Source organism: Corynebacterium accolens, from assembly GCF_023520795.1.
Lineage (GTDB): Bacteria > Actinomycetota > Actinomycetes > Mycobacteriales > Mycobacteriaceae > Corynebacterium > Corynebacterium accolens.
Genome location: NZ_CP046605.1, coordinates 1,785,616 through 1,843,286, shown reverse-complemented (window position 1 = coordinate 1,843,286; position 57,671 = coordinate 1,785,616). Strand labels below are relative to the sequence as shown.

Sequence of the window (57,671 nt, the reverse complement as noted above, 5' to 3'; positions counted from 1 at the left end):
AGACGAGCACGCGCATGATGTTTTTGCGCAGGACGAGCTCTTGAAGTTGTTCCACCGTGGCATCGGAAGGAAGCGGCACTACCTCGGAGCCGTGGGCGCGCGCCATGGAGCCCACCGTGGAGTTCTCCAGCTCGATGACATCGGAAATCTGATTGGCGGAATTATCGTCAAGCGCGCCCGTCTCACGGGAGTGCTCGACCAAGGTGCGCAGCGTTTCGGCGTCGTAGCCGGCGGCACCGGCGCGATCCACCGGTTCCTCGCCCGTCATGGCCACCAATTTATTGGCCATTGTGTTAATCCACTTCAGCAGTGGGCGGAAAACCCACACGAACCCGCGGGCGGGAATGGCAATGACCTGCAGGGCGGATTCTGGGTGGGCGATGGCCCACGATTTGGGCGCCATTTCACCCAGTACCAGGTGCAGGAAGGTGACGATAAATAGGGCGAGGATGAAGCTGGCGACATCGGCAATGCCCAGCGGCAGGCCAAGGGCCTCCAGCGGGGTCATCAAAAGGTGATGCACCCAAGGCTTGGTCACGGCACCGAGGACGAAGGTGGCGGCGGTGATGCCTAATTGCGCGCCCGCCAGCATGATGGTCAGCTCATTAAGCGAGCGCAGCCCGGCGCGGGCGGTGCGCGAGGATTCCGCGTTTTCTTCCAGCCGGTTGCGGCGCGAACCCATGAGGGAAAACTCGATGACCACGAAGAAGCCGGATGCGGCGATGATGAGTAGCGTGACGATGAGGTTGAACCACCACGTATCGGTCATTATGCCTCCTCCTCTTCGTCGTCGCTATCATGAACGTAGTCCTCAATAAGTTCGATGGCCAGGGAGGATGGCACGTGGCGGTCCACGTCATCCACGCGCATGCGGATGGAGCGGGTGGGTGCTTCATCCTGATCCACCCAGTCATCCGGCTCTGCCTCCAAGGCGATGGTGTGGACCTCACCTACCTCTGGCAGGGCGCCGGCGTGCGCAATAAGTAGTCCAGCGATGGTTTCAAAATCACCCTCTGGAAGATCGTGGCCAATGGCGCGCTCGATCTCATCCAGCGGCGTATCGCCATCGACCAGCCAGTGGGATTCGTCCTGCTCGGTGATTTCTTCGGTTTCCTCGAAATCGTGCTCATCGGTGACATCGCCAAGAATCTCCTCGGCCAGGTCTTCCATGGTGACGATGCCGACGAATCCGCCGTACTCGTCGATGACGCAGGCTAGCTTTTGTTCCTCGCCGCGTAGCTCATCGACGACATCGGGAAGCGGCATAAGCTCCGGAACCACCAGGGGCTCGCGCATGATGGTGGTGGCGCTGGTGGCGGGAGGAAGATCGGAGCCCAAGACATCGAAAAGATGGACCACGCCGATGGGATTGTGCTCGTCATCGATGACGGGGTAGCGCGTGTGGTTTTCGGACATCAATTCGCGGACCTCACCCAAGGTGGTGCTGGGGTCGATCACATCCACGCGGGAGCGGGGAATCATGGCGTGCTCGACGTCGTGTTCGGGAAAGTCAAGCAAACGGTCCAAAACCATGTACGTGTCCTCATCCAAAACGCCGGTTTCGTGCGAGGAATCGACGATGGACTCGAGGTCATCGGCAGTAGCAGAAGAATCGACATCTTCTACCGGCTCGATACGGAATAGCTTCAAAATCGCATTGGAGGAGTATTCGAAAAAGCGGATGAGCCAGCCGAAAATGCGCAGGTACCACTGGGTGGAGGCGGCTAGGCGCAGCGCCGTTTTCATGGGCGCGGCGATGGTGTAGTTCTTGGGGAAAAGCTCCGCAAAGAGCATCGTGGCGACGGTGGAAATGAAAAGCGCCGCGATGGTGCCGATAGCCACGGATACGCCGGTGGGAATGCCCACGCCGCCAAGCAGCACGCCAAGGCCTTGTCCCACCAGGGGCTCTGCCACATAACCAATCAACAGCCCTGTAATGGTGATGCCGAGCTGTGCACCGGAGAGCATGAAAGAGGTGCGCTTGGTGATGTCGAGCGCGCGCTGGGCGGATTTATCACCTTCAGCAGCCATGGACCGCAATTGGGTGCGGTCCACGGACATGAATGAAAACTCTTGCGCCACGAAGTAGGCATTCGCGACGATGATGAGCCCGATGACGATAAAGCCTGCCAGGATCATCGCAATAGCCGATAACATGATTTACTCCCCACCGCCTATAAGGTGGCGGGGACATCGACTGGGAGGCTCCACTGAAGGTACCTTTCTATACGCGGGAAGTTGGCAATATACTACATGTTTAACACCCATTTCGGCCATTTTGTTCCCCGCCTATTAGGGTTTGATTCATGACTGAACCATTCGGGCTGTATATCCACGTTCCTTTTTGCGCCACCCGCTGCGGGTATTGCGATTTCAATACCTATACCCCCGGCGAGTTGGGCAGCCCGCGGGATCTCACCGGCCCTTACCTCGATGCCTTGGACAAGGAGCTGGAGATGGCGGCTGGCCGCGTGGGGCGCACCGCGGATACCGTTTTCATCGGCGGCGGCACGCCCTCGCTCTTGGGTGGCCAAGGCTTAAGCCGCATCCTGGATACGGTGCGTTCCACCTTTGGGCTTAGCCCAGACGCTGAGGTCACCACCGAGTCCAACCCGGAGTCCACCTCGCCGGAGTACTTTGCCGCGCTTGCCGATGCCGGCTTTAACCGCATCAGCCTCGGCATGCAGTCCGCCTCGCATAGCGTGCTCCAGGTACTCGAGCGCGCCCACACCCCCGGGCGCGCCTTCGACGCCGCGCGCGAGGCCCGGGAGGCAGGCTTCCAGCACGTCAACCTCGACATGATCTATGGCACGCCCACCGAAACCGACGATAACGTCCGCGAGACCTTGGACCGCGTGCTCGAAACCGGCGTCGACCACGTCAGCGCGTACTCACTCATCGTGGAAGACGGCACCCGTATGGCCCGCAAGGTGAATAAAGGACTGCTGCCCGCCCCCGATGAAGACGTGCTGGCCCGGCGTTATGAAATGATTTCATCGACCCTCGAGGATGCTGGCTTCGAGTGGTACGAGGTCTCTAATTGGTCGCTGCCTGGCGGCGAATGCGAGCACAACCGCATCTACTGGGTGGACGGCAATTGGTGGGGAGCAGGACCCGGTGCGCACTCCCACTTAGGTGACGAGCGGTTCTTCAACGTCAAGCACCCCAACCGCTATATCCAAACGCTAGGAAACGGTGAGCTGCCCATTAAAGACAGCGAAACTCTGACGAGCCCCGATCGGCACATGGAAAAGGTGATGCTAGGCCTGCGCCTGCGCGAGGGTATCCCAGAAGCCTGGCTCGGTTCCCACGCCGCCCCGGCGCTGAAGGGCTTTATCGACCGCGGCCTGCTCGAGCGCGCCGGCCAGCGCGTGCGCGTGACCAAACCTGGGCGCCTGCTTGCCGATGGCATCGTCTCAGATCTCCTCATCGCCGAAGAGTCCTAGCCGCCGTCAGAAATTCCTTATATATCCCTCTGAACCAGCAAAACCCTTTATTCGGGCTTATTCTTGTTAGACTTTTAAGATCGGCACTGGATTTACGCTGTATTTATAGAGAGACGCCGACACATCGACGGAAACTAACCCGCAGAGAATAGGAGCGCTGAGAAGTGTCCACCTCAACTGATGCCCGCCGCAAGGAGGTCCTGCGGGCCATCGTTGCGGATTACATTGCCTCCCAGGAACCCGTGGGTTCCAAAACGCTGGTAGAGCGCTACCGGCTGGGCGTTTCTTCTGCGACCATCCGCAATGACATGGCCGTGCTGGAATCGCAGGGGCTGATTTCGCAGCAGCATGCCAGTTCCGGGCGCGTTCCCACGCAGCAGGGCTACCGGCAGTTCGTTGATTCTCTCCACGAGGTTAAGCCGCTTTCTACCCCTGAGCGCAAGGCGATGCTGAACTTCTTGGAAGGCGGGGTAGACCTCGAAGATGTCCTGCGCCGCTCCGTGCAGCTGTTGGCACAGGTCACTGAGCAGGCGGCCGTGGTGCAGCTGCCCAATTTGAAGGTCTCGCGCGTCAAGCACTGCGAGGTCGTCACGCTATCTCCGGTGCGGGTGCTGCTGGTGCTGATTACGGATAACGGCCGCGTGGATCAGCGCAACGTGGAACTAGATGAGGTCATTGACCAGGATCAGACGTATCGCCTTCGGGACATCGTCAATAATGCGTTGGTGGGCAAGACGCTTACTGATGCCTCCGTGGAGCTCGCCCACCTCGTCGATGACGCCCCGCTGGGTATTCGCCGCCACGTGCTCAAGGTGGCGACCACGCTCATTGAAACCTTGGTGGAGCAGCCTTCCGATCGCTTGATTTTGGCGGGGACTTCGAATCTCACCCGCGTCGCGCGCGAATTCCCGGAAGGACTGCCCAAAATTATCGAGGCCTTGGAAGAGCAAGTCGTCGTGTTGAAATTGCTGGCACGCGTACCGGACCTGGGCAATGTTTCCGTGGTGATCGGCGACGAAAATGAAGAGGATCAACTGCGCGATGCCTCCGTCGTTGCCGCCGGGTATGGTTTTGGAACCGGGGGACAGGCGGCTACGCTTGGCGGCCTTGGCGTGGTGGGGCCGACCTTTATGGACTATTCGGGAACAATCTCTAAGGTCTCTGCTGTTGCACAATACGTGAGTGAAATTTTGGCCGGCGAGTAGTGCGAGTAGACTAGCCGGTCGCTACATAAATTTTTGCAAGGTAATACCAACAAGACGATCGAGTAAGGAATATCTCTAACAGTGGCTCGTGACTATTACGGCATCCTCGGTGTTGATAAGGACGCAACGGACCAGGAAATTAAGAAGGCGTACCGCAAACTGGCCCGCAAGTATCACCCGGATGTGAACCCGGATGATGAGGCAGCGGCGGAGAAATTTCGCGAGGCCTCGGTTGCCCAGGAAGTTTTGCTGGATCCGCAAAAGCGCCAGATCGTCGATATGGGCGGCGATCCCATGGAGCAAGGCGGCGGTGGCGCTGGCGCCGGTGCCGGCGGATTTAGCGGCTTCGGAGGCGGTGGCTTGGGCGATATCTTCGCCGAGTTCTTCGGCGGTGGCGCTGGCGGCGGATCCCGCGGGCCTAAGTCGCGCGTGCAGCCCGGCAACGATGCCCTCCTGCGCACCCGGATTACCCTGGAAGAGGCTTATACCGGCCTGAAGAAGAAGGTCACCGTCGATACCGCGGTGCTGTGTGATTCCTGCGGCGGTACCGGCTCAAGCTCCAAGTCCAAGCCCGTCACCTGCGATAATTGCAACGGCATGGGCGAAATCCAGGAGATGCAGCGCAGCTTCTTGGGCAATGTGATGACCACCCGCCCGTGCCCGAAGTGCCAGGGCTTTGGCGAGATCATTGAGGATCCCTGCAACCAGTGCGCCGGCGACGGACGCGTGAAAAAGCGCCGCGACCTTACGGTCTCTATCCCGGCCGGCATCAACGATGGCATGCGCATCCGCATGGCCTCCCAGGGTGAGGTCGGCCACGGCGGTGGCCCTGCAGGTGACCTCTACGTGGAGGTGCACACCCAGGAACACGAGGTCTTCCAGCGCAATGCGGATGACCTGAACGTTACCGTGCACGTGCCGATGATCGATGCTGCCCTGGGCACCAACTTCACCATTGACCAGCTCAACGGCGAAGAGCTCACCATCGATATCGAGCCGGGCACCCAGCCGGGCGAGTCCATCAAGGTCGAAGGCGCGGGCATGCCACGCTTGCGCACCGATGGTTACGGCAGCCTGTTTGCCCACGTGGACGTGGTCGTCCCCAAGGATCTGGACCGCAAGAGCCGCGAGGCGCTGGAAAAGATCCGCAATACCCGCGATGAGGGCGCCCGCGTGCGCACCGCCAGCGACGGGCAGGAAGACTCCTTCTTTACCCGCCTGCGCGATAAGTTCCGCCGCTAATGTCGCTGCCCGTCTTCATCCACCCGGATCTCTCCGCCGCCCAGGCCGGAGACGCCATCACGCTGTCTGGGCCTGAGGCGCGCCACGCCGTGACGGTCAAGCGGATGCAGCAGGGGGAGAAGCTGGCGCTTATCGATGGCACCGGTATCCGCCTTACCCTCACTGTCACCGAGACCTCGGGCAAGGACCACTTAACCGGTACCGTAGACTCTGTCACCCACCTACCGGAGCCGCATCCGCGGGTTACCGTGGTGCAGGCGATTCCTAAATCAGAGCGCGCCGAGCTAGCCGTTGACCTGGCTACACAGGCCGGGGCGGATGAGATCATCGCCTGGCAGGCGGATCGCTGCGTGGCCAAGTGGGACGGGAAGAAGGCGCCGAAGGCCGTTGCGAAGTGGCAGGCCGCGGCCGAAGCGGCCGCAAAGCAATCCCGACGAGACCGCATCCCGCAGGTGCGCGGCCCGCTGACCACCCGCCAATTGGTTGCGGAACTGGCAGAGCGCGCAGAATCGGCGAGCGTATTAGTCCTGCACGAGGAAGCCACCGAATCCATCCGGGAGGTGGGCTTGCACGGCGAGGTCTTCCTCTTGGTCGGCCCCGAGGGCGGCATCGGGGAAGAAGAGCTGACAACACTGCGCGAGGCCGGGGCCGTTGCCATCAAATTGGGCCCGGAGGTTTTGCGCACCGCCAGCGCGGCGATGGTGGCCTTGGCGGCTATCGGCATGCGGACTGAGCGCTGGTAGCCTATTAGACGTGCCTATCATCACCAAGAAATGTGAGATCGATTCCGCGTATGTCAGCAGCGTTTTGGGCAGCGCGGACGATAACCTTCGCGTGCTTAATGACCGCCTCGATGCGGACCTTTTTGCTCGCGGCAATATTGTCACCGTCACCGGCCCCGATTACGAGGTAGCCCGCGCGGCGAAGATCCTCGATGAGCTCGAGGCCATCGCTAGACGGGGCCATGCCGTATCTACCGATACGGTCAAGCACACCATGGACATGGTCGCTGTAGAGGCGCCGCAGTCGGTGGCAGCGGCGATGGCGGCGGACATCGTCAAGCGCCGCGGCAAGTCCATCCGCCCTAAGACCGTGGGGCAATCCGAATATGTGCAGGCCATCGATAATAATACGGTGGTCTTTGGCATTGGCCCGGCTGGTTCAGGCAAGACCTACCTGGCGGTGGCGAAGGCCGTGCAGGCGCTGCAAAATAAGCAGGTCTCGCGCATTATTCTTACCCGTCCGGCGGTTGAGGCGGGCGAAAACCTGGGCTTTTTGCCGGGCACGCTCAATGACAAGATCGACCCGTACCTGCGCCCGCTCTATGACGCGCTGCGGGACATGCTCGATCCAGAGATGATCCCCAAGCTCATGGATGCCGGCATCATCGAGGTCGCCCCGCTGGCGTATATGCGCGGGCGCACGCTCAATGATGCTTTCGTCATCCTCGATGAGGCGCAAAACACCACGCCGGCGCAGATGAAGATGTTTTTGACCCGCCTGGGCTTTGGTTCCACCATAGTGGTCACCGGCGATATCTCTCAGGTGGATCTCCCGCGCGGCCAGGTTTCCGGCCTGCGCATTGTGCGGCGGATTCTCAATAACGTGGACGATATCCACTTTGCGGATCTCAGCGCCCAAGACGTGGTGCGCCACCAGCTGGTGGGCCGCATCGTGGATGCTTATGATTCCTTTGATAATAAAAACGCCGCGGAAAACGAGGGGGAATAAGTGAGTATCGAATTTCTCAATGAGTCGGGTTTTGATGGCGTCAACGAGGAGATGCTGATCGATGTCGCCTCTTATACCTTCGGCGCAATGGACATCAATCCCGCTGCAGAATGCACCATTACCTGCGTGGACCTGAAATCCATCGAGGATCTGCACATCCGCTGGATGGATCTAGAGGGCCCTACCGATGTGATGAGTTTTCCCATGGACGAGCTCACTCCCGGCGCCACTTCTGGTGGCGGGCGCCCCGATGCCGCCGATCCGGGACCTGCCATGCTTGGCGATATCGTCTTATGCCCCGAGTTCGCCCTGCGACAGGCCGATGCCGCCGGACATTCGCTCGGCCACGAGCTCGCGCTATTGACGGTGCACGGCTGCCTGCACTTGCTGGGCTACGATCACGCCACCGCGGCGGAGGAAAAGGAAATGTTTGCCCGGCAGAATGAACTGCTGGCGGATTGGTACGATGACCTCGCCGCACGCGGGAAAAGCTACCAGCCAAAGCCCTCGGGCCCGAAGGCCTTTCCGGATGCTGCCGAGCGAGCACGCCTTGATGAGCAAGTGCCTGGTGGCGGAATTCCTGCCATCGGAGAACCACGCGACGAGGAACCCCAAGAATAATTTCGCCCATTCCTTTGTCTCTGTGCATAAGCAGTAGCACAATGGATAGCTATGACTATCCTTTCCATCCAGTCTCATGTCACCTACGGCCATGTGGGAAATTCCGCGGCCGTCTTTCCCCTCCAGCGCGCCGGCCACGAGGTGTGGCCCGTGCACACGGTGAATTTTTCCAACCACACCGGATACGGTGACTGGGTCGGGCCGATGATTCCGGCCAGTGATGTCACGTCGATCATCGATGGCATCGAAAAGCGCGGTGCTTTTGAAGGCATCGACGCCATTCTTTCCGGTTACCAGGGCGGCTCCGACATTGCCGATGCCATCGTGGACACCGTTCGCCGCATCAAGGCCGTCAACCCCAAGGCGCTCTATGCTTGCGACCCCGTGATGGGTAATGCGAAGTCGGGTTGCTTCGTTTCCGATGACATTCCGCCGCTGCTGCGCGACCGCGTGGTGCCGGTTGCCGATATCATCACTCCTAACCAATTTGAGCTGGGCTATCTGACCGATACCGAGGTCAGCACCTTGGACCAGACCTTGGCGGCGGTGAAGAAGGCGCAGGAAATGGGGCCGAAGACGGTACTGGTTACCTCCGTAAAGCGCCCGGAAACCCCTGCGGATCAGATTGAGATGCTCGCCGTCGACGGTGAGCGCGCTTTCTTGCTCTCGACCCCGCTGTTGCCGTTTAAGCGCAACGGCTCCGGCGACGTGACCGCCGCGCTGTTTACCGGCCACTACGTTGAAACCCATGACGTTAAAGAAGCGCTGCGCCGCACCGCATCTTCCGTCTACGAGCTTCTGCGCACCACGTATGAAGCCGAATCCACCGAGCTGCAGCTCATTCAGGCCCAAGACGCTTTCGCCCACCCGAGCATGCAATTCCAGGCCGAGGAGCTCTAAAGCTGTCTCCCAGAGGGGATGCGTCTGCAATCTGAGACAAGAGCGTCGTTTTTCTAGTGGATACGTGATGTTCGCCATATAAAGTGATAGGTGTAACTTAATCGACGACGTGATTGGAGTCCCGTCTTGTCCAGCACCGGAAGCATCAGCGCATCCCCCGACGGCCTGTTGATGGCCCTTATCCAATACCCAGTTCCCGTAGTCAATACCCCAGAAGACGTTCAGGCAAACGTCGATGAAATCTGCCGCATGGTTGCCTCGACCAAGGCAGGCTACCCAGACTTGGATCTCATCGTCTTTCCGGAATACTCCTCTTCGGGGCTGAACACCAAGATTTGGTCCTACGATGAATTCCTCATTGGGCTCGATGACCCCAAGGTGGATCAGTACAAGCAGGCTTGTAAGGATAACGACGTCTGGGGCGTCTTCTCCATCATGGAACCCAACCACGAAGAGGGGAAGCCCCCGTTCAACACGGCGATTATCATCAACTCCGATGGCGAGATTGCGCTGCACTACCGCAAGCTGCAGCCATGGGCCCCCATCGAGCCGTGGTACCCGGGCGACTTGGGGATGCCGGTATGCGATGGCCCGAAGGGGTCCAAGCTCGCGGTCAATATCTGCCACGATGGCATGTTCCCCGAGCTCGCCCGCGAAGCAGCGTATAAGGGAGCCAATGTTTATATCCGTATCTCGGGCTATTCCACCCAGACCCAAGACCAGTGGGTGATGACCAACAAGACCAACGCCTTCCAGAACCTCATGTACACGGCATCGGTGAACTTGGCGGGCTATGACCAAGTCTTCTACTACTTCGGTGAAGGCAATGTTTGCAACTACGACGGCCACATGATTTCTGAGGGTCACCGCAACCCGGGCGAAATCGTCACTGCAGAGGTATTCCCAGCGCTGGCTGATAAGGCGCGCATCAACTGGGGCCTCGAAAACAACATCTTCAACCTGGGCAATCGCGGCTACGTTGGCTACCCAGGCGGAAAGACCGAAAACTACCTCACCTGGGTAGAAGATCTGGCCAAGGGCGAGTACAAACTACCGTGGTCCGATGATGTCCGCATCAAGGACGGCTGGAAGTACTACCCGGACGGACCGCAGCTAGGCCCGCTTCCGGATGAATTCAAGAAATAGGCGCCTGGCTAAATCTCTTAGCTATTGAAGGCCCCGCCCCTCGTACATTTTGAGGGAGCGGGGCCTTCGGGCTGTTGTTGAACCGATCGAAAGCGCAAAAGGTCAACGTCTTCGGGTATATCTGAACGCGATTTGCAATATCTCAGGCGCGAATTTGCTCAGTTGTTGCAGTGGACCTATAGCATCTGCGAAAAGGTAGGCGGGATACAGCTTCGAGGCACCGCTCTAGAGTCCTTCTCCTTGTGCCTGCGAGGGTGTCTCTGCAAAAGAACCTTCGTCATAGAATTCTGGTGAGGCTCCACCCTGCGGTGGTCCCGAATATGGAGCGCCGCCATTGCAGAGTTCGGACCACTCGTCTGGATAAAGCAAGTGCCCATTAATACCACCGCATACCGCTTCCGCGCGCACGGAACGCTGGAGTGCAGGGGTATTGCACAGTTCGGTTTGGTGCGAAGAGCCATCAGAAAATCTCCCGACTGCGCCAAGGCCCATTTCGCAGTACAGCAGCTCTGGCTCAGGGGTGGCTGCCTGCGGTTGTGTGCCTAACTCTTCAGTTGTTACTTGAGTTTCTGGTTCTGCTGGGGTTTCGGAGGTGGGCTCTTGCGTGGTGGCTTGTGCAACGCTGCTCGAAGAGGAGGCACTGGGTGAGCTGGATGATGAACTAGTAGAAGTACTGGTGGATTCCTCTTCGGAAGGCGAAGGGTCAGCATCAGGGGATGAACAGGCACTAATGGAAAAGGTGAGAAGAGCGCCCAGGAGCAGTAGGGGAGACTTGGTTGGCATGGCGGAGTGCCTTTCAGAAAGCGGTGAGAGATATACCTTGGAGGAGAGAACTGTCTTAGCTTAGCCTGCAGATTTGTTGTGGCGTGAAACAATCGGAGATTTTGGTGCGGTGGGCTATCATTGCAGGTAATGAGTTCTGATATTGATGCACAGTTTGATGCGGCATTCGAGGGCCTGCCAGATGGCCCCGATGATGCTGCTCCGGAAGTCGCCGGGGAGAAGGCCGCTCCGCTAGATTATTCGCAATACACGGATACCCCAGAAGGATTCCGCTCTGGATTCGTTTCCTTTGTGGGCCGCCCGAATACGGGTAAATCCACGCTGACTAATGCGCTGGTAGGTCAAAAGATTGCCATTACCGCGGACCAGCCTGAAACGACTCGCCACACCATCCGCGGTTTGGTTCACCGCGAGGATGCACAGGTGGTCGTGGTGGATACGCCGGGTCTGCACCGCCCCCGCACCTTGTTGGGCGAGCGGCTGAATGAAGTGGTCAAAGAAACGTATGCGGATGTGGATGTCATCGGCTTGACCATTCCAGCGGATGAAAAGATCGGCCCGGGTGACCGGTGGATCTTGGACAATGTGCGCTCGATTGCACCGAAGACCCCCATCATCGGCATCGTGACTAAGCTGGATAAAGCCTCCAAGGACCAGGTAGGCGCGCAGCTTCTGGCCTTGCACGAGCTATTGTCGCAAGAGGATCCGGAGGCTGTGGTGATTCCGGTTTCTAGTAAAAAGGGCGTGCAGCTGGATGACTTGGTGCAGGTCATCGTGGATCACTTGCCGGAGGGCCCGAAGTTCTATCCGGATGATCACATCACTGATGAGGGGCAAGAAAAGCGCATTGAAGAACTCATCCGTGAGGCCGCGCTATCTGGCTTGAAGGCGGAGCTGCCGCACTCAGTTGCGGTGCAAATCGATGAAATGCTGCCCTCGCGCACGCGTGAGGGAGTGCTGGATATTCACGCCATCATGTACTTGGAGCGTCAAGGGCAAAAGCGCATCATCGAGGGTAAAGATGGCCTGCGTTTCCGCCGCATCGTGGGCAATGCCCGCAAGGAAATCATGGAGCTACTGGGCCAGAACGTGTACCTGGACCTGCGCATCAAGGTGCTGAAGAACTGGCAATCGGATGCCAAGTCGTTGGGCAGGCTCGGGTTCTAAAAGGCCATGCGCGAAAATTACCGCGACCGCGCCGTGGTCATTCGCTCCTATGATTTTGGGGAAGCCGACCGCGTAATCGTACTTCTCACCCAAAACCATGGGTTGGTGCGTGCGGTGGCCAAGGGCGTGCGCCGAGCAAAATCCCGTTTTGGATCGCGGCTGCAGCTTTTCGTCAATTTGGATGTTCAGCTGTATGTGGGAAAGAACTTGGCCACGATTTCCCAGGCGGATACGGTGAATTATTTTGGTGCGCGCCTCATCGAAGACTACGAACGCTATACGGCCGCGTGCGCGGTCTTGGAGTCGGCCGAGCGGCTCATCTACGCGGATGGCGACGGCGACCCGTATCTCTACAACGCGGTGGTGGCGACGCTAGAGCATCTGCAAACCGAGGAGCCGACGCAAACGCTCGATGCGTTCTTATTGCAGGCCATGGCGCATGCCGGGTGGGCACCGAGCCTTTTTGATTGCGCCCAGTGCCAGCGCCCCGGCCCGCACCACGCCTTTCACCCGGCCGTCGGCGGCGCCGCTTGCCACGAATGCCGGCCACCAGGTGCTGCAGAGGTGGATCCGGAAACCCTGCACCACTTGTGGCTTTTGGCACATGGCTACCCGACGGACCCGACGAATGCGCAGCGGCAGGAGGGGCATCGGCTAGCGCGGGCGCACCTGCAGTGGCACATGGAGCGAAATGTGTCCGCATTACAGGTGATGGAACAGTAAACTGTAGTCCGTGATTACCCCAGATCCTTCTCGTCGCCTGACCCCGCCGAATATCCCGGATGAGCTGCTGCCGCGCCATATTGCGTTGGTGATGGATGGCAATGGCCGCTGGGCCCAGGAAAAGGGCATGAAACGCACGGAAGGCCACCGCAGGGGAGAGGCGGTGCTTCTCGATGTCGTCGATGCCTGCCTCGCCGCCGGTGTCCCGTACCTTTCGGCCTATGCGTTTTCTACTGAAAATTGGCGGCGCAGCCCAGAAGAGGTGCGCTTTTTGATGGGCTTTAACCGTGATGTGCTGCGCCGGCAGCGCGAGTGGCTCCACGAACGCGGTGTGCGCGTGGTGTGGGTGGGGCGTCGCCCGCGCCTGTGGCGCTCAGTGATTAAGGAGCTCGAGGCCGCCGAGGAATTGACCAAAAATAATACAAAAATGACGCTGGCTATGTGCGTCAATTACGGTGGCCGGGCAGAAATGGTCGATGGCGTGCGCCAGATCGCGGAAAAGGTCGCCGCTGGTGAAATCCGCCCGCGCGATATTAGAGAAAGCACCATCGCAGAGAATCTCTATGATCCCGGCATGCCGGACGTGGACCTATTCTTGCGGCCTTCCGGCGAGAAGCGCACCTCGAACTTTCTGCTGTGGCAATCTGCCTACGCCGAGATGATTTATCAGGACAAGTTATTTCCTGATTTCACCCCGGAGGATCTCTTCGCTGCCATTGAGGAATATGCCCGCCGCGATCGCCGCTTCGGTGCTGTGAAGTAGGGAAATAGGGGGATTAAAACAGCGCGCGTGATTACTGCGCGGCGGCGCACTGCGAGCACACGCCGAAGATCTCTGCGTCGTGGCCGGTAAGTTCGAAGTTGTATTCGGCGGCTACGGCCGAAGCCCACTTTTCAATGGGGCCGCCATCGATTTCTTCGGTGCGGCCGCATTTGGTGCATACCAGGTGGTGGTGGTGCGCGTCGGTTTCGCAATGGCGGTACAGGGTCTCGCCATTGGGCATGTGTAGCGCATCTACGGCATCAATATCAGAAAGAGACTGCAGGGTGCGGTAGACGGTGGTGAGGCCGACCTTTTCCTGCCGCTCTTGGAGCTGGTGATAAATTTCCTTGGCGGAGGCGAACTTGTCGATGTCCCGCAGGACCTCGACCACCGCGGTGCGCTGTTTAGTATTGCGCGAGCCGAGCTTGGGGATACTCTCATGAATGGACATGCCATTCATATTATCAACTCTTTTTCAACAAGCGCTATAATAAATCGTCTTTATATGCAGACTAGTGATTAAGAGGCGATTTTCGCGGCGTCTTCCAAAAGGGTTAAAACCTCCGGCGCAACTAGGGAATAGGTCACCTCGCGGCCATTGCGCTCAGAGCTGACAATCCCTGCCTGCTTAAGTACCCGCAGGTGCTGGCTAATCAGCGGCTGGGACTTGCCGGTGGCTTTTACTAGCTCGTGCACGTAGTGGTCGCGTTCCGCCAGCCGGGTAATAATGGAAATGCGCAGCGGAGAATCGAGGGCCGCGATAACGCTTGCGGCCGCAGAGTTATTAAATGCTAATTGAACGGTCGTCATAGGGAGTGGGCACCTTCAATACGGTATCTATTATCTGGCGACCACTACTATATTACCTCAAGTTGGTCATTACCTGTACATTAACCGAATTAAATTTACACCCCCTGATCCCACTACTGATGGGGGATAAGGGTTAAACTGAATGAGATTGTCACGACTGTCCCCTACCAGAGGAGTCCTTTACAACCATGGCATCCCTTATCGATACCGTTGTTAATCTGTGTAAACGCCGCGGCTTGGTCTACCAGGCGGGTGAGATTTACGGCGGTTCCCGCTCCGCATGGGACTATGGTCCTCTTGGTGTGGAGTTGAAGGAAAACATCAAGCGTCAGTGGTGGCGCCACATGGTCCAATCCCGCCCCGATGTCGTGGGTGTGGATACCTCCGTCATCCAGCCGCGCCAGGTGTGGGTCTCCTCCGGCCACGTGGAGGTCTTTACTGATCCCCTGGTGGAATCCCGCCACACAGGTAAGCGCTACCGCGCCGACCACCTGATCGAGGCCTACGAGGAAAAGCACGGCCACGAGCCAGAAAACGGCCTAGCGGATATCAATGACCCGGAAACCGGCCAGCCAGGTGACTGGACCGAGCCGAAGGCCTTTTCTGGCCTGCTGAAGACCTTCCTGGGGCCAGTCGATGACGAGCAGGGCCTGCACTACCTGCGTCCCGAGACCGCACAGGGCATCTTCATCAACTTCAAGAACGTGATGACCTCCTCGCGCATGAAGCCGCCATTTGGCATTGCCAATATTGGTAAGTCCTTCCGCAATGAGATCACCCCGGGTAACTTCATCTTCCGCACCCGCGAGTTCGAGCAGATGGAGATGGAGTTCTTCGTCAAGCCAGGCGAGGACGAAGAGTGGCACCAGTACTGGATCGATGACCGCTACAAGTGGTACACCGACCTGGGCATCAAGGAAGAAAACCTGCGCCTGTACGAGCACCCAAAGGAAAAGCTCTCGCACTACTCCAAGCGCACCGTGGATGTGGAATACGCCTTCGGCTTCAAGGGCTCCAAGTGGGGCGAGCTGGAAGGTGTGGCCAACCGCACCGACTATGACCTCTCCGTTCACGACAAGGGCTCTGGCGAGGACCTGTCCTACTATGACCAGGCTAATGACGAGCGCTGGATTCCGTACGTCATCGAGCCGGCCGCCGGCTTGGGCCGTTCCATGATGGCCTTCTTGGTAGATGCCTACGACGAGGAAGAGGCCCCGAACGCTAAGGGCGGCACCGACAAGCGCGTGGTTCTGCGCCTGGACCGCCGCTTGGCGCCCATCAAGGTCGCCGTCCTGCCATTGTCCAAGAAGGAAGAGCTTTCCACCCCGGCCCGCGAGCTCGCGGATAAGCTGCGCGCTTACTGGAACGTGGACTTTGACGTCTCCGGCGCCATCGGCCGCCGTTACCGCCGCCAAGACGAGGTTGGTACGCCATTCTGCGTCACCTTCGACTTCGATTCGCTCGAGGATAACGCCGTGACCGTGCGCGAGCGCGACACCATGGAGCAAGAGCGCGTAAAGATTGAGGATCTTGAGTCCTACCTCGCCGCGCGCCTGATTGGATGCTAAGCAGATGCACTACACCAGCTGGGATCGCTCCGACCGCGAAAAGCCCGTCCTCCTCGTTGAGGAGGGGCCGGAGCGCCTAGGCGTCTTTGCGGAGCATTCCGCCGAGGTAGACGGCAACTTTTGGCGCGTCGAGGTCAGCGATCTGGGCGCTTCGGCCACGCTTGACGATGGCTCCGTCTACCGCCTCGCCGGCCGCCTCGGACGCGATAAGCGGCTGGAGGCCTCGCTCAATGGCCGCACCTTTCATTACGTCAATGAAAATAGCGGCGATTGGATCATCGATGACGTCGATGACAACAAGGTGGCACAGTTTTCCGCCAAGAATTCTGGCGTGCGCAAGGCCATCTTGGAATTCGAAGACGATGCGAAAGGCTTAAGCACCGCCGAGATCGCCGGTCTGAGTTGGTTTACCCGCGCGATTTTGGAAAAGAACACCAAAAATTCCGCGTGGGTATGGATCGTCACGTTGGTGTTAGCCTCCATCGTCGCCCTGCTGGCGGTGTTCATCTTCTAATGGCGGGAACGATGCCGTGGCAGTGGACAGGTACTACTCTGCGCGACGTACGCGGTACCGACATCGCCTGGGTGCGAGACGGGGTACTGACCATTGCCGGCGCAATCTCTGGGGATCCCACACAGCCGGATGTGCTTTTTGATGTGGAGACCTCGCTAGACGGTGCAACCGCCTCCCCGCGTTTCTTCCTGCGGGCCCGGCCGCGTGCCAGCCGCAGCGCGGATTCCGGCGCCGCAAAGCATTGTGAAGTCTCGCAGGCGGGATTGACCGTCACGCGCCTGCGCGCGACCTGCGGAGACGCCCACTACCTTTTAGAGCGCTCCGCCATCTTTGGCAAGCAGCGCCGCATACTGGCCCTTGCCGAAGATGGTGGCGCGGAGGGCTCCGAAGTTGCCCGCCTTAACCCGCGGGGGAGCGGCCTAGAAGTAGCGGCCTCTGATAACAATGGCCTTCCGGACATGGATGCGGTAGTGCTGAGCTATAGCTGCCTGCTTGTCGATGCCGCACCGCGCATCGTGCGCGGCTAGGCGCAAACAAAGCAGGCCTTCTGAGCCGGGCTTAGAAGGAGCCGCCGCGGAAGCCGCCTCCGCCACCGCCGCCGGAGAATCCTCCGCCGCCGCCACCGAAGCTGCCGCCGCCTCCGCTGAAACCACCGCCGAAGCCGCGGCCACCGCCGCCCAATATTTGGCCTAGGACCATACCGGTGATGATATTGCCGGCCGTGGAACTCGTCTGCTGGCGTTGTTGCTGGCGGCGGTACTCATCGGAATCATCCTTGGCCCGCTGCAGGGCGGTCTGTGCTGCGGCAACGGCTTCGCGGGAGGATTGCAGCGCGCCGCGGATATCGCTGCGCTGGGTATGCAGGGCTTGGGCGTGGAGACGCTTGGCATCGGCAAGCGCGGTGCGGGCGCCGGAACCAACGATGCGCCCGCGCGAGGAAATGAGATCCTCGGCGGCCTGAATATTGGATTCTGCCACCGACATTTGCTGGTGGAAAAGCTCGAGCTGGCGCGCGTGGGTGGAGGTCTTTTCCCGCACGCGGTCGAGGCGCTCATCAAGCTCGGTATCGATGCTCATAAGGGCGGTGTGCTGGCCCAAGGGATCCGTATCGCCCTGTTGCTTGGCGTCAGTGATCGCGGCAGAGGCGCGCTCAAGCAGCTCCTCGAGGGCATCCCAATCCGCCTGGGTGCCCTGGGATTTGCCCTGGCGCTCCAGCTCTCGGGCTTCCTCGATTTCGCCCTCGACCTCAGTGATGAGCGCGCCCAAATTGCGGCGCGCGGAGGAGATATTCTCCTCGGCGTGTTCCACACCGGTCAGGAGCCTATCGGTAACCTCCGTGGCGTGCTCGATATCGCGGATAAGGCCCACGAGTGAACCCTGCTTCCCAGCCGGCTGGCCCTGCACCTTGCGGGCTTGGTCCAGGAGCTTTTCCGCCTCATCAAGGGAAGCGCTGGCCAATTCTGGGTTATCCGCAATGGAGGATAGGACCTCTGCGGAATAGTCCTCTTGGAGCTTTTTCAGGGTACCTTCGGCGCCCGGCAGGCGAGTGCGTAGACCGACGGTGCGCTGGGTGAGCTCGTCCAACTTGGAGTCGCTTTGCAGCAGCAGGTCTCGCATCCGGGCAAACTCTTCTGCCTGGCTATCCAGTGCGTCATCGGCTTGGCCGCAGGTAGAGACGATTTCTACCAGCATCTGCCGTCGCTCGGCTTGGGATTCTGGCACCGCATCATCGAGGCGCTGGCGAATCTTGAAGGCCTTTTGCAAGGTAGAGGTGGAATGATTCATCGCCTTGGTAAACGGGCGGGTGCGCTCCGGCCCGAATTCAGACAGGGCGATATTGAGCTCTTCTTTACCGCGGCGGATGGATTCATCCGTGGAGACCAATTCTTCCTGGGCCAACTTATCCAGGGTTTCCAGCGGTAGCCGGTTTAATTGATCGGTATCTTCTGGCGCAATCTCGCGGGCGGACTCTAAGGTCTTTGCCTGATTCTTCTTTGTATTGCGGCGCGAGTAGTACCAGATGCCACCGCCTGCAGCGACGATGGCGGCGGCGCCACCGCCCAACCAGGCTATGCCGGAGGAATCGGAGGAGCTGGAGTTACCAAGGGCAGCATCGGCAAGCGCGATCGCAGAAGCGCCGTATTCCTCTGCGGAGAGCTTGCTATAGGCGGCATCGTACATCTGATCCAGGCGACCCTCGGGCCATTGATTGCCGGCCTGCACGCCCACCTGGCGCTCATTGACGCCAACGACATAGGCCGCGGAATTCGGCCCTTTTTCGTTGACGATACTCCGGGCAACGCTTTCTGGGTCACCGCCAAGATCGTTTGCGAAGACAACGAAGATGATGAGCGACTGGTCTTTTTGTAGCTGGGTGATCTTCTCATTGATCTCCCTAATTTCCTCGGTGCTTAAGACCCCTGCCTCATCGTTTACCCTATCCGTCACCGCCGCCGTATCCGCGGCTTGGGCGATGGTAGTGGTCTCCGCGGCTAAGGCCTGGCCTGCGCCAATGGAGGTGCAGCCGAGCAAAAATGCCGCGATGGTAGCGCGGCCGATTCGTGCACTAAGATTCATGCCCACAACTCTACCTGCCCGAACGCCCAATCCGGAGAACCTCCTCTGCAGGCAGTAGGGTGGGAAGCATTGTGAAATACGTCGTTGTTTTAGGCACCGCGCAATACGATGGCCGCCCCTCCCGCATCCTGGCCGGGCGTCTGCGCCATGCCGGGGAGCTGGCCACCTCCCGCGGCCTGCCCGTCATAACCGTCGGCGGCCAGCTGCCCGGGGATCGGGTTACCGAGGCCGGGGTCGCGCGCGATTACCTGCGCGAGCACTTCCCTGAGCTGCAGGTATCCGCCGTGGAGGAAGGCCTCGACACGCGTGAGTCCTTAGCTGCGGTTATCGATGCCCACGGCCTTGCCGATGCCATCATCGTCACCGATCCCTTGCACAGGTTGCGCACGTGGGTCATCGCCAAGCAGGAAGGGCTCAATGCCTCGGTTTCGGGCACGCCTTATTATCCCGCCCGGCGCTTTTCCAAGCCCTGGTGGCGCTACCTCGCGCACGAATGCGGCGGGCTGTTTTATATTGGGCTCGCCAGCATCGTTTCTCCCCAGTGCGCGCGTGCCTGGAAAAGGCGCCTGTACCGCATCGAGCTGATGCTGCGGCCGAATCAGAAGCTGCGGCACGAAACGATGCAAAATAAAGACGCAGACCGCACGCAGGGGGAATAGACTAAAACGCCGTGTCTTACTCTTATGCTGCAGCTGATTTTGCCCGGCTGGCCGAAGAACGGCCCAAGGGATCCACGATTAGCGATATCGAAGAACACCGCGGGGTATTCTCCCGCGACCGCGCCCGCGTCTTGCACTCGGCTGCGCTGCGGCGATTGGCGGATAAAACCCAGGTCGTAGGCCCACGTGATGGCGATACCCCGCGCACCCGGCTTACCCACTCGCTCGAGGTTGGCCAGATTGCCCGCGGCATCGGCGCCGGCCTCGGTCTCGATCCGGATCTCTGTGACATGGCGGGGCTCACCCACGATATCGGCCACCCGCCCTATGGGCACAATGGCGAAAATGCGCTCAATGAGGTTGCTCAAGGCGGTTTCGAGGGAAATGCGCAAACCCTGCGCATCCTGACTCGCCTCGAGCCCAAAGTCCTAGTCGAGGACGCCGATGGCACCGCCCACAGCTTTGGCCTCAACCTCACCCGCGCCGCGCTCGATGGCGCGTGCAAATATCCTTGGACCAAGACCAATCCGGATGGCACCATCAACCGCAAATACGGCGCTTATGATGAGGACGCGGACCTTTTAGCGTGGCTGCGCGAAGGCCATAGCGATAAGCGAAAGTGCATCGAGGCCCAGGTCATGGACTGGTCCGATGATATTGCCTATTCCGTGCATGACGTGGAAGACGGCATCATCTCCCAGCGCATTTCCTTGAACGTGTTGTGGGATTTGGTGGAGCTGGCCCACCTTGCAGAAAAGGGCGCCGAGGCCTTTGGCGGAACCGCCGATGAACTCTTGGAAGCCGCCGATAGCCTGCGCAACCTCGATGTCATCAACGCCCTTGGCAATTTCGACTACACCCTGCGCGATTATGCCAAGCTGAAAAAGATGACCTCTGAGCTGGTGGGACGCTATGTGGGTGTCACTATTGGCGCGACCTCGGAGGCGAATGCCGAACTCATCAGCGCCAATACGCTCGGCCGCATGCACGGTGACCTCCGCGTTCCGCCCTTGGCGCAGGCAGAGGTTAAGCTCTTAAAAACGATTGCCGTGCTTTACGTGATGGATGAACCAGCGCATCTAGCCCGCCAAGACCGCCAGCGCGAGCGCATCTACCGCGTCTACGACTACCTCGTCGCAGGTGCGCCCGGTTCGCTCGATGCCACCTTCCGCCTGTGGTGGGAGCAGGCCGATACTGATGCCGCCCGCGACCGCGCCATCATCGACCAGATCGCCTCCATGACCGAATCCCGCCTGGAGCGGCTGGCCCGGCGCAGCGCTGACCTTTCGGGGTTCTTGGACTAGTAGCTATGCAGGCTTGGTTGCCCTTTTTGAGGGGCTTGGCCGCGGTATTTCTCTAAAAGTGCAGCCTCCGCTGCTATTTTTGAGGCGGAAAAGTCATATCTGAGGGCGCGCAATGCTCAGTTATAGCAGAGGACCTATAGCATCGCGGAATGTCAGCATCTGCGGAGTGCCAGCATCCTCAGAGCTCCAGCATCCGCGGACTAGCTATTAGCGGGCGAGCCTAACGCCTTCATCCTGGACTACGGCGGCGATGGCCGCGAAGTCATCCAATTCCATTTCCATGTTGGCAGCCACGATGGTGGAGACCTCATTCTCGCGCAGGAATTTAGCTAGATCCTCTAGGCTGCGCGGGCCACAATCCACGCAGCCGTGGGTGCGGCCTAAGGCGTTGAAGAAATCCGTACGGGTACGGATGGGTTCCGTAATTAAAATGCGGTGCACTATTAATCCTCTGCGTCCGGGATAGAACAGAATGTTTGGTAATGGTCGTCGGTGTAGTACCACACATCGGGGTCGGTTTCGGTGCCGCCGCCGGTGACGATGCGCCTCGAACCGCGATGGTTACTGCCAGGGGTTTCTACCGTGTACTCGCGGTAGTAGTCCTGCGCCTGCTGGGGGAGGACGCCTTCATAATTGCCAAAATGGGAATTGTCATTGTCGGGGTAGGCATAAGGGCCGCCGGCGAGAATATCGTCCGCGGTTTCTTCGACCTCGCTGGGAAGAGAAGAAATTGCGCAGGTCTCATCCGTCGACGTTGCATCCTCATCACCGCCGAGGTCGAAGCCGAAGTAGCTAGCGCCTGCGACGATGGCGAGTCCACCAAGGGCCACTGGAAGCGATTTCTTAGACGCTTTGGACTTGGACATGCTCCCTATTGTTGCAGGAACTATCTCGAAAACATAAACGTCCACCGCGTCAAGAGCAATATCCAAAATTGCCCCGTCCCGGGGGTGGGAATACCCGGGGAGAGGCCGCCCCACATGTGGGTAAATCACGGTGATTCTGTGTACTTGCTAACCGGCACGGTCCAATGCGACCATCCTGGCTTTGGCAGTTAAGCATCCGATATATGGGCGGGGTAGTCTGTAGCCATGGCAAAGGGCAGAATTCCGGACAGTGATATCCAAGCTATCCGTGAACGCGCGCCTTTAGAAGAAATCGTGGGCGAATACGTGCAGCTCAAACCTGCCGGGCACGATTCTTTGAAAGGCCTGAGCCCTTTCAAGGATGAAAAGACGCCATCCTTCCACGTCCGCCCGCAGCGCGGTTATTATCACTGCTTTTCCACCGGTAAAGGCGGCGATGTATTCAGCTTCCTAATGGAAATGGAACAGGTCTCTTTCCCGGAGGCCGTGGAAGCCGTGGCGCAGAAGATTGGCTACCACATCAACTATCAGGGCGGCTCGACCGGTGCTCGCAACGAGAAGCCGGGTACGAGGCAGCGGCTCATCGCGGCGAATAAGGCGGTGCACGAGTTCTACCGGAAGCAGCTGGAAACCCCAGAGGCGGCAACGGCGCGCAATTTTTTGCTGGACCGCGGGTTTAGCCGCGAGGTTATTTATGATTTCGAGTGCGGGTACGCTCCGGAAGGTTGGGACACCGCCACAAAGCACCTGTTGCGCATGGGCTTTTCCTTTGAAGAACTAGAGGCAGCCGGCATTTCCAAGATGGGCAAGCGCGGTCCCATTGACCGTTTTCACCGCCGCTTGTTGTGGCCCATTAAGGATCTTTCCGGCAACGTTATTGGTTTTGGTGCGCGCAAGCTCTTTGATGATGACAAGCTGGGCAAGTACATGAATACTCCCGAGACCATGCTTTATCACAAGTCTAAGGTGCTCTTCGGGCTGGATTTGGCCAAGCGCAATATCGCAGAAGGCCACCAGGCTGTGGTGGTGGAAGGCTATACGGATGTGATGGCCATGTACGCGGCGGGCATTAAAACTGCCGTGGCCTCGTGCGGTACCGCCTTTGGTGGTGAACACTTGCAGGTGCTGCGCCGGCTCATGCTGGATGATTCCTATTTCCACGGCGAGCTCATCTATACCTTCGATGGTGATGAGGCGGGGCAGAAGGCCGCGATGCGTGCCTTTGAAGGCGAGCAGAAATTCACCGGTCAATCTTTCGTGTCCGTGGCCCCAGACGGCATGGACCCGTGCGATCTGCGCCTGGAAAAAGGCGATGCCGCGGTGCGCGATCTGGTGGCAGACCGCATCCCCATGTTCGAGTTCGTCATTCAGTCCGTTATTGCGGATTTCCGGATCGATACGGCTGAGGGTCGCTTGCAGGCTTTGCGGCGGGCGGTGCCCATCGTCGCGCAAATCCGGGACCAGCCCTTGCAGCGCGAATACGCTCGTCGGCTTGCTGGCTGGGTGGGCTGGAATGATCCGGAAGAAGTGCTGCGCCAAGTACGCGCGGAGGCGAAGAAGCCGAAGAAGGCGGATAAGCCTACGATACGCCGCTTTGATAATGCACAGCCGCAGCCGGCGCAGCAGGATGTGCCCATGATCCATCCGCCCAGCCCGAAGGAGACCCATCTGTGGCCGCAGCGGGAGGCGCTAAAGTTGGCCTTGCAGATGCCGGAGGTCGTTGGCTCGTACTTTGATGGCATTACTGCCGATGCCTATACCAACGACGCCTATCGCATCGTCCGCCAAGCGATTTCCGCCGTGGGCGGGGCAGAAAAGGGTGCCACCATGTCCGGGGTGGATTGGATTGCCGCCGTTGCCGGGGAAATGCAGGATCTGACGGGGAGGAATTTCGTTTCCGAGTTGGCAGTTGAGGCCATCTTGCCCACGGACGTGGGCGCAGAAAAGTATGCGGATTCCGTGCTCTCGCGGCTGCAGGAAACCGTCGTGGGCGATCAGATTGCGCAGCTGAAAGCCCAATTGGGCCGGATGCGGCCTACCGATGATGAGGCCGGTTATAACTCCCTGTTCGCGGACTTGATTGCCTTGGAACAGGCCCGCCGCGAGCTCAATGACCGCGCCTTTCGCGGCACCCCGGGGATATAAAATCCCCGGGCAGGCACTCGGACGCTAGTTCAGGTGCTGCGCGGGGAGGGGGTTAGCGCGGAAGAGCTTTAGTCCTCATCCGGCTCATAGATGCGATCGGCTTGCGGAGTTTGGGCGCCCCGAATTTTTCCTTTTCCACGGCGCTTTTCAGAAAGGTCGTGGATTTCGCGCATGCGTGGCTCTGGATCCAGGCGGTTGGCTACCATCTTGCGCGCGGAGCGCACCGCGGACTTGGTGGCGGGGGAGTTGACGGTCTTTTGGTAGGCGCTTTTCATCTGGTGGTAGCGCTTGCGGCCCGCCTTGGTGCCAAATACGTACCCTGCGGCGGCGCCAAAGACGAATTGGATCATTATTGACTAAGTCCCCTTAAAATCATGCGAGCAAAGTTCCACTCCAGCTTACAGCGAAGTGCGGTGTCGTTGTCGGGTTATCCACCGCACCCCTCATCTACCCCTTATTCTCTTTTTCCTTTCCCCTAACCTTCATTCGCGCTACGTTAAGGAAATGAAGTATTCCATGCGGGCAGGTAGGGACTCGGCGATGGCCTCAGCTGCGGCTTCGGCCGTGGCCCTAGCCGCGCTGGTTACTGCCAGCATCGCGGCGGGCGAGCCCAACGCGGATGGCGCCTTGGTGCAGCGCCCGGTGGGGGATTACGGCAGCAGCGAATAGCGCTTGTGGAGGCTAGACCGCCTCAACGATGGCGGCAAGGCCCTGGCCGCCGCCGATGCACATGGTAACTAGCGCGCGCTTGCCGCCGGTGCGGCGCAGGTGGTGTGCGGCGGTAACCACGATGCGGGCACCGGTCGCGCCCACCGGGTGACCCAGTGAGATGCCGGATCCGTTGGGGTTGAAGCGGGGGTCTTCGGGCGAGATCCCCCACTGATCTAGTACCGCGAGGGCTTGGGCGGCAAATGCCTCATTGAGCTCGATGAGGTCGAGGTCATCGAAGGTGAGATCGAGGCGGTCCATGACCTTGCGGGTTGCCTCAACCGGTGCGATGCCCATGCGCTCTGGTTCCACGCCGGCAAGCGCCCAGCCCTTCAATACCACCATCGGCTCGAGACCAAGCTCGTCGGCCTTTTCGCGGGTGGTAACGAGTACGGCGGCGGCGCCGTCGTTTTGGCCGGAGGCGTTACCTGCGGTCACCGTGGCCTCGTCATCCTGCTTGCCCATTACCGGGCGCAGCTTGGATAGCTTTTCCACGCTGGAATCGGCGCGCACGTGCTCATCCTTGTCCACGATGATGGGATCCCCCTTGCGCTGGGGGACGGAGACGGGGACGATTTCGGCATCGAAAAGCGCCTGCTCCTGCGCGCGGGCGGCGTTGTGGTGGGAGCGCACCGCAAGCTCGTCTTGGTCCTCGCGCGACAGGGAACGCTCGCGGCGGAGGTTCTCGGCGGTTTCGATCATGCCGCTGGGGATGGGGTGGTTTTTGCCACCGGCGGTTTCGCGGGCCTCTTGGAGGCGATCGCGAAAGACCATGTTTCCGCCCTTCGCGCCCCAGCGAATATCGCCGTCCACGGTGTACTCGGTGCGCGACATGGATTCGGCGCCGCCTGCGATGACCACCTCGGCCGCGCCTGTGGCGACGTGCGCGGCGGCGGTCACGATGGCTTGCAGGCCGGAGCCGCAGCGACGGTCGAGCTGCATGCCGGTAACGGAGACGGGCAGGCCAGCATCGAGTGCGGCGACGCGGCCGAGGGCCGGTGCAGCACCGTTGGGGGAAGCTTGGCCGAGGATAATGTCATCGATGACGTTTGGGTCGATGCCGGATTCTTCCACGATGGTGGAAACCACCAGGCTGGCCAGATCTTGGACGGGGACGGATTTGAGCGCGCCTCCGTAGCGACCGACTGGGGTGCGCTTGGGGTAGCACAGGACAACGTCTTGGGTATTCATGGATTCTCCTTAGGAAATTTCGGTGGTAGTGAGATCGTGGGAAATGGCCGCGCACGTAGTGAGAAGCTCTGGGAGGATCTGCGCGGTGAGATCTTGGGTGGAATACACGGAGGTCTGGGTGGAAATGTTGATGGCCGCCACAGCGCGCCCGGTGCGATCCCGGATGGGAACGGCGATGGAGCGCAGGCCGATTTCAAGCTCTTGGTCCACGATGACCCAGCCGCGCCGCCGCACCTCGCCGAGCCGGGCCCGCAGCGCGTCCTGGGATACCAGGGTATGCGGGGTGACCTGTTCGAGCGGGGCGGTGGTGGCGAAAAACTCATCCAGCTCCGCCGGCGTTAAGTCAGCGAGTAGCACCTGGCCCATGGATGTGGCGTGCGCTGGGAAGCGGGTACCGATGGTGATATTGGTGGACATGATGCGGTGTGCTGCGGCGCGCGCGATATAGACAACGGTGTCGCGGTCGAGCACGCTGACGGAGCAGGACTCATCGAGTTTGGTGGATAACTCCCTCAAATGGGGCTGGGAAATATCCGGCAGTCCCAAGCTCGATAGGTAGGAGTAGCCTAGTTCCAAAACGCGCGGGGTGAGCCAAAAAACTGAGCCATCGGTGCGGGCATAACCTTCTGCGACAAGCGTGTGTAGAAAGCGGCGGGCGGTGGCGCGTGCTAGGCCTGTGACCTCGGCAACCTGGGCCAATGTCTGCCGCGGTCGTTCGCCATTAAACGAGTGAATGACATTGAGTCCGCGGGCTAGAGATTGCACTACGGGGGTATCTGCCACGGTGTGTCCTCCAAGGTATTTTTAGGGTTAAGTGGCCCAGGTCTCTTAAGTGTACCCGATTATGTTCGCATTCTGAACCCTTGTGCTGTCTGTGAACCGCACGTAGTCTAAGGCCCATGTTGAATAAAGTCATAGCCTCAGTAGAGGAGGCCGTCGCGGATATCCCGGACGGTTCCTCCATCGCGGTGGGCGGATTCGGCCTTGTGGGTATCCCAGCGCAGCTCATTGCCGCGCTGCGCTCCCAGGGCGCGAGCGAGCTCACCATCATTTCCAATAACCTCGGTACGGACGATTTCGGCCTGGGCCTGCTGCTCAAGGATCACCGCATCGCCCGCTCCATTGGTTCCTACCTGGGAACCAATAAGGAATACGCGCGCCAGTACCTCGAGGGCGAGCTTACCGTCGAATTTACCCCGCAGGGCACCCTGGCAGAGCGCATGCGCGCCGGCGGCGCGGGCATTCCGGCCTTCTACACCAAGGCTGGCGTGGGCACGCCGCTTGCCGATGGCGATATCCCCACCCGCTACAACCCCGACGGCACCATCGCGGAGACCTCCGCACCGAAGGAAACCCGCGAGTTCAACGGCGAGCTCTACGTCATGGAAGAAGCCCTTACCCCGGACTTCGCCTTCGTCCATGCCGCCCGCGCGGACCGCTTTGGCAACCTTGCCTTTAATAAGACCGCCCAGAACTTCAACCCCGATGCGGCCAAGTCCGCCGATATCACCATCGTGCAAGCAGAACAGCTGGTTGAAGCAGTTCCGCCCGCAGAGGTGGATGTGCCCGGAATCTACGTGGACCGCGTAGTGGAAGTGGGCAAACAAGAAACCGGAATCGAATTCAGGACGGTGAGCAAGTAATGACCTGGTCACGCGAAGAAATGGCGGCCCGCGCCGCACAAGAACTGGACAATGGTGACTACGTCAACCTGGGCATCGGCATGCCGACGCTCATCCCGGGCTACCTGCCAGAGGGCCGCGAGGTGGTCCTGCACTCTGAGAACGGAATCTTAGGCGTTGGTGCCTACCCTGAAGAGGACAAGGTGGATCCGGAGCTCATCAATGCCGGTAAAGAAACCATTACCGAAGCCCCAGGTGCATCCTTCTTCTCCTCGTCCGAGTCCTTTGCCATGATCCGCTCCCGCGCCATTGACGTCGCGGTGCTCGGAGCCATGGAGGTATCCCAGTTCGGTGACTTGGCCAACTGGATGATCCCCGGCAAGATGGTCAAGGGCATGGGCGGTGCCATGGACTTGGTGCACGGCGCCAAGCGCATCGTGGTGATGATGCAGCACGTATCAAAGCACGGCGATTCCAAGATTCTGGCGGAGTGCCAGCTGCCGTTGACCGGCGCGCGCTGCGTGGATCTGATTATCACCGACCGTGCCGTATTCACCGTGGACGAGCTGGAGGGCCTGACGCTTATCGAGGTCGCCGAGGGCGAAACCGAGGAGTCCATCCGCGAGGTCACGGACGCACCCTTTAAAGTAGCGCTCGACTAATTAGTTGTGGACGTGAAAAATCGCCGCTTCCCGGGAAAGACTGGGAAGCGGCGATTTAGCGTTACGTGGGTGGATTAGACATCGCGCAGGTCCACGCCCTTGGTTTCAGGCAGGATGTACATGCTGACAAGCGTGAGTATGCACAGTGCGACGACGTAGAAGCCAGAAGCCCAAGTAAGGCCGTGGGTTACGAACCACTGGTAAATATACGGTGCGGTACCACCAAAGACGGCGACGGACAGCGAGTAGGCCAGGCCGATGCTGCGGGTGCGCTGAGCGGTGGGGAAGACCTCGGACATGATGGAGGACAACAGGGCGCCGCCGGCGGCGACGATGACCACGCCGACGGTGGAGGCCACCAGCAGGGTCCAGGGGCGATCATCGATGAAGTTCATCAGTGGAATCTGCAGAACGGCTAGACCAATGGCGCAGATATAAATGACGGGCTTGCGGCCGATTTTATCGGACAGGCTGCCCCATAGCGGTAGGGCAATGAGACCGGCGGTCTGTGCGGCCACGGTGACCCAATATGCGCCCTGGGTGGACATGCCTTCGTGGCTAATGGCGTAGGTGGAAACATAGGAGGTCCATGTGTAGTGCGCGGCCGTAACACCGGAGACCATACCCACGACGAGCAAGATATTCTGCCATGCCGGGCGAACAACCGAGGCAGGCTTTTGCGAATTCACGGACTTCTTGGGGCGCTTCGGGGCCTCAACGGTGGGCTCGGCGCTATCGATTTCCTGGAAGTGATCGGATTCCTTCATGTGGCGGCGCAGGTACAACGCGATCAGCGCAGCTACGGCACCCAAGAGGAACGGAATGCGCCAGCCCCAAGCACCAATCTGCTCGTCCGTCAGGACCAGCGAAATGCCGCCGCCCAAGACGTAGGCGATGACCGAGCCGCCGAAGATGGAGACATAGACCATAGAACCCCAGCGGCCGCGGTGGGCGTTCGGGGCGATCTCAGGGATGTAGCTATTGGCGGCTGCGGATTCACCACCGTGTGCAAAGCCTTGCAGCACGCGGATGAAGAGCAGGCCGACAGAAGCCCAGATGCCAATGGATTCGTAGGTGGGCAGCAAACCGATGAGGACCGAGGCGCTAGCCATCATGATGATGGTGGTCATCAAGACGGTTTTGCGGCCGCGCTGGTCGGCGATGCGGCCAAAGATGATGCCGCCCAGCGGGCGGACCAAGAAGCCGACGGCGAAGACACCGAAGGTGGCAAGCAGTGCGGAGGCGGTATCGCCCTTGTCGAACATCGCCGCGGCGATGAACGGGGCGAAGACCGCATAGGAGCTCCACTCGTACCATTCCAGGACCTGGCCGGTCAGGCTGGCTGCGAGGGATTTGCGGTCCGTTTTTGTCGCGCCCGATGACTTAGTGGGCGTGGGGCTCGGCGGGGCGGTAGAAGTCATTGTTCCTCCTAGGTATGGGTCCGAAATATTGAGGAAGATATTACGCACATCACACTTCGCTTAGGCCGCGATGTAAGCCACGAGAAGCGCAGCGCGGCTGGGGCAGATTTAGTTACTGGCTAGAAACTGCATGTCGTCCACCACTTTTCGGGGGAAAGGTCCATAAAAATTCGCTGTTCGCTAGGTGAACTACAGTGCGCACTGTGACCCCGTATAGGGGTATTTGTATAAATTCTTTGCCGTAACGAGCTTGGAATTCGCAGGAAAAGGTCATTTTTGGCCAGAATTCCGGCGCTGAAAATTTAGGTGTGGTGTAGCGTGTGAGCCACGACACGGAAGGTTTTCGAAGAGTCTTGAACCACCAAAGTGACCCGTCACTGTGAACCAACCGAGTCTTTCCGGAGCCACACCCTAAGGAGGGATTTATGACTGCTCTTAGTCCCGAGGAACTAAGCACAGAAGGCCTCGCCGAAATCATGGCCGCGGGCGGACGCCCGGCCGATAGCGAGCGCAAGATCAACATCATCGATACCACCCTGCGTGATGCGCACCAGAGTATCTGGGCCACCCGCATGACCACGAGCCACATCCTGTCGCTGTTGGATGACATCACCAACGCTGGCTTCGAGCACGTGGACTTGGTCGCGCCCATCCAGTTCGACGTATCCGTGCGCTACCTCAAGGAAGACCCGTGGGAGCGCGTTCGCCTCGTCCACGAGAACGCCGCGCCGGGCACCAAGTTCCGCGCCCTGATTCGCTCCAAGAACCTGGCTTCCTTCGACTTCCTGCCGGATGATGCCATCTTGAACTGGACCGAGCGACTCTACGCCAATGGCTTCCGTGTGATCGGCTCCTTCGATGGCTTGAATGACATCGACAACATCGACCAGGGCCTCAAGCTGGCCAAGGAACTCGGAGCTGAAACCTTCGGCGCATTGTCCTACTGCTTGAGCCCGGTGCACACCGATGACTTGTACAAGCGGAAGGCCACGGAGCTGCTCGAGCGCACCGATGTGGACCGCATCATGCTAAAAGACGCCGGCGGCCTGCTTACTCCGGACCGTTTGAAGACCCTCATCCCGGCGATCCGCAGCTCCATCGGTGACGTACCGCTCGAGGTACACACCCACTCGCTGACCGGACTGTCCCCGCTGACCTACCTCTACGCAGCGGAATTGGGCGTGGATTCTATCCACACCTCCATCGCCCCGCTGGCCAATGGCCCGGGACAACCAGCCACCCAGGCCGTGGTGCGCGACCTTCGCGCACTGGGCTACACGGTGGACGTTGACGATGAGCGCATCGATTCCGCCAGCGAGCGCATTCAGGAAATCGCCGATACGGAAGATAAGCCAGTAGGCGTTCCGCGCGCATTCGATGGCCTGCACTACATGCACCAGCTGCCAGGCGGCATGCTTACCAACTTCGAATCCCAGCTGGAAACCGCTGGGTTGGGTGACCGCTTCGAAGAGCTGCTGTACGAGGTCGCACGCGTGCGCGAAGAGCTCGCATACCCCATCATGATTACGCCGTTCGCTCAGTTCGTGGGCACCCAGGCCGTCATGAACGTGATGACCGGTGACCGTTACTCCGTGGTCCCGAACGAGATTAAGAAGTACGCCTTGGGCTACTACGGCGAGCCACTCGCCCCGCTGGACCCAGACGTGCTGGAGAAGATCATGGCCAACGGTTCCTCCGAAATCACGGAGGAAATCCCAGAGCTCAAGCCGGTCCTGCCGGACCTGAAGAAGGCTCACCCGGACGAGGATATCGACACCTTGTTGCTGCGCGTGATGTTCGCCGGCAGCCAAGTCGATGAGATGAAGCGCTTCGTGGCTGAAGGCCGCGGCGGCGAGGGCGAAGGCGTCAAGGGCGGCGTCCTTACCTCCCTGGTACAGCAAATCTACGACTCTTCCGATACCACCGACTTCCACCTCAAGACTTCCGATTTGGAAATCAACCTCACCAAAGGAGAAAAGTAACCATGACTGATTCCACCAACTTGCACGACCTGAAGTCCCTGCTGAAGTGGGCCAACCTTTCTGATGACATCCAAGAGCTGCAGATCAAGTACGGCGACGTCGAGCTCGCGATGTCCCGCACCCCAGGCGGCCTGAACCGCCCGGCACCGGCTCCGGAAGCCGCTCCGGCCGCAGCTCCAGCTACCGCACCAGCACAGGAAGCAGCTCCGGAGGCCGCCTCGGCCCCGGCCCCAGCCGCTGAGCCAGAGTCCAAGCCTGCTCCGGCACAGGAGGAAGCACCGAAGGAAGAGCCAAAGGCTTCCGGTTCCGGTCAGCCGTCCGCAGAGGGCGAGACCGTGAAGGCTCCCATGGTCGGTACCTTCTACGCCGCTCCGAAGCCGGGCGCAGATCCCTTCGTCAAGGTCGGCGACGAGGTTGAGGTTGGCCAGGTGCTGTGCATCGTTGAGGTTATGAAGCTGATGAACAACATCGAGTCCAAGGTTGCCGGCACCGTGAAGGAAATCCTCGTTGATAATGAGGACGCCGTGGAGCACGGCCAGCCCATCATGGTCATCCAGCCGAAGTAATCGACCTGGAGGAAAACATGTCAGATCTATTAGGTAGCGTGCTCATTGCTAACCGCGGTGAGATTGCGCTTCGCATCATTCGCGCCTGCAAAGAATTGGGCATCAAGTCCATCCTTACTTATTCCGAAGGCGATAAGGACTCCTTGCCGGTAAAGCTCGCCGATCAAGCAGTATGCATCGGCCCGGCGAATGTTTCCAAGAGCTACAACAGCCCCGAGCTGGTCATCTCCGCAGCCATGGCGTACAAGGCGGATGCCATTCACCCGGGCTACGGCTTCTTGTCCGAAAAGCCGGACTTTGTCCGCATGGTGGAAGAAGAAGAGATCGGCTTTGTTGGCCCTTCGGCCGAGCACATCGGCTTGATGGGTGACAAGATCGCGGCTAAGCGCATTGCCAAGTCCGCCGGTGTTCCCACCGTGCCGGGCTCCGACGGCGTGGTCACCGAGTTCGACGAGGCCCTGGAGGTTGCCCATAACACCGGTTTCCCGCTGCTGATTAAGGCGGCCGCCGGTGGTGGTGGACGCGGTATGCGTGTCGTGGAATCCGAGGACACGCTGGAAAAGGACCTTAATGAGATCATGAACGAGGCAGAGTCCGCGTTCAATGACCCGTCGGTCTACATCGAGCGCTTCTTGACGGATATCCGCCACATTGAGATCCAGGTGCTGGCCGATGGCGAAAACGCTGTCGCCCTGGGCGAGCGCGACTGCACCTCGCAGCGCCGCAACCAGAAGCTCATTGAGGAAGGCCCTTCGCCGGTGCTGACTGATGAGCTGCGCCAGGAAATGCAGGAAGCCGCGATTAACCTGTGTAAAGAGGTGAAGTACAAGAACGCCGGAACCATCGAGTTCGTCTTCGATAACACCGAAGATAAGTTCTACTTCATCGAGATGAACACCCGCATCCAGGTGGAGCACCCGGTTACGGAGATGATCACCGGTGTGGACCTCATCAAGGAGCAGCTGCGCATTGTCTCCGGGCAGAAGCTATCCATTACCCAGGATGATGTGGAGATTCGTGGCCACGCCATCGAGTGCCGCATCAACGCCGAGGATCCGAACCAGAACTTCGCTCCGCGGCCGGGCAAGATCGAGCACTACCGCGTGCCAGGTGGCTTCGGTGTGCGCATGGATACCCACATCGAAACGGGCTACACCATCCCGCCGTTCTATGACTCCATGGTGGGCAAGCTCATCGTATGGGCAGAAGACCGTGACGAGGCCATTACCCGCATGCTGCGCGCCATCGATGAGCTGCAGGTAGAAGGCGTTGTCACCACGGCGCCATTCCAGGCCATGCTGCTTGATAGCGAAAAGTTCCGCAGCGGCGAGTTCAATACTGGTTATGTTGCAAAGCTGCTGGAAGGTGCCGATTCCATCCCTACGGATGACTAAACTCGGCTCCTTCTAGCGAGAGAGTGCAGGTTCCGCTTTTGCCGGCCTGCACTCTTTTGCATTTTAACGCTCTACAATTACATCTCTATGTCACGCCTGGTTCCAGGCTTTGCTTAGTCCCATACGTGTGGGGAAGGAAAAACAATGTTGGTTATTGCCGCCATGCTGGTCGGCGCCATCGTGCCGGCGCAAACGGCCATTAATACTCGTCTGCGCGAGTCCGTGGGCTCACCCATCGCCGCCGGGTTCTTCTCCTTCATTATCGGCTTTGCCGTCTCCGCAATCCTCGCGCTGATTGTCACCGGTGACGCGATACCGGACCTGGCGCTGGCGGCCGCGCAACCGTGGTGGGTGTGGCTCGGCGGCTTTATGGGCGTGGCCTTCATCGTGGGAAATATCCTGCTCTTCCCGCGCATCGGCAGCGTAGAAACCGTCATCCTGCCCATCCTGGGACAGGTGACGATGGGCCTTATTTATGATCTGACCGGCCTTTTTGAATCCCCCTTGGTTCCCGTCGGCCCCTTGCGCATCCTTGGCGCCCTCATCGTGGTGGGCGGCATCGCCTTGGTGCTAGAAATTGGCCGGGGCGCTGCCACCACGCGCGCGCAAGCCACCGGGATTTCGCTGTGGCTGTGGCGGGTTTTCGGCGTGCTCATCGGCATGGGCTCTGCCACCCAAACCGCCGTTAACGGCTACCTGGGAGGCGCGTTGCACAGCCCCATGCCCGCCAGCGTCATTTCCTTGGGCGTCGGCGTGATCCTGTTGGCCCTGCTCACCGTAGGCTGGAAGGCGCCCCGCCGCGCCCTTTTGAGCGGCATCGCCCCAGGTCCCTGGTGGATGTGGCTCGGCGGTGTGCTGGGCGCGCTCTTTGTGGTGGGCGGCGCGACGCTGTCGCCCATGATCGGCACCGGCACGACGGTCATCGGCTCGCTGGTGGGCTCAATCATTTGCGGCCAGGTCATTGAATCGCTGGGCTGGGGCAATGCCAAGCGCGGCCTGCCGCCGGTCCACCGTATCATCGGCCTGGTCTTGGTCATTATCGGCGTGATTATGGTGCGCGCCCTTTAGGGCTGTGCCGCGCTTGCCGATGCCCCTTTATTCCTCCTTCGCTCCCACTCCCGGCCAGGGTGGGAGGGAGCGGAGGGCTATTGCCGCCAGCGCTCCAAGGTGAGCTTGGGGCTTAGTGCGCGGGAGACGCACGGCGCGAAGGCGCCCTCGGCATACATTTGCGCGTCATAGACGGAATCGCGGTGATCTGGTTCGCCCTCGACCACGCGCATCAGGCAGGTGCTGCACGTGCCTTCCAAGCAGCGCGATTTTACGGGCAGATCGAGATCCTCGAGGACCTCTAGGACCGTTTTATTTTCTGGGATTTCTACCGTCTCGCCGCAAAATTCCACCTCGAACGGACCGTCGCCGGCCCCGGCGTTTTTCTCACCGGATAGCGCTTGGAGATCGGGGTGGAAGTTCTCCCAGTGGAAGGCGTGCTCGGGCAAGTAGTCGAGCGCGATTTTTTTCGCAGAATCCATAAAGCCTTGTGGGCCGCAGACATAAAAGGCTGTCTCCTTTGGCGCCTGCCCCAGCAGGTGCCGGTAGATATCTGCCTGTTTGTCGCGCGGGCGGCCAAAGACCTCGATGAGCTTATCGCCGCAGGTCTCGCGCAATTGCTCGAGCAGCACCGCGTGGTGGCTATCGCGCGCAAAAAAGAGCACGATATACGGCTTGTTCTCGCGCTCGAGGGATTGGGCCATAGAGAGCATGGGGGTAATGCCCACGCCGGCACCAACTAGGACGTAGTAGCCGGCGTGTGCCACGAGCTCGAAGTTATTGAATGCCTGCGAAATCTTAAAGCTATCCCCGCGGCGCAGTTTGAGCATCGCAATCGAGCCACCCGTGGAGTTTTTCTCCCGCTTTACCGCGACTCCATACGTTGGCCGTTCCTGTTGGCCAGCAGCAGGGGAAGAGGCACCGGCCATCTCAAAAACCGAGTACTGGCGGGTAAGCATCTCACCGTTAGCTCCCGGGAGGGTGATATCGACGTGGCAGCCGGGGGAGTAATCCGTGAGCTGCGCATCACCGTCCAGTGAAAACTCGATGACCGCAAGGTCTTCCGCTACAGCGGTGATATTGTGCACCGTGGCGGTGGTGGAGGGGGCATCGGCAAGCTGGGGCGCGGGTTGAGAAGGAGAACTTGGCATAGGGGTGAATAGACCTCACTTTCGTGACTGTAGTTCAGTGCCAATCCACTGTATGTAATGCACGTCATGGTACAGCCTGTAGCGAGATCTAGGTTACAAACGCGTTCGCATAGCGGACGGATGTGCGCCTAGTACACCTATATGGGGTGAGTAGGCAGAAGGCTTGCAAAATCTGCCAAGATGGCCATTTTTGGTATTTACGCAGGAGGGGATAGGTGCTGTGAAGGCGGGCGTAGTAGCGGCGTTGGCGGCCAGAACTTTCCCAGAAAATTGGATTCAAAATTCATTGCAGTTGCGAGCAAAGTCTCTATAGGCTTACGGGCACAGCTAAATGGTGAACTACACCACATAAACAGGAAATGTGTGTGGTGCGGCACCAAGATTGGAAAGGTTGTTTACTCCCCATGACTGCTCCTACTGATACTCGGACGGAACCAAAGGTTCTGCCCATGTCCGATAATCCCTATGAGGATTTCCGTTACTTCTATCGCGATGGCATGGACCTGCGCCCGGCGCCGAAGCGCCGCGTGGACAAGCCCGGCTGGTCCACCCTGCGCCACAATATTTTTGACCACTGGCACACCGTTCATGATGAGTGGGAAGGCTACGACACCCAGCAGACTCGTTTGCTCGATGACCACATGTGGCAGACCGATGAACTGGGCGCCGCGTTGGCAGAATCTTTCCGCCGCGATGGTGCCAAGGAATCGCGCGCAAAGTTCGAGCAGGCGCTCAACCACGGCATCGAGACGGTAGAAGACCCCGCGCCGGAGCTGGTGGACTTCTTCAAAGAGGTAGACCGCATTCCGGAGTGGCTGGATCTTGAGGCCGCAGAGCGCGGCCGCGTGGCCTACTACAACGTCACGCGCACCTCAGAGGTTCTGGCCATCGCCTTTGCATACTGGGCCACCACGATGGAGGACCGCACATCGGCGGCCACGGGCGAGACCGGCATGTTCGAGTTCAAGGCCATGCAGCGCTCCATTGAAACGGCGCAATTCTTCACGGATTTGGGCAAGAAGGACGTCTTCGACCGCTTCGGTGAAGGCCGCAAGGCCGCCGTGCGCGTGCGCCTGCTGCATTCCCAAGCTAATCGCGGCTTGGAGAAGATGTGGGGCAAGGAGCACTACAACGAATTCGGCCGGCCAATTGGCTCCAGCTTCCTGGTCTCCGGTGAGGGCTGGTTCGGGATGATGCCACTGGCCATCGACGAGCGCTTTGGCCGCCCCCACTCCGGCCAGGACTGGGACGATGTGGCCCAGTACTGGGGATACATCCTTTATATGATGGGGGCCGAAGAGCGCCTCATCCCCAAGACTGGCGATGAAATGCGCAAGATGACGGATTTCATCTACGCCAATGGCGGGTATTCCTCCACCTATCACGAGCGCGTGGCCACTGCCTTGATGAGCATTCTAGAAACCATCCACCCGCTGGTTCCCAAGATGGCGCTTGGTGCGCTGACCACCATTTGCGGCGTGGAAGATACGAAATTCATGGTTAAGGGTACGCGCTGGGAAAAGGTGAACTACAAGCCGTGGGCCGTCCTGTATCGGGGTGCCGCGCGGGCAGAAGCCAAGGTTGCCCGCCTGCGGGACAAGCTGCCGGGTGCGCAAAAGGCAAAGATAAAGCGTGCCAATAAGAATAAGCCGCCATGGTCCGATGTCACCGCGGTGATCAAGGCACACATCGCGAAAAACGAGCCCGAGACCAAGTCCGATTACACGCTGCACGATGACTCTAAAGAAGCCCGCAGCTAACCCATCCCCCATAACATTCTCAGAGGAGAACACCATGACTAACACTATGTCCCTAGGCACCGTCGGCGAGTGGCCTGCCGGCCGCGGCGATAAGGATGAATTCATCGCCACCTTTGGCCAAGAGCGCGCCGACCGCTACCACGAGGCTTTTTGGAAGATGGACCCGGTGGCCGATGCGCTTTTTACCAGCGGCCACACGGTCAAGGAAATCATGCCTAACCTGCGCGATGCCCTTGCCCGCGGCACCGCCAACGAGGACACCTTCCCCGAGGTTGCCGCCCTTATTGAGGACATGACCAAGGCACTTGACGGCATCGACGCCGAAAAGCTGGAGCGCGGCCGCCGCGTCTACCTGTCCATCCCGCCGCTCAGCCACGGCCTGGCGTTGGGCCCGGGCTCGCTGGTCCACACCTATTCCACCCCGGCGATCGCGGACCTGCTGGTCAACACCGGTGAGCTTACCGATGGCGCCGTCAAGCGCCTTGCCTACACCACCAACTGGACCTATTCGCTCTACCTGCCGGATGCGCTGCAGCCCGGCGGCGAGGGCTTCATTCACACCGGCATGGTGCGCGCCATCCACGCCCACGTGCGGCGCGTGCACACCCGCAAGGAGCTGGACTACTCCCACTACGGCGCGCCGATCAGCGAGTTCGACATGCTGCGTACCTGGTTCGATTTCACCTACATTCCGTACGCTGGCCTGCGCAAAATGGGCTGGAAGCTCACCGCGGAAGAAGAAAAAGACGCGTTCTACCTGTGGAAGATTGCCGGGCGCATGCTGGGCATTTCCGCGGACCTTTTCGAAGGCGAAGATGGGGTAGAGGCCTCCCAGGAGACCATGGATGCTATCCACACCGTCGACGGCGAGATCAACGAATCGGCCCGCAAGCTTGTCGATGCCCTCATGGACGGCTTCGTCGTCAACGCCAAGGAACTCACGGGCATGCCCGATGACACCCTAGCGGACTGGACCGCCGCGCACGTGCGCATCATTCACGGCGATGAGATCGCCGATGCCTGCGGCGTGGCCGATTCCGTCATGCGCCCCATCCTGCAAATGGAGGCACCGCTGGTGCAGGAGCGCTTTGACCTCCTCCGCCAAGACTCGGAGGCGCTCGAGGCGGAAATCCAGAAGAACGAGGAGGCGGTGCGCCAGATGCTCACCCGCGATGCCACCTATATGAAGCAGGATGAGGGCATCAAGATGAAGGATGGCTCGGTCGTCGCGGCCTCCTAAACCAAATTACCCACATTCATGGGTGACACGTCACTAGAACTTTAAGTACTCTTGTGGCAGGCGCATACAGATTGTGTTCGCCGCCACATTAGTTCCAAGAATCCACTTAGAAAGGGATCCAATAATGTCCAAGGATTTTGCGGTAACTAACCCCGCTACCAATGAAGTAGTAGAGAAATTCGACACCTTTAGCGATGAGCAGATCCAAGAGGCTCTGGCTAAGTCCAACGAGGCTTTCCAGACCTGGCGCGAGACCCCAATTGAGGAGCGCGCCAAGATTGTGTCCCGTGCAGCGGAACTTTTTAAGGAGCGCAAGGGCGAGCTGGCCAAGATTGCCGCACAGGAGATGGGTAAGTCCACCCCAGAAGGCGAGTGGGAAATTAACTTCTCCGGCGATATCCTGCAGTTCTACGCAGACAACGCCCCAGAGCACAACAAGGACCAGCCGGTTGACGTGCCAGGCGGCAAGGCCACCCTGCGCCGTCTGCCCATTGGTACCCTGCTGGGCATCATGCCGTGGAACTACCCCTTCTACCAGGTCGCCCGCTTCGCCGGACCGAACCTGATGAACGGCAACTGCATCATCTTGAAGCACGCCGAAATTACCCCGAAGTCCGCTGCAGTCATCGAGGAGATCTTCCGCGAGGCTGGCCTGCCAGAGGGCGTGTACATCAACGTATACGCCGACCACAAGCAGATTGAAGAGATCATCGGGGACAAGCGCGTCCAGGGCGTATCCCTGACCGGTTCCGAGCGCGCCGGTGCCGCTGTGGCTGAGATCGCCGGCCGCAACCTGAAGAAGGTTGTGCTGGAGCTTGGCAGCACCGACCCCTACATCATTCTGGACGCAGCCGATGTCACCAAGGCTGCCGAGGAAGCTTGGGTCAAGCGCATCGAGAACGTTGGCCAGGCTTGCACCTCCAACAAGCGCATCATCGTCATGGAAGACATCTACGATGAGTTCGTCGATGAAATGGTCCGCATTGCTGAGGGCATGAAGCAGGCTGACCCAACCCAGCCGGGTGAGAACCAGTACTACCCAATGTCCTCCCGCGAAGCAGCAGAGAACTTGGACAAGCAGGTCAAGAACGCTGTGGACAACGGCGCTAAGGTCCGCACCGGCGGCAATCTGCACGAGACCGCCGCATACTACGAGCCGACCGTGCTTACCGATGTCCCCGTTGGTTCCGACTCCTACTACGAAGAGTTCTTCGGCCCAGTAGCAGAGATCTACAAGGTTTCCTCCGAGAAGGAAGCCGTAGAGCTGGCCAACAACTCCAACTACGGCCTGGGCGGTGCCGTCTTCTCCGATGACACCGAGCGCGCCACCAAGGTTGCTGACCAGATCGAGACCGGCATGATTCACGTCAACCTGGGCCAGTACTTCTCCCCAGTGCTGCCGTTCGGTGGCGTCAAGAACTCCGGCTTCGGCCGCGAGCTCTCCGTCTTCGCGCTGGACGAGTTCGTGAACAAGCAGTACCTCTACATCAACGACTAATTACTCGTTGAGGCTCGCTCAGCGCTTCCTGCGCCAGCAGCGAGCGCATAGAGTGCAGTAGGAAAGGGGCCTAGCCATTCAAAGGCTAGGCCCCTTTCGCTGCCCGCAGTGCTGGTTGCCCCACCGCGATTTTCGGAACCCCCGGCCTGAACTCAAGCTGTGTCGCGCATACGAGAAATCCCGCTCAGCGCGAGGCTGGGCGGGAAGTAGTCTGCTCCTCCAACTGGGCTCGAACCAGCCACCTAAACCCTATTTAACCAGCACAAACACTGAAATTAAGCCCCCAGGCACGACAAATCCACGACACCCGAAATTTTTTCCTCCACGGCACTACCCACCGCCTCCAAATCTTCATCAAAGAGATCTGCATAAACATCAAGCGTCATCGCCGCCGAAGAATGCCCAAGCTGACGCTGAATAGCCTTGACATTCGCCCCAGCGGACACCATCAACCCCGCTGCCACGTGCCTAAGCCCATGTGGCGTTACTCGCGGGAAACTAGGGTACTTCTCCATACAGCGGTTGAGAGCGTTGTAATACCACTTCCCATGCGTCGGTGGCTTCATCGGTGTGCCGTCATGACGCGGCCACAACAACTCGTCCGGGCCCTTGCCGTCCATCACAGGTGCCAGCATCCGCATCACGGTCGCCGGCACCGCAACCTCACGCACCTCATGCGTCTTAGGGGTACCGATGATGACCTGACTACCGACTGTGACAGCGTTGCGCTCCACGCTGATACGATTTCGCAGCACATTTACATCCCTAACACGCAGCGCTGCGGCTTCACCCCATCTAAGGCCCACGGTGCCGAGTAGCCACACCAATTCTTTATATCGGGTGCATTCATCAACGAACAGTCCAAGCTGTTGCGCTGTAAGATACACCTTCTTGGTTGGATCTTTACGCGGTAGTTTCACGCCGCGGGCCGGATTCTCTCGAATCGCCCTGTCCATTACGGCTAGGTCAAGAATCTGCGCGAGCACCGCATGAGCCTGACGCACTAGAGACGCTGACCTATCCATGCCAGATACCCAGCCCTGCACTTCGGACGGTTTAATGTTTGCCACTTGCCGTGCCGCCCATTTGGGCTCAACGTGATTCCGCCAGACTGCCAGCATGTCATGCTGCGTTTTAGGCTTAAGCCGAGACAGGTTATCCTGCCACGATACTGCCACCTCTGCCACTGTCACCTTGCCGGCGTTGGGGTCTATCCAGTCTTGTTGGTGTATGGATACGGCGTTTTATCGGCCCAGGCCTGCGCCTCGTTTTTCGTGCGGAATCCTTGTTTTGTCCGGTTTTTCCGTCAGGGCTGCGGTATTGAACACGCCATGCCCGGCCCCGCGCTGTCTTGTATGGTTTAATGCTTGCCATTAGACTGTTCCTCGTGTCCTTTTTCTTGCTTACACAAAGTGACACAGCCGCCTTGCCCAACCCACCCGCCACGGCAAGGCGGCCCCTTTATGTGTTAAATGCTGCGCTGGGAAATGTATGTTCCAGCCCCGTCTTCAACGATGACGTAGCTGATGTGTTCAGACCAGTCTTTGGGGAATGATTTCAACGAGTTGGCATAAAGGTTCATAGCTTGTTTTGCCTGTTCTTTTTCGGTTTTTCGGTCAATCTGCATGGTGATTACTACGTTGTTGCCGTGCCCAATACTGACATCAGTTATCGCTGCCACCCATGTGGGGGCGCTGTCGGTGCTGAGAGCGTCGAGGTAGTTAGCGTCTGGGCTTAGACCTACGACAGATTTTGCCCAGGGGTTAATATCTGGATTTTCTTGCGCGGGTGTCGTCTCGGCTTTGGGGGCCTCCGTGTTGGTCGCCTGCTCAGGCTCTGGGGACTGTTCTGTGGTCGGTTCGTCTGTGACGTTTTCGGTGGTTTCTTCTGTGACGGTGGTTTCAGTGGTGTCCTTGGTGGCGGTGCCGTCAGCGTCGTCTGAATCACTGCTTGCGGTAGCGATACCGCCGATAATCAGGATTCCGATAAGCCATACCCACCATTTTTTCCAGATGGGCTTTTTGGCTGGGGTGCTATCGGAGTTTGAGGAGTAGGGGCTTTGTTGAGACATGGAAGTTTTTCCTTTCTAGAGCGTTGGCTTTTACGCGGCTAGTTGTGTGTTGCGGAGCCACGTGTTTAGTAGATGCTGGGTGACTTCGAGCTCGTCGGCTATGGCCGGCAGGTGGTCTTGGTGCCAGATGACGGCGGCTTCAAACTCAACGGGGCTGATGAGTAGCCGGGCGGCGTACATGTCAGCGCGTTGTTCTTGACGCTGGTCAAGATGCCCGTTGCCGGTGGGCGCGTCGCCGTAGTGGGCGTGGCCGAGTTCGTGGGCTAGGGAGCATAGGGTGGTGGCGTCATCCATGCCTATCTGTACAGTGATTGTGTTCTGGCTTGGTACCCACGCTGCTTTTGGCCCGCCGCGGTGCCACCGGATGCGGTAGCCACGGGCTTCGGCCGCCTGAATAAGAGCTTCAATCATTAGTGCCCATGCGTTGTTAAAAATCAACTTTCAGGTTACGATGAACATGAAACCGGCGATAAGTCCCCCAGGGGGTGGACTTCTCACCCCGATAGGTGAGATAGCCGGTTTCAGCGCGTCTATGGCTGGCCCCAAGGGGTGAATAGGCTTGCCAAGTTAGGTTCAATGCAGGGGTCAAACCAGCTACATTTCTTTCCCTCCAAATGCCTTTGCACGGCCCATAGTCCATAATCGGCGACCTGTAGGCCCCAAGACGATGGAGCAGTCCACACGCAGAGTGTGATGTCCCTATTTATTTGCTCGCACACATCTTTAACTGCTTGATATGCAGTATTCCTGACTCGTTTTGTGCCGAACTCTGCAACGATTACAAACAGTTCATCTTCGGGTTGGGCAACTCTTGCTGCTATCTCTTTTAGATGCAGGAACCAGGCCATTTTGTAGAGGCGCATTGGCCCTGCGTCTTTGACGCTGCGGTATGCGTTGGCTTTGTAGAGGAAAGTTGTGTCGAACCTAGGGGCCTGTTTTTGGATTTCGGCAAACATTTCGCTTCTTGTTTTGTTTGAGTCGTCGCAGGCGTGGAATCCTTTGGTGAGTTTGACATCCTTGTTGGCCATTTGTGCTCTTAGGTGGAGGCCTCCTAGTAGGTCGTCGCCGTGGTTGTTTGTTGTGAATGTGGCTGTGCCGAAACCGAAGTAAGTTGACGCGCCACCACCTTGTGGGTTTGGGGAGCCTTCGTAGTCGAGGTTTCCTGTTTCGTCTGCGTAGAGGTAGATGCGTTTAGTCAATAGGGTTTTCGCCTCGCTTCAAAGTCTTGACTTCGGCTTCTAGAGCTTTCATGTCTATTTCGTTGACTTTAGCATCGAGTTGATGCTGGGAAGCATTCCATTCTTCCTCGGCTTTGTTTACTGCCTGATTGTGTTTCCTTTCCCGTATCCTTTGAGGACTTCACGTTCGTTGAAGACGAGCCAGGCATCTGTCTTTTCTACCCAGTCTTTTAAGAGCATGGCTTTGCCCATCTCGGCTTGGTCTTCTGCGTAGTCTAGGAACATTGTGGTTAGCCTGCGCATGTTTTTAGCTTCGCTTTCGTTGAGGAAGTTTTTAGCTATGCCCATGTCGCTCTTGTGGGGATTCTCCGTCCCGCGTTGTGAGCCCGGCGTATGGTTTGGTGTGCTCTGCGCGTTCCCAGATTAGTTCTGCTGCGGTTTTATGTGTAGGGAAGGGAGGGGATTGCCTTCCAGGGGCTTGGCGGCCTGCGGTAGTTAAGCACCTAGGCTTAGGGAGGGGATTAAACTCGCGGCTCTATCGGTGAAGGTGGGGCCTTTATTGGTGGCCTAAAACGGCCATGCAATTCCACGACATCCACGACAGGAAACCGCCTTAAACCACCTTAAGCCAAAAACTAAAAAATCCCCTCCCGCCAGCGTTTTTGCTGGTAGAAGGGGGGTAGATACACTGCTCCTCCAACTGGGCTCGAACCAGTGACCCTTCGATTAACAGTCGAATGCTCTGCCAACTGAGCTATGGAGGAATGTCCATGTTGTACGTCGAACGTGCCGTTCTCTGTGCAACGAGAATTAACTATATAGGCTAACGCCGTTTTCACACAAATCGCCTGGTTAGCCGGAAAAATGAGAAGCTCAACGAGGGGCGAGGCGGGAGGCATCGGAAAGCGTATGGCCTGTGTATTCCTGTGTGGGAAGCGCCGCCTGGAGCCTGGCCGAGGTTGGCCAATTTCCTCTTTTCCTGAACACCGTTCAATACGTCCGGTACCCTCAGATTATGACTTATTTCTCAGTGCGAATGCGGTCTGATTCCGCAGGCCAGCACATTTCGGGAGCAGAGCGAATCGTCAGGGAACACGAGGTTCCAGCAGTCTGTGCGGCGCTATCCGAGCGTGCTTTGGCACACCCGAAGGGAATGGCGGAAAATACCTTCATCACCGTGGAGGCTTTGGCCGAGTCCGATATTCTGCACGTCCCTTCCGTAGGAGTAAAAGAAGAAGCGGTACAATCGCCCTCGCAGGCTAGGGAAGTCATCGAGGAACTATTGCGCCCCATGACCGCTCATTCCCAGGTAGTCATTGAAGAGACGTTTACCGCCAGGAATATGCGCGGTGCGATGCTCATTGCGGCCGATACGGGCATGCGCTGTGAACCAGACGCACAGCGCGGCGTCCGCGTGAGCCACATGGACGCGCACAACGCTCAAGACGCGGATTTTAAAGGCAAGGATGCGGCCCGTGAAGCCATCGTTTTGGCGAGCAAGGTTGCCGCGCATCCCGACGTTCTAGCAGAAGTCTGTGTGTCGGATGACCCGGCCTATACCACCGGTTACGTCTGCATAGATGGCACGTACCACCGCCTTCCGCACATTAAAGAACCTGGATCGGACGAGGGGGCGAGGGCGTTCATCATCAAACCAGGGGCCGATGTTGAAGCGTTGATAGATTATCTGGAAAACCGCGCCGTGCTCGTGGATTTTGAGGCAGAACAGTGAACGAGAGTCTAGAGAAAGCCGCATCTGCGCGCCTGGATAAGTGGCGAGAAGACGGCCTGTGGCGCAGCCCTTCGGTCTTTGGAAGTGGGCAAGTGCCGGAAAGCTCCTTGCGGACGGCCACCGGGAAGACAGTCCAAGACGCGGTGCTTTTTAGCTCGTCGAATTACCTGGGCCTGGCGGAGCATCCGGAGATTAAAAGCGCCGTAAAGGATAGCGTTGATCACTACGGCGCAGGTTCAGGCGGCTCGCGACTGACCACCGGTACGTCTGAATTACACGTTGCGGTAGAAGCCGCTGCGGCCCGCCTGACTGGTTATCCAGACTCGGTATTTTTTGCCACTGGATACCAAGCCAATCTATCGACGTTGCAGGCGTTGGCCTCGCCCGAGCTCACCATTATTTCCGATGCGCGCAACCACGCCAGCATTATCGATGGCTGCCGGCTTGCAAAGGCGAGTGGCGCCTCAGTCGTCGTTACTCCACACCGTGATACCCGCGCTGTAGAAGATGCCTTGGCTACCAGGGCCACCAAGTTTGCCTTGATTGTTACCGATGGCCTCTTTTCCATGGACGGGGTGCTCGCGCCCTTGCCTGAGCTATCGCGATTGGCGCGTGATTACGGCGCCTGGCTTATGGTCGATGATGCTCACTCGTTTGGCGCCGTCGGCGACCGCGGCCTTGGCTTGCCAGAATATTTCGGCGTTCAGCCTGATATCCAACTTATTACCGCTAGCAAGGCGCTTGGTGCTGAAGGCGGGCTCGTTGCAACGAGTAAGCCGGTGGCGCAGCTCTTGCGGCAACAAGCCCGGTCCTTTGTATTTTCTACCTCGCCCACGCCAGCCACCTCTGCCGCCGTGCTCGCGGCGTTAAAGCTCATTGAGTCTGATCCCAGTCTGGTTAACCAACTGCAAGGCAATATTGCTTATTGGCACAACGCGCGAGGGACTACGCCACAGCAAGGGCCGATTATCCCCGTGCATGTGGGCGATGAGGCCGCCGCGATGGACGCTAGCGCTGCACTGCTTGACCGTGGATTTATAGTCCCGGCAATCCGGTGGCCAACTGTTGCACGTGGCGCTGCGATTCTCCGCGTCACCCTCATGGCAACCCATACGCGCGCACAAATCGATGCTCTCTGCACAGAACTTGAACAGTTGGGTTTATAAGTAAATCGCTCGGTGAGTGCGTTCAGAGAGTGGGGCTCTCGTCGCATACACTGGCAGGCGTTATGAGCAGCTTTATCATTGATTATTCGTGGCTCCACGAGCTGGTGCTGTACGGGCGTGACGCTGAGCTGTCCGCTGCAATTACCGGCAACTGGGACATTATTGAAGCCGTGTGGGACTTGGAGGAAAAGCACGCTATAGAAGAGGACTCCAGTTTCTTTGGCGGTGATAATTGGACTGCGCGCTTTGTCTCCGGCCTCGATGATGGCGGCCCCTTGGACGTGGGGCTATTGGACGAAGAAGATACTTCAGTGATGCTCGAGCTCTCCGTTACCGGTGACGATGAAGAGACAATGGAGCACGCGCTTATCGATGCCACCGAGACCATCACCTGGCACTTCTCCGACTGGGGCTTTGAGGACATCGAGTGGACTGCGATGCCTTGAGAAATGGAGACGCCGCCGCAAGGTTTTACTAGCTGAGGGCTCAACAGGTATTTTTACTCGCGTTCGTCTTGCTGCTGCGGAGAAAGAAGAATACGGTAACAACTAGCAGAGGTTCTAGTTCGAAAGCTTAGAACCTAGCGTTGAAACGTAGATTGAATCGCGTCAGTGGCATGCGCGAATGGAATCCGTTCTTGTTCAATTCGCAGCTTGCCCTCGGTAAAGAGGAGGCGGGAGGCGCGCTGCTCTTCGGTGGTGAGGTGGCTAAGCATGGCGGAGCCATCACCAGGATCGGGGACCGCGAGGTGGCGGAACGCGGTGACGGTGGCGGTATCCATGAGGAGAGACTCCGTGTGGGGAAAGTGGGCGCGCACGCCGTTGAGGATGCTGAAGCCGGCGGCATCAAGATCGCCCCAGTAGGTGATTTCGACATCGTGGAGCCAGTCGAGGGCGTGGAGCTGACGGGCGGCATTGCCGGCGCCGAGGATGGCGATGGTGGGTGGGGCGGCATCGGAAAGCAGGGGCAGGGCTAGGAAGGTCTGCTTGTTTTCTACGATGAGAACGCGCGGGGGAGCGGTGGGAAAGAGTTGTGCAGCCTGGGAAAGGGGAACCTCGATATCGGACAACGCGGGGGCGTGGTTGAGGTAGCGCAGGCGCAGGCGGGCATCGGTGCGGCGCAGCCCCAAATCCGTGATGCCGAAGGGCGAAAGCAGCGCGAGCAGCAGGCGGCGGTGGGTGCCTATCCACTTGCCATCCACGCCTTCGACCGGTACGGCGCGCTCCCACTCGCCGGAATTCGGATGGGCGCGCAGCCAGGTCAAGCATGGCTTTAAGCAGCGCAGATCGTATGCAGTTAAGTCCTTCCACTGGGGATAGGTGCGGTGCACGGTGTCGGTGAATGCAGGGGAGTCGGGGAAGAACGCGGCGATGTCGCGTGCGCGCTGTTGCGCGCGGGAGTATTCGCCGCTGAGGCCTGTGGCCGCGGCGATGCGGGGAGCACCGGTAAGTACCGCGCGGGTAGGCACGGAATTGGTGCCTAGGCCCGTGCGGGACCAATTGCGCTGTTCGTAGTGGATCTCTTCTTGGTGCGGCCAGCGCTGCCAGGCGCGGATGAACTCCTGGGTCGCGGGGACATCGCGCGCGGCGGTGGCGGCCGTAGGCGGGTGCAGCGGCCAGTCGATGCTCAACGAATCCGGGGCGGCCAGTGCCTCCGCAAAGTGGTTGCGCAGGTATTTTTCTGCATGCGTGTGCAGGTCACTAGGCATCCGCATTGGGGGACTCCTGGGATTCCTGGGGATAGGAAGTGGCATCGATAAGCGAATAGCCCGTACGCGCCTGCGGGCGGCCCTGGATAATGGGCTCGTCGTAATTGACCACGATGGTGCCATCCACGTACGGCGATAGCGTCTGGATGAGTTTGAATGGCGTTGCCAAAATCATGTGGAAACCAAAGGATGCAAACACGGACATGGCGGTGCGCGTAAAGGCTGGGTCGGCGCGGTCGAAGGCCTCATCCAAAATGATGGAACCGTAGGTAGGAACGTCCTGATCCGGCTCCGCCAGGCGGAAGCGCAGCGCCGCAGCCAAACAGAAGAAGACCAACTTTTGGGCCTGGCCGCCGGAGAGGGAGGCGGAATCCTGATAAGTATTGGCGGTCGTACCATCGGGGTAGCACTCGCGGCCGATGAAGCTGACGTGCTTGCGGGTATCCAGAACCAGGTTGCGCCACCGAATATCCTCTGGCTCAGACGAGCCCAAGCGGCTGAGAATCTTGTCCAGGGCGTGGTAGCGCGCTACCGCAGCTTCAGGATCATCGGCGCTAATCTCCGCCAGGCTATGGGACGTTGCGGCATCAAGATCCCGCTGGAAGTCTTGCACCAACTGGCCCCGGGCATCCTTCACATCAATGCGCAGGGTGCGGTCCCCATTGAAGGGCGTGCGCTCCAGTGACTTATTAATAAACTCCATGCGCTGTTCGATATCGCTACGGGCATGGCGAAGCGAAGAGGCGAGGTGCGATAGGTTTTGCACCGTCGTGCCATTGAGCAGCTCCAAGAAATGAGCGCGAAAATCCGCCAGGCGGTCCGCGCGCAGGAACTTCAGCTTCTCCATGCCTTCGCCGGCGAAGCTCGCCTGTGGCTCCAAATCCGCCGCTTCCGCCGGCCACTGCGATAGGTACTTGTGCAGGACGGAGACAATCTTGGCATTCGTCTCCTCGATGCGGCGTGCGGCCCTACGCGCGGTTTCTTGCAAGCTGGCCTGCACCTCATCGCGCCGGGCATCGATGTCATCGATGGTGAGTTTTCTCCTGCCCTTGTGCAGGGCCTCTTCGACCGCCTTGGCGATGCCCTGATCGGCCACCGTGGGCACCGTTCCGATGCTTTGGCGCCGCTGGGTGGAGCGGTTCAGCTCGCCCTCCACGTTGCCGAGGTGTTTTTGTGCTTCGTTTAGTTGGCCGCGGGCGGCGGTGAGTTTTTCCTTTGCCTGCTCATGCGCTGTGGCTAGGGCCTGCGCCTCTGGAGAGGAAGCCAAAGAATCGTACTGTTCTTGCAAATCGCGTTTGCGCGCCTCAGCAGAAGCGGTATCAATATCCTGGAACTTAGTCTCCAGTACGCGCTGCGCTTTATCGCGCTGCGTGCGCAGGATATCCATCTTCCGGTTGAGCTCGTGGACCTGTTTGGCCATGGCGCGAGCATTGGCTTTCGCTTCCGTCAATTGGGAACGTAGGAGCTCAATCTTGGCGGTATTGGTGGAACCCACTCGGTACCACCGCGTGCCTTTAAAGCGCGTGCGATCATCCTTGATAAAGCGCGTCGAGCCATCCTTATCCTTGGGCCGGCTTTCCAAGCCATCGCGCGTGACGGCCGGGGTCTTGGTTACCTGTTCGAGCGCTGCCACCGAGTTGACGCATTCGTAGTTAAAACGGCTCGAAATATGGTGGCGCACCCACTGCGCCATGGGGTGATCTTGGAACTCCAGTTTGTGGATGAGCTGTTGCGGGCTGCGCGCGGGCGCGGGTGTCGGTGCAAACTCCGGGATAGTGCGGTACTCGAGCCGGGTACCCACGTTGCGAGAATTGACCCACTGGTTAATGGCTTCCCGCGCGGTTTCCGGAACGAGCAGGGTGGCGGCGAATCCGTGCAGCAATTTTTGGATCACCGGTTCCCACTCCGCCTGCTGCGGGGCAATATCCAGTAGCTCGCCAGCGAAGGGAAGCTCCGATTCGGCATAGCCAGTATCCCGCGCGAGTTGGGTGCGCAGCTCCACAAGGGCTTTATCGATATTGGTGCGCCGCGAGCTAAATGAGTGCAGCTCACTTTCTAAGGACGCGGATGCTGTCGCGGCATCGCGGGCGGCCACTCCGGCTTCTTGTTGCTGCTCAGTAAGCTGGGCTGAGTCGGCCTCGAAGTCCGCGATGCGCAGGCGGGCATTTGCTTGCAGCTCAGCAAAGCCGTGCGGGTTGAGCTCAAAGTGATCGGTCCACTGGTCGGCGGCAGCGGCAAGGTGGTGGAACTCCTTGGAGCGGTGCTCAATTTCCTTCTCCGCGGTTTCTATCTTGGCTTCTAGGGCGGCCAGCTCGCCGGCACTGAGTTGGGAGACGGCTACGGCGGCGCGGCGCTCGGCATCGTCAAGGTGCGTGACCTCCGCTTCGAGCGCCTCGGCAGCAGAGTGCGCCTCTGCCTGCTGGGCGGTCAGCGCGCGGATGCGATAGTCCAGTTCTTCTGCCACCAAGCGGGCGCGCACCGCCGGCAGCACCTCATTCATCGCCTCGGCCTTGTGCTTATCCGCTTCCGCGGTGGTGCGCCGGGAATGCAATTGGGGCAGGGGTGCCAGCGTCTCAATCTGGGCCTTGACGTCCTCTACCCGCAGGTATGCCTGGCGCAGATCCTCAAATTGCTCCACCGACTCCTCCGCCCGCTCGAAGGTAGACGGCGTATCCAGCATATAGTCCCGGAAGAGCTGGTCCAGGCTGGATAAAGACTTAGCGGACTGCGTGCGGTGAAGCAAGATCTGCCCCTGCTCGCTCTTGATGCCCAGGCGTTTGCGAAAGCGATCCGCAAACGTATTGTACGTCGGGGTAAATGACGCGCCAAGCCCCTTGTACATGGCCTTAATCTTGCGGGTATCCAGGTTGCGGGTGAGTAGGGGGCTGAGCTTATCGATGTCCTCATCTCCCTGCACCACCCCATAGAGCCGTTTAATTTGGCTCACCGAATTTTCACCGCCGTTGAGACGGAAGATGGCGATGAGGGTGTGCTGCGTGCCAGCCCCATTATCGTAGGTCAACGCCACCACCGAGTTAGTCGCGCCCTCACGCAAATACTCCGGGGCGATTTCACCCGTGTGCGCATTTTCTTGCTGCCGCCACGCCCCGCGAATATAGGAGACGAGGTTGCGCCCATTATGGCGCCCGAGGTCCTGCTGCGATGCCGCGTTGAACTTGAGGTCCTTCTGCGGTACCAAGACTGCCGACATCGCATCAAGCAGCGTGGACTTGCCCGAACCGGATCCGCCGGTGATGAGGAAGCCCTTGCGGGCTACCGGAATGGAAAAGTAGCCGTGGAAAGTACCCCAGTTAATGAGCTGGATACGGCTGATGCGGAATTGGCCTGGATACAGGTTAGTCATCGGAAGCCTCCTCCTGGTCGCCCTCGGATTCTGCGAGGCGGGCGTATTCATCCCGGATAGCGGTGACCGTGGCGGCATCGAAAAGCTGGCGCAAGACGGGTGATACCTCGTAGCGCCCCTCAGTCTCGGTGGCACTCAGCAGCGAGTATTCATTGCGGATGCGTTTAATCGCCGCATTGAAGCGGTTATTGAACCCGGCTTCATCGCGGTTATCAACCGCGCGGACGTAGCCAATGCCCTCCCGGAGATCTTCTACATCCACAATCACGCGTTCACCGGGCAGCGCCAAACCAAGTTCCTGGCGCAGGTTCAGCAGGATGGCGGTATCGATGTGCTTAAGCTTATCCGTGCGCAGCACCTGCGGGATAGGCAGAGTTTCCTCTTCTACCATCCGGGTAAACGCAAACCCTTCTCCTTCATCGACGACCAGCTCGAGGAATACCTCATGCAGGCGGGCGCGCAGGTTGTCTTCGTCCGAGATGATGGCGGACCATAAGACAGGTTCCTTGTGCGCTCGCACGAGCGGCCCCTTCAAGAGCTGCACCAATGCGCGGCGCGAGTTATAGGTCAGCGATCCTTTATCGCTTTCCCACAGCGGGGGCTCATGCGCCGAATCGACGCGGTGATTATCAGTAGCGCTCACTACAACTCCTCAACGGTGGTGCTATCGAAATACATAGTAGGGATATACGCCGCGCGAATGGTCCCATCTTCTTCGGTCCAGGTGACCTTTTCATGATCATCGTGCAAAGCCGGTAGCGGGTGCTGGTCTGCAATGTGTACCAAACCCACGACGCTGGCCAGGCCCTGCGTGGGAGGGCACGCCTGTAATACCTGGCCAATCGTGCACGGGCCCGCCTTGCCGACGGCCCCGCGAATCGCCCCATGCAATTCCTCAAAATCAATTTCTGATTCGCGCACCAGCTCATACAACGCCTCCGCATTCTCCTGACCTGGCTGGAAGGCTTCCGGTGCTTCCTCCACGACCTCGCGTCCTGGGTTGGCCAAGTGGATGCGCGATACGGAATGAATGGACATGCCGATGCGCTGCAGGGGAGTTTCCATACGGTGAAAGGCTTTCAGCTCCGATGCCTGCGCTGCATCAATGGCCATGCCCCGTGCCTCACGCAGTAGCTCAATCATGCGCCGGTCTTCTGCGAATTGTTCCGAGGAGACATAGTTGCGCAAGCTGCGCGCCAGGCCAGTCATCGTTTGATTGACCTCGAAGCTCGTTTCTTCCATATCGCGGAAGAGATTCCGCAGCTGCCGCCGGTTTTCTGCTGCCAGCTCTTGGCCGACCTCGCTTTCTAGAACTTGGTTAATCCACTGGTCTAGCCACGCACTGCGTTCTCTATCCATGAGGTAGGAATAGAATCCGCGGAAGCTGCGCCCAGCGTCCGATTCCGCGATGTGGTCTACACCGCTGAAAATTTCCTCTAACACCTCGCCGCGGTAACCCTCTGGATCCAGCAGCTGCCGGCGTAGCCTGTGATTGAGGGCTTCGAGTTCATGGCGCACCCTGGCGAAATCGCTTGGCACCGCCATGGCCATGTTCAGCACGTCTTGGACGCGCTCCTCGGTCTCTGCCGCAGTCAGTCGTTCAAACTGACCCAGGTGGGCCTTTTCAATTTCGCGGTCAATGCGGTCTCGCTCCGCCTCTAAGCTGGCGACGCGGCTCGAAATATCCTCATTCGTATCCCGCGCCAAGCGTTGTAGCGCCGAGCCGATAGATTCCACGCGCGATGCCGTGACCGTAGTAACCGGCGTTTCCCAACGCTCAACGGCCTCGAGCGCGGACAGTGCTTCCTCGCTCGGTTCCAACGTTTCCCCGCGCGAGCTCTTGCCAGATTTACGGACTAGCCAACCAGCTTTTACCCAGTCATTGCAATAACTTTGCGGTGTGCGCGGCATTGAGAATTCACTGGCAAGCACCTCGAAATCGGTGACCATCAGCTCATATACTTCTGCCGCCGGCCGCGCCCGAGTGCCGCGGGGAAAATACTCAGCAATCAGCGCCAAAATCACCGGGGCATTATCGGCCGCCAGCAGCCGCACTGCCGCGGAATCATGTAATAACCGCCGCAGTGAAAGGGCGCGAGCTTCAACAGGCATGATTCGATTTTGCCAGCTACGCCGGACTCGTGCAGCGTAGTTTGACTCACTTATTCGAATCGGTGGATTCGCCCGCGCATGGTGGCCCTTGCGGACCGAGGACTAAGAAACTGTATTAGTCCTGCTTAGTCCTGCGCAACGGTGACGTTGACGTCAATATTGCCGCGGGTGGCATTGGAGTAGGGGCAGACCTGGTGGGCGGCATCGGCAAGCGCTTGTGCCTTGTCGTGGTCTTGGGCGGGGATGATGACCTCAAGTTCAACGGCGAGCTTGAAGCCTTCGCCCTCCTTGCCAATGGACACACGGGCGCCCACGGAGGAATCGCCCAACTCTGCCTTCTCGCTGCGGGCTACCACCTGCAGGGCAGAGTGGAAGCACGCGGCATAACCAGCGGCGAAGAGCTGCTCTGGGTTGGCGCCGTTGCCATCGCCGCCCATTTCCTTCGGAGTGGCCATCTTGAAGTCAAGGTCAGAATTTTGCACTACGGCGCGGCCATCGCGGCCTGCCCCGGTAGCGAGTGCTTCAGTGGTGTAGAGGGTATCCATGATTACTCCTTTTTCTAAAGTAGTTTTCGTACTAGCGGTGAGTACAGCCGCCGATTGTACTCAGAATTGCTAACGGCGTTTTTCGAGGTCAGCGACCTAAGAAGTGAAAGGACGCGCTAGGAAAAGGTGGTACGGCTCAAGTGAGTGTCGCGGGCCTACTCAACCCGCGCCGGGGGAGTGGGCGCTCCTTCTGGTGGAAGTACTTTGGGGTAGCGCTTGGATTGGCTGGCAAGCTCAACCCACCGCGAGGATGGAGGTAGAAAATAATCCCCGCTGACGCGGGGAACTAGTCAATTGACTATTCAAATGAGCACTGACGTGGGCTCATCCCAGCTTTAGCTGGGAGTTTGGCGTTTCGCCTCCTGTAATCTTACCGCAAAAATTGATGCAGGTTTTAGGCTCATTTCAAAAACTGCAACACGTCAGTGCTCAATGATGTATAGTTATGAATCATTAGTTAATAACTCAAGTTCACCATAGAAGTTGGACTTGGTGAAGGCTGTACTGGAGATAGAACCATGAAATTGCCAGCGAAGACAGTGGATTTTTGCACTCGTGCAGATGGTTGGGCTGGTCAACGCAGCCAGCAGGCGCGGAGCTTGTGGGCGAAATCGGGTGACGGTGTAGACCATCTCAACCTGCCGCAACATATGGTTGATTCCGCTTGTGCTGCATCCTTGGTGTATAACTCTTGGCTTTCTCGTTCAGTAAAGGAGTTCCTGAAAGCCGAGTTGCGTGTCTCAGAGACGGATATAGAAGTTCTCTACGTCTTTCTTGCTGGGTCCCATGATGTTGGAAAAGGTGTTAAAACTTTCCAGCGGCTTCTTCTTGACCGCAGTGACGTTGCGCATTTAGTCCACGCCGTTAGCGACGCGGGACTGGATATCGAATTGAGCGCCTCAGAGGCGAATATGTCCAAGCTTCCGCACGGTATTGCTTCTGGTGAAATTCTAGCAATCTGGCTTGAAGAACAGGGGCTTACCCTGCCAAAAGCTAACTCTGTGGCCGCGGTTGTCAATGCGCATCATGGTGCGGCAAGTGGTCCGAATAAAGCGGTCCGAGAGTTGATTCAGGATTACCCTTCGGCGTGGCGAATGGTTCATGGCGAACTTCTTGATGCCATGGCTCAACTCTGCGGGGCAGATGAGCTTGCGCGGGTCTTTGCCAAGCTGCCGAAAGTCTCGCCCGCAGCTGCCCAAATGCTTACCGGTTTAGTGGTTATGGCGGACTGGATTGCTTCCAATGAAAAGGCTTTCGGCTTACGCGTGCAGGGAACTCAACTAGACCGAGTGGGACGGGCTGCGGAGCTCATTGACTTGACCTCGCCTTGGGAACCGGAAACTCGATTGCATCAAGACATCGACGAGCAATTCCGGCAATCGTTTGGGTGGCCGGCCGAGTTTAAGGCGCGACAAGTACAGCAGAAAATGGTAGAGGCTGCCAGAGCGATCAATGAGCCAGCGCTCATAGTCCTGGAAGCCGAAACAGGCGTAGGTAAGACTGAAGCTGCCTTAGCGGCAGCGGAAGTGCTTGCGGCGCGTAGTGGGGCACAAGGAATCTTTTTTGCCGCTCCGACCATGGCCACCGCGAATGGCCTATTGCAAAGGACCATCGAATGGAGTCGAAATATAACGACAGATTCTGTTCGATCGATGTATCTCGCGCATTCCAAAAATGCGTTGGCTAAACCTTATACAGATTTAAAATTTACGGAAATCAACCGTTATGAAGAAGAAGGCGGCAACGTAGTTGCATCGCAGTGGATGTCTGGACGGCGCCTCGGCATTCTTTCCAATTTCGTGGTGGGTACGGTTGACCAAGTGCTCATGATGGCGTTACAGCAGCGGTTTTCCATGCTGAGGCACGTCGGCCTGGCAGGCAAAGTAGTAATTTTTGATGAGGTTCATTCCTTTGATGTGTATTCCTCCGATTACCTCCGCAGTGCCATCGAATGGTTGGGGTTTTATGGTGCCAGCGTCATCGTCATGTCCGCCACGTTGCCGGCGGACAAGCGACGCGCATTGGTCAGCGCGTACTCCGACGGTCAATGGCCAGAGGAAGAGCCGACTGGCTACCCACTGATCACAGTGGCGACAGAAGACGAAATTCGTTCTCTAGAGGTCCCAGCGTCTCCAACAGATCTTGAAGCCACAATTAGTTTCCTTGCGGAAGGTGAAGATTCACTGCACGAACTTCTCGGGAAATGGCTCGTTGATGGCGGGTGTGTTCTTATTATCTGCAATACTATCGCACGAGCTCAGGCCGCGTATTCGGAACTCGCCGAAAGCTATGGTGATTGCGTGGAGCTTCACCATGCGGGATTTGTGGCTTGGGAACGCGTAGAAAAAGAAGATTCACTACGGCGACAACTTGGCCCGGATGCCCACAGGGGAGCAGGTCGGCCGAAGCAAAAAATTGTGGTGGCTACTCAGGTGGCGGAACAGAGCTTGGATATTGATGCCGATGCCCTGATTACTGATATCGCACCTATGGATCTGCTCATTCAGCGCATCGGGAGGCTGCACCGCCACGCGCGTCCTTTCAGCGATCGACCCGAAAAACTGCGCGAACCACAGGTTGTTATTCGCGGGCTAGAAACTTCCTCACCAGTCCCGGAATTTGAATCAGGTGCCGAGGCTATTTACGGCCGTGCGATATTGCTATCAACCTATGCAGTCTTGCCAAATGAGATTCGCCGTCCAGATGACATCGCTCCGCTTGTAGCAGCTGCATATGATCGCAACTTTAAGCCGCCAGAGGCGTGGAACGAATCGTGGGAAGAGGCCATTGCGACGCGTGATTTTGAGGAATCGACAGCGCATTCAGCGTCCTCAACGTTCCGATTGCCAGATCCATGGAGTACCAACGGCCTGGACGCTCTATTTGCACGGCTGCAGGATGATTCCGCAGACGATGCCGAGATCAAGGGTGCGGCCCAAGTTCGTGACGCAGAGCCCAGCGTTGAGGTGATCCCCATCATCGAGACTGATTATGGCTATCGCCCGTGGGGTTGGGATGAAGAAGTCATCGAGGCTGCCGATATTCCGTATAAGCTGGCCTTTCATCTTGCGTCTAGTACAGTACGACTGCCTGTGCGAATGACCCGTTATGACTCGGACTTTGATGCAGTGGTCAATGACCTCGAAGGGGCAACCCCGGCCGAGTGGGGGGCACATTATTTACTGCGGGGACAACTGGCTTTGCCGTTAGATGAAGGGGGAGAGACGCAGGTAGGACGCTTTGTTCTGCGGTATACGAGCCAGCTGGGAATCGAAATTATGAGTGATGGGCGTGAGTGATATGTCCGAGGCACTAGTTAGGCTGAGAGCACCTCCTTTTACTAGGGGCAGCCACATCATCCACCAAATCACTTTTTAAAAGAA

Annotated in this window: 53 protein-coding genes, 1 tRNA gene and 1 pseudogene (1 of these 55 running past the window's edge); 31 read left to right on the top strand and 24 right to left on the bottom strand. The window is 58.8% G+C overall.

Going from position 1 to position 57,671, the window contains the following annotated elements:
* Both CACC_RS08765 and CACC_RS08760 read right to left on the bottom strand, forming a co-directional pair.
* Positions 1–769, bottom strand: the 5' portion of a protein-coding gene (locus CACC_RS08765) for a CNNM domain-containing protein (RefSeq protein ID WP_005278083.1). Its footprint begins 290 nt before the window's first position; the window shows 769 of its 1,059 coding nt (coding positions 1–769); it begins with the start codon at positions 767–769; its stop codon lies beyond the left edge, outside the window.
* Entirely contained in the window at positions 769–2,157 is a 1,389-nt protein-coding gene (locus tag CACC_RS08760) for a hemolysin family protein (protein ID WP_005278085.1), read from the bottom strand. The genes CACC_RS08765 and CACC_RS08760 overlap by 1 nt, the downstream gene beginning before the upstream one ends.
* A 149-nt stretch (positions 2,158–2,306) precedes the next feature.
* Here CACC_RS08760 and hemW point away from each other — a divergent pair, with 149 nt between their 5' ends.
* The 11 genes from hemW to CACC_RS08705 all read left to right on the top strand — a co-directional run bounded on the left by hemW (position 2,307) and on the right by CACC_RS08705 (position 13,727).
* Positions 2,307–3,446 (top strand): radical SAM family heme chaperone HemW, encoded by a 1,140-nt coding sequence (hemW, locus tag CACC_RS08755; protein ID WP_005278087.1) that lies wholly within the window; start codon positions 2,307–2,309, stop codon positions 3,444–3,446.
* 164 nt (positions 3,447–3,610) lie between these two features.
* The gene (hrcA, locus tag CACC_RS08750; protein ID WP_005278089.1) at positions 3,611–4,651 is read left to right on the top strand and encodes a heat-inducible transcriptional repressor HrcA; all 1,041 of its coding nucleotides are present in this window, start codon (positions 3,611–3,613) and stop codon (positions 4,649–4,651) included.
* 81 nt (positions 4,652–4,732) lie between these two features.
* Positions 4,733–5,893: a molecular chaperone DnaJ gene (dnaJ, locus tag CACC_RS08745; protein ID WP_005278092.1), complete on the top strand. Its 1,161-nt coding sequence runs from the start codon at positions 4,733–4,735 to the stop codon at positions 5,891–5,893.
* Positions 5,893–6,636, top strand: coding sequence for a 16S rRNA (uracil(1498)-N(3))-methyltransferase (locus tag CACC_RS08740; RefSeq protein WP_005278094.1), 744 nt, complete (start codon positions 5,893–5,895; stop codon positions 6,634–6,636). Before dnaJ ends, CACC_RS08740 begins: the two co-directional genes overlap by 1 nt.
* A gap of 10 nt (positions 6,637–6,646) precedes the next feature.
* On the top strand, positions 6,647–7,624 hold the full coding sequence (locus tag CACC_RS08735; protein ID WP_005278096.1) for a PhoH family protein: 978 nt from the start codon (positions 6,647–6,649) through the stop codon (positions 7,622–7,624).
* On the top strand, positions 7,625–8,245 hold the full coding sequence (gene ybeY / locus CACC_RS08730) for an rRNA maturation RNase YbeY (RefSeq protein WP_005278097.1): 621 nt from the start codon (positions 7,625–7,627) through the stop codon (positions 8,243–8,245).
* A gap of 51 nt (positions 8,246–8,296) precedes the next feature.
* Entirely contained in the window at positions 8,297–9,145 is an 849-nt protein-coding gene (gene pdxY, locus CACC_RS08725; protein ID WP_005278098.1) for a pyridoxal kinase PdxY, read from the top strand.
* Between the two features lie 126 nt (positions 9,146–9,271).
* Positions 9,272–10,291 (top strand): formamidase, encoded by a 1,020-nt coding sequence (locus tag CACC_RS08720; RefSeq protein WP_035108414.1) that lies wholly within the window; start codon positions 9,272–9,274, stop codon positions 10,289–10,291.
* 912 nt (positions 10,292–11,203) lie between these two features.
* On the top strand, positions 11,204–12,241 hold the full coding sequence (gene era, locus CACC_RS08715; RefSeq protein WP_005278100.1) for a GTPase Era: 1,038 nt from the start codon (positions 11,204–11,206) through the stop codon (positions 12,239–12,241).
* A 6-nt stretch (positions 12,242–12,247) separates the two neighbouring features.
* Positions 12,248–12,964, top strand: a complete 717-nt coding sequence (gene recO / locus CACC_RS08710; protein WP_005278101.1) for a DNA repair protein RecO — start codon at positions 12,248–12,250, stop codon at positions 12,962–12,964.
* A gap of 10 nt (positions 12,965–12,974) precedes the next feature.
* Entirely contained in the window at positions 12,975–13,727 is a 753-nt protein-coding gene (locus CACC_RS08705; RefSeq protein WP_005284186.1) for an isoprenyl transferase, read from the top strand.
* 31 nt (positions 13,728–13,758) lie between these two features.
* Here the strand turns inward: CACC_RS08705 and CACC_RS08700 are convergent, their stop codons facing one another.
* Positions 13,759–14,178, bottom strand: a complete 420-nt coding sequence (locus CACC_RS08700; RefSeq protein ID WP_034658244.1) for a Fur family transcriptional regulator — start codon at positions 14,176–14,178, stop codon at positions 13,759–13,761.
* Positions 14,179–14,246: 68 nt separating this feature from the next.
* Complete coding sequence (locus CACC_RS08695) at positions 14,247–14,537, bottom strand: ArsR/SmtB family transcription factor (protein ID WP_005278104.1); 291 nt, start codon at positions 14,535–14,537, stop codon at positions 14,247–14,249.
* 188 nt (positions 14,538–14,725) lie between these two features.
* On the opposite strand from CACC_RS08695, the gene CACC_RS08690 reads away from it, so the two are divergent.
* The 3 genes from CACC_RS08690 to CACC_RS08680 are packed head-to-tail and all read left to right on the top strand — an operon-like array spanning position 14,726 to position 17,146.
* Positions 14,726–16,105 (top strand): glycine--tRNA ligase, encoded by a 1,380-nt coding sequence (locus tag CACC_RS08690; protein ID WP_005278106.1) that lies wholly within the window; start codon positions 14,726–14,728, stop codon positions 16,103–16,105.
* Between the two features lie 4 nt (positions 16,106–16,109).
* Positions 16,110–16,619: a hypothetical protein gene (locus CACC_RS08685; RefSeq protein ID WP_005278107.1), complete on the top strand. Its 510-nt coding sequence runs from the start codon at positions 16,110–16,112 to the stop codon at positions 16,617–16,619.
* Positions 16,620–16,630: 11 nt separating this feature from the next.
* Positions 16,631–17,146 (top strand): hypothetical protein, encoded by a 516-nt coding sequence (locus tag CACC_RS08680; RefSeq protein WP_035108417.1) that lies wholly within the window; start codon positions 16,631–16,633, stop codon positions 17,144–17,146.
* Positions 17,147–17,177: 31 nt separating this feature from the next.
* On the opposite strand, the gene CACC_RS08675 is transcribed toward CACC_RS08680, so the two are convergent.
* Positions 17,178–19,196 (bottom strand): TPM domain-containing protein, encoded by a 2,019-nt coding sequence (locus tag CACC_RS08675; protein WP_035108419.1) that lies wholly within the window; start codon positions 19,194–19,196, stop codon positions 17,178–17,180.
* 71 nt (positions 19,197–19,267) lie between these two features.
* On the opposite strand from CACC_RS08675, the gene CACC_RS08670 reads away from it, so the two are divergent.
* Both CACC_RS08670 and CACC_RS08665 read left to right on the top strand, forming a co-directional pair.
* Entirely contained in the window at positions 19,268–19,855 is a 588-nt protein-coding gene (locus tag CACC_RS08670) for a YdcF family protein (RefSeq protein WP_023017144.1), read from the top strand.
* A gap of 11 nt (positions 19,856–19,866) precedes the next feature.
* Entirely contained in the window at positions 19,867–21,159 is a 1,293-nt protein-coding gene (locus tag CACC_RS08665; RefSeq protein ID WP_005278111.1) for a deoxyguanosinetriphosphate triphosphohydrolase, read from the top strand.
* 207 nt (positions 21,160–21,366) lie between these two features.
* Here CACC_RS08665 and CACC_RS08660 read toward each other — a convergent pair whose 3' ends face one another.
* Positions 21,367–21,600: a hypothetical protein gene (locus CACC_RS08660; RefSeq protein ID WP_005278112.1), complete on the bottom strand. Its 234-nt coding sequence runs from the start codon at positions 21,598–21,600 to the stop codon at positions 21,367–21,369.
* Positions 21,601–21,602: 2 nt separating this feature from the next.
* Entirely contained in the window at positions 21,603–22,025 is a 423-nt protein-coding gene (locus tag CACC_RS08655; protein WP_035108420.1) for a guanyl-specific ribonuclease, read from the bottom strand.
* A 225-nt stretch (positions 22,026–22,250) separates the two neighbouring features.
* On the opposite strand from CACC_RS08655, the gene dnaG reads away from it, so the two are divergent.
* Positions 22,251–24,170 (top strand): DNA primase, encoded by a 1,920-nt coding sequence (gene dnaG / locus CACC_RS08650; protein ID WP_005278115.1) that lies wholly within the window; start codon positions 22,251–22,253, stop codon positions 24,168–24,170.
* A gap of 68 nt (positions 24,171–24,238) precedes the next feature.
* Here the strand turns inward: dnaG and CACC_RS08645 are convergent, their stop codons facing one another.
* Entirely contained in the window at positions 24,239–24,520 is a 282-nt protein-coding gene (locus CACC_RS08645) for a hypothetical protein (protein WP_005278121.1), read from the bottom strand.
* Positions 24,521–24,674: 154 nt separating this feature from the next.
* Here CACC_RS08645 and CACC_RS08640 point away from each other — a divergent pair, with 154 nt between their 5' ends.
* Complete coding sequence (locus CACC_RS08640; RefSeq protein ID WP_005278122.1) at positions 24,675–24,839, top strand: hypothetical protein; 165 nt, start codon at positions 24,675–24,677, stop codon at positions 24,837–24,839.
* A 12-nt stretch (positions 24,840–24,851) separates the two neighbouring features.
* Here CACC_RS08640 and CACC_RS08635 read toward each other — a convergent pair whose 3' ends face one another.
* Both CACC_RS08635 and CACC_RS08630 read right to left on the bottom strand, forming a co-directional pair.
* A complete protein-coding gene (locus tag CACC_RS08635; RefSeq protein ID WP_005278123.1) occupies positions 24,852–26,069 on the bottom strand; it encodes an acetyl-CoA C-acetyltransferase in 1,218 nt (405 codons plus the stop codon).
* A 9-nt stretch (positions 26,070–26,078) separates the two neighbouring features.
* Positions 26,079–26,852 carry an IclR family transcriptional regulator domain-containing protein gene (locus CACC_RS08630; RefSeq protein ID WP_005278124.1) on the bottom strand — a complete coding sequence of 258 codons (774 nt, stop codon included), beginning with the start codon at positions 26,850–26,852 and terminating at the stop codon, positions 26,079–26,081.
* A gap of 116 nt (positions 26,853–26,968) precedes the next feature.
* Here CACC_RS08630 and CACC_RS08625 point away from each other — a divergent pair, with 116 nt between their 5' ends.
* Together CACC_RS08625 and CACC_RS08620 are read left to right on the top strand one after the other, a co-directional pair.
* Complete coding sequence (locus CACC_RS08625; protein ID WP_005278125.1) at positions 26,969–27,712, top strand: CoA transferase subunit A; 744 nt, start codon at positions 26,969–26,971, stop codon at positions 27,710–27,712.
* Positions 27,712–28,353, top strand: a complete 642-nt coding sequence (locus tag CACC_RS08620; RefSeq protein ID WP_005278126.1) for a 3-oxoacid CoA-transferase subunit B — start codon at positions 27,712–27,714, stop codon at positions 28,351–28,353. Before CACC_RS08625 ends, CACC_RS08620 begins: the two co-directional genes overlap by 1 nt.
* A 74-nt stretch (positions 28,354–28,427) precedes the next feature.
* Here the strand turns inward: CACC_RS08620 and CACC_RS08615 are convergent, their stop codons facing one another.
* Entirely contained in the window at positions 28,428–29,774 is a 1,347-nt protein-coding gene (locus CACC_RS08615; protein WP_035108421.1) for an MFS transporter, read from the bottom strand.
* Between the two features lie 425 nt (positions 29,775–30,199).
* Between CACC_RS08615 and CACC_RS08610 the strand changes: the two genes are divergently transcribed.
* The 4 genes from CACC_RS08610 to CACC_RS08595 all read left to right on the top strand — a co-directional run bounded on the left by CACC_RS08610 (position 30,200) and on the right by CACC_RS08595 (position 34,784).
* Positions 30,200–31,756 (top strand): pyruvate carboxylase, encoded by a 1,557-nt coding sequence (locus CACC_RS08610; protein WP_005278129.1) that lies wholly within the window; start codon positions 30,200–30,202, stop codon positions 31,754–31,756.
* 2 nt (positions 31,757–31,758) lie between these two features.
* A complete protein-coding gene (gene accB, locus CACC_RS08605) occupies positions 31,759–32,322 on the top strand; it encodes an acetyl-CoA carboxylase biotin carboxyl carrier protein (protein WP_005278130.1) in 564 nt (187 codons plus the stop codon).
* Positions 32,323–32,339: 17 nt separating this feature from the next.
* Entirely contained in the window at positions 32,340–33,716 is a 1,377-nt protein-coding gene (gene accC, locus CACC_RS08600) for an acetyl-CoA carboxylase biotin carboxylase subunit (protein WP_005278131.1), read from the top strand.
* A gap of 144 nt (positions 33,717–33,860) precedes the next feature.
* On the top strand, positions 33,861–34,784 hold the full coding sequence (locus CACC_RS08595) for a DMT family transporter (protein WP_005278132.1): 924 nt from the start codon (positions 33,861–33,863) through the stop codon (positions 34,782–34,784).
* Between the two features lie 77 nt (positions 34,785–34,861).
* Here the strand turns inward: CACC_RS08595 and CACC_RS08590 are convergent, their stop codons facing one another.
* Positions 34,862–35,914: a PDR/VanB family oxidoreductase gene (locus CACC_RS08590; RefSeq protein ID WP_005278133.1), complete on the bottom strand. Its 1,053-nt coding sequence runs from the start codon at positions 35,912–35,914 to the stop codon at positions 34,862–34,864.
* Between the two features lie 404 nt (positions 35,915–36,318).
* Between CACC_RS08590 and CACC_RS08585 the strand changes: the two genes are divergently transcribed.
* From CACC_RS08585 to CACC_RS08575, 3 genes are all read left to right on the top strand, one after another.
* Positions 36,319–37,674 (top strand): oxygenase MpaB family protein, encoded by a 1,356-nt coding sequence (locus CACC_RS08585; RefSeq protein WP_155802707.1) that lies wholly within the window; start codon positions 36,319–36,321, stop codon positions 37,672–37,674.
* A 34-nt stretch (positions 37,675–37,708) separates the two neighbouring features.
* The gene (locus CACC_RS08580) at positions 37,709–38,914 is read left to right on the top strand and encodes an oxygenase MpaB family protein (RefSeq protein ID WP_005278135.1); all 1,206 of its coding nucleotides are present in this window, start codon (positions 37,709–37,711) and stop codon (positions 38,912–38,914) included.
* Positions 38,915–39,038: 124 nt separating this feature from the next.
* The gene (locus tag CACC_RS08575; RefSeq protein ID WP_005278141.1) at positions 39,039–40,412 is read left to right on the top strand and encodes an NAD-dependent succinate-semialdehyde dehydrogenase; all 1,374 of its coding nucleotides are present in this window, start codon (positions 39,039–39,041) and stop codon (positions 40,410–40,412) included.
* Positions 40,413–40,687: 275 nt separating this feature from the next.
* On the opposite strand, the gene CACC_RS08570 is transcribed toward CACC_RS08575, so the two are convergent.
* From CACC_RS08570 to CACC_RS08540, 7 genes and pseudogenes are all read right to left on the bottom strand, one after another.
* Positions 40,688–41,599 carry a tyrosine-type recombinase/integrase gene (locus CACC_RS08570; RefSeq protein ID WP_005278143.1) on the bottom strand — a complete coding sequence of 304 codons (912 nt, stop codon included), beginning with the start codon at positions 41,597–41,599 and terminating at the stop codon, positions 40,688–40,690.
* A gap of 23 nt (positions 41,600–41,622) precedes the next feature.
* Positions 41,623–41,691: pseudogene (locus CACC_RS08565) on the bottom strand (hypothetical protein); the annotation flags it as partial.
* Between the two features lie 189 nt (positions 41,692–41,880).
* Positions 41,881–42,483 (bottom strand): hypothetical protein, encoded by a 603-nt coding sequence (locus CACC_RS08560; RefSeq protein WP_005278145.1) that lies wholly within the window; start codon positions 42,481–42,483, stop codon positions 41,881–41,883.
* 30 nt (positions 42,484–42,513) lie between these two features.
* Complete coding sequence (locus tag CACC_RS08555) at positions 42,514–42,894, bottom strand: ImmA/IrrE family metallo-endopeptidase (RefSeq protein WP_005278147.1); 381 nt, start codon at positions 42,892–42,894, stop codon at positions 42,514–42,516.
* A 119-nt stretch (positions 42,895–43,013) separates the two neighbouring features.
* Entirely contained in the window at positions 43,014–43,682 is a 669-nt protein-coding gene (locus CACC_RS08550; RefSeq protein WP_035108422.1) for a DUF3800 domain-containing protein, read from the bottom strand.
* Positions 43,683–43,799: 117 nt separating this feature from the next.
* Positions 43,800–44,009 (bottom strand): RhuM family protein, encoded by a 210-nt coding sequence (rhuM, locus tag CACC_RS08545; RefSeq protein ID WP_005278151.1) that lies wholly within the window; start codon positions 44,007–44,009, stop codon positions 43,800–43,802.
* 343 nt (positions 44,010–44,352) lie between these two features.
* Positions 44,353–44,425, bottom strand: a tRNA-Asn gene (locus CACC_RS08540).
* Positions 44,426–44,676: 251 nt separating this feature from the next.
* On the opposite strand from CACC_RS08540, the gene CACC_RS08535 reads away from it, so the two are divergent.
* The 3 genes from CACC_RS08535 (at position 44,677) to CACC_RS08525 (ending at position 47,005) form a co-directional block, all read left to right on the top strand.
* Positions 44,677–45,393, top strand: a complete 717-nt coding sequence (locus tag CACC_RS08535) for a 6-carboxyhexanoate--CoA ligase (RefSeq protein WP_035108493.1) — start codon at positions 44,677–44,679, stop codon at positions 45,391–45,393.
* A complete protein-coding gene (locus CACC_RS08530) occupies positions 45,390–46,559 on the top strand; it encodes an aminotransferase class I/II-fold pyridoxal phosphate-dependent enzyme (protein WP_005278154.1) in 1,170 nt (389 codons plus the stop codon). Before CACC_RS08535 ends, CACC_RS08530 begins: the two co-directional genes overlap by 4 nt.
* A gap of 62 nt (positions 46,560–46,621) precedes the next feature.
* Positions 46,622–47,005 (top strand): hypothetical protein, encoded by a 384-nt coding sequence (locus tag CACC_RS08525; protein ID WP_005278156.1) that lies wholly within the window; start codon positions 46,622–46,624, stop codon positions 47,003–47,005.
* 134 nt (positions 47,006–47,139) lie between these two features.
* Here the strand turns inward: CACC_RS08525 and CACC_RS08520 are convergent, their stop codons facing one another.
* The 5 genes from CACC_RS08520 to CACC_RS08500 form a co-directional block, all read right to left on the bottom strand.
* Positions 47,140–48,273, bottom strand: a complete 1,134-nt coding sequence (locus CACC_RS08520) for a DUF3322 domain-containing protein (RefSeq protein WP_005278158.1) — start codon at positions 48,271–48,273, stop codon at positions 47,140–47,142.
* A complete protein-coding gene (locus CACC_RS08515) occupies positions 48,260–51,631 on the bottom strand; it encodes an ATP-binding protein (RefSeq protein ID WP_005278160.1) in 3,372 nt (1,123 codons plus the stop codon). Before CACC_RS08515 ends, CACC_RS08520 begins: the two co-directional genes overlap by 14 nt.
* Positions 51,624–52,274, bottom strand: coding sequence for a DUF4194 domain-containing protein (locus CACC_RS08510; RefSeq protein WP_005278162.1), 651 nt, complete (start codon positions 52,272–52,274; stop codon positions 51,624–51,626). Before CACC_RS08510 ends, CACC_RS08515 begins: the two co-directional genes overlap by 8 nt.
* Positions 52,274–53,743, bottom strand: coding sequence for a DUF3375 domain-containing protein (locus CACC_RS08505; RefSeq protein ID WP_005278164.1), 1,470 nt, complete (start codon positions 53,741–53,743; stop codon positions 52,274–52,276). Before CACC_RS08505 ends, CACC_RS08510 begins: the two co-directional genes overlap by 1 nt.
* A gap of 125 nt (positions 53,744–53,868) precedes the next feature.
* A complete protein-coding gene (locus tag CACC_RS08500; protein WP_005278166.1) occupies positions 53,869–54,288 on the bottom strand; it encodes an organic hydroperoxide resistance protein in 420 nt (139 codons plus the stop codon).
* A gap of 518 nt (positions 54,289–54,806) precedes the next feature.
* On the opposite strand from CACC_RS08500, the gene CACC_RS08495 reads away from it, so the two are divergent.
* Positions 54,807–57,587, top strand: coding sequence for a CRISPR-associated helicase/endonuclease Cas3 (locus tag CACC_RS08495; protein WP_035108423.1), 2,781 nt, complete (start codon positions 54,807–54,809; stop codon positions 57,585–57,587).
* The last annotated feature ends 84 nt before the right edge of the window (positions 57,588–57,671 follow it).

Bases quoted from the DNA above. Each gene is read 5' to 3' on its own strand.
- CACC_RS08520 (WP_005278158.1), bottom strand. From the start codon at position 48,273: ATGCGGATGCCTAGTGACCTGCACACGCATGCAGAAAAATACCTGCGC.
- CACC_RS08495 (WP_035108423.1), top strand. From the start codon at position 54,807: ATGAAATTGCCAGCGAAGACAGTGGATTTTTGCACTCGTGCAGATGGT.
- CACC_RS08655 (WP_035108420.1), bottom strand. From the start codon at position 22,025: ATGTCCAAGTCCAAAGCGTCTAAGAAATCGCTTCCAGTGGCCCTTGGT.
- CACC_RS08595 (WP_005278132.1), top strand. From the start codon at position 33,861: ATGTTGGTTATTGCCGCCATGCTGGTCGGCGCCATCGTGCCGGCGCAA.
- CACC_RS08640 (WP_005278122.1), top strand. From the start codon at position 24,675: ATGAAGTATTCCATGCGGGCAGGTAGGGACTCGGCGATGGCCTCAGCT.
- CACC_RS08555 (WP_005278147.1), bottom strand. From the start codon at position 42,894: ATGATTGAAGCTCTTATTCAGGCGGCCGAAGCCCGTGGCTACCGCATC.
- era (WP_005278100.1), top strand. From the start codon at position 11,204: ATGAGTTCTGATATTGATGCACAGTTTGATGCGGCATTCGAGGGCCTG.
- CACC_RS08585 (WP_155802707.1), top strand. From the start codon at position 36,319: ATGACTGCTCCTACTGATACTCGGACGGAACCAAAGGTTCTGCCCATG.
- CACC_RS08635 (WP_005278123.1), bottom strand. From the start codon at position 26,069: ATGAATACCCAAGACGTTGTCCTGTGCTACCCCAAGCGCACCCCAGTC.
- CACC_RS08685 (WP_005278107.1), top strand. From the start codon at position 16,110: ATGCACTACACCAGCTGGGATCGCTCCGACCGCGAAAAGCCCGTCCTC.
- CACC_RS08535 (WP_035108493.1), top strand. From the start codon at position 44,677: ATGACTTATTTCTCAGTGCGAATGCGGTCTGATTCCGCAGGCCAGCAC.
- CACC_RS08760 (WP_005278085.1), bottom strand. From the start codon at position 2,157: ATGTTATCGGCTATTGCGATGATCCTGGCAGGCTTTATCGTCATCGGG.
- accB (WP_005278130.1), top strand. From the start codon at position 31,759: ATGACTGATTCCACCAACTTGCACGACCTGAAGTCCCTGCTGAAGTGG.
- CACC_RS08690 (WP_005278106.1), top strand. From the start codon at position 14,726: ATGGCATCCCTTATCGATACCGTTGTTAATCTGTGTAAACGCCGCGGC.
- CACC_RS08525 (WP_005278156.1), top strand. From the start codon at position 46,622: ATGAGCAGCTTTATCATTGATTATTCGTGGCTCCACGAGCTGGTGCTG.
- hemW (WP_005278087.1), top strand. From the start codon at position 2,307: ATGACTGAACCATTCGGGCTGTATATCCACGTTCCTTTTTGCGCCACC.
- rhuM (WP_005278151.1), bottom strand. From the start codon at position 44,009: ATGGGCATAGCTAAAAACTTCCTCAACGAAAGCGAAGCTAAAAACATG.
- CACC_RS08620 (WP_005278126.1), top strand. From the start codon at position 27,712: ATGACCTGGTCACGCGAAGAAATGGCGGCCCGCGCCGCACAAGAACTG.
- CACC_RS08505 (WP_005278164.1), bottom strand. From the start codon at position 53,743: ATGCCTGTTGAAGCTCGCGCCCTTTCACTGCGGCGGTTATTACATGAT.
- CACC_RS08610 (WP_005278129.1), top strand. From the start codon at position 30,200: ATGACTGCTCTTAGTCCCGAGGAACTAAGCACAGAAGGCCTCGCCGAA.
- CACC_RS08675 (WP_035108419.1), bottom strand. From the start codon at position 19,196: ATGAATCTTAGTGCACGAATCGGCCGCGCTACCATCGCGGCATTTTTG.
- dnaG (WP_005278115.1), top strand. From the start codon at position 22,251: ATGGCAAAGGGCAGAATTCCGGACAGTGATATCCAAGCTATCCGTGAA.
- CACC_RS08500 (WP_005278166.1), bottom strand. From the start codon at position 54,288: ATGGATACCCTCTACACCACTGAAGCACTCGCTACCGGGGCAGGCCGC.
- CACC_RS08560 (WP_005278145.1), bottom strand. From the start codon at position 42,483: ATGTCTCAACAAAGCCCCTACTCCTCAAACTCCGATAGCACCCCAGCC.
- CACC_RS08575 (WP_005278141.1), top strand. From the start codon at position 39,039: ATGTCCAAGGATTTTGCGGTAACTAACCCCGCTACCAATGAAGTAGTA.
- recO (WP_005278101.1), top strand. From the start codon at position 12,248: ATGCGCGAAAATTACCGCGACCGCGCCGTGGTCATTCGCTCCTATGAT.
- CACC_RS08700 (WP_034658244.1), bottom strand. From the start codon at position 14,178: ATGTCCATTCATGAGAGTATCCCCAAGCTCGGCTCGCGCAATACTAAA.
- pdxY (WP_005278098.1), top strand. From the start codon at position 8,297: ATGACTATCCTTTCCATCCAGTCTCATGTCACCTACGGCCATGTGGGA.
- CACC_RS08740 (WP_005278094.1), top strand. From the start codon at position 5,893: ATGTCGCTGCCCGTCTTCATCCACCCGGATCTCTCCGCCGCCCAGGCC.
- CACC_RS08625 (WP_005278125.1), top strand. From the start codon at position 26,969: ATGTTGAATAAAGTCATAGCCTCAGTAGAGGAGGCCGTCGCGGATATC.
- CACC_RS08590 (WP_005278133.1), bottom strand. From the start codon at position 35,914: ATGCCAAGTTCTCCTTCTCAACCCGCGCCCCAGCTTGCCGATGCCCCC.
- CACC_RS08680 (WP_035108417.1), top strand. From the start codon at position 16,631: ATGCCGTGGCAGTGGACAGGTACTACTCTGCGCGACGTACGCGGTACC.
- CACC_RS08580 (WP_005278135.1), top strand. From the start codon at position 37,709: ATGACTAACACTATGTCCCTAGGCACCGTCGGCGAGTGGCCTGCCGGC.
- accC (WP_005278131.1), top strand. From the start codon at position 32,340: ATGTCAGATCTATTAGGTAGCGTGCTCATTGCTAACCGCGGTGAGATT.
- CACC_RS08695 (WP_005278104.1), bottom strand. From the start codon at position 14,537: ATGACGACCGTTCAATTAGCATTTAATAACTCTGCGGCCGCAAGCGTT.
- CACC_RS08645 (WP_005278121.1), bottom strand. From the start codon at position 24,520: ATGATCCAATTCGTCTTTGGCGCCGCCGCAGGGTACGTATTTGGCACC.
- CACC_RS08615 (WP_035108421.1), bottom strand. From the start codon at position 29,774: ATGACTTCTACCGCCCCGCCGAGCCCCACGCCCACTAAGTCATCGGGC.
- CACC_RS08515 (WP_005278160.1), bottom strand. From the start codon at position 51,631: ATGACTAACCTGTATCCAGGCCAATTCCGCATCAGCCGTATCCAGCTC.